A 57,671-nucleotide genomic window follows, 5' to 3' on the forward strand; every position below is an offset into this window, starting at 1 on the left:
CCAAACTTTTAGATTGGTTCTTAAACGCGCAATATCATTCTCGTTAGGCGTTATTTTAATTGCTTCCCCCATCGTATCTCTCCTTTATAGAATAACTTATGGACACCTGTTCCTTGTTTCGGTGTCAGCTCTTACCACACCAAGACTTTCGGCAGGTAAAATCGTTTCAAACGAGGGCGCAGCCAAATAACCATCAGCACCTAAAAAACTCAGATTATTAATAAGTTGAATTCCGTAGCCTGTTGCTCTTGCTCTCACAAATTTAATGTTACTAAATCCTGGATCAGTATCGTAACCCGATGTGATTTCACTGCCATTAATATCTAGATAGGCAACCTCTAGATTCGCATCAGTAAAACCAATAAGCGGTAGTTCAGACACAACCATGCCAGCAATATTATCTCTATCTTCAACGTAGCAAACGGTGGCGAGTCTCGCTGCTTTTCTCGTCGCTTCACTCACTATTTGCAGCGAAAAAACATAAGCGCCTAATGCTAAAATGAGAAACACCAATAGAAAAATAAAACCCGATACAATTGTAAACTCGATAATGGCGATCCCTTTCATACCCGTTTTAAACCTTTTCATCACAGCACCCTCATCACTGAAGTGACACTTAAAGGAATAGCAAGACTTTCAGAGGAGAAAGGAATCGACAAAAACTGCGGTATATAGTCATAGGTAACACTCACTCGTACATAGCTATCGCTAGTCGGTGGAGAGATGGTGACATCTGCAGTGGTCAAAGTAGAGAGTATGGCCGTTCCCACGCTATTTCGGCCATAGACCACTACATTTTGTATTTCAGAAATTGGGGCAATGGTTCCACCGACAGTTCCATAGACTTCACTAACCGCGTAACGAGCACCGTTTTGTACAGACTTGGAGATAACATTGTAGTGAATCAAAATATTGCCAAACTCAAGCACCAATATAAGAAAAAACAGCAAAACCGGTGTCGCAAAGACCATCTCAATAGCGGCAAACCCACGATTTTTTTGATTAAAACGTTTCATAATCAGGACTCCCCACTATTCGGGTCCTTATACAAAACAATCTTATAAGTCCCTTCCGTGGTTGATTCTGTGCTACCGGATCCGCTCGCGACACTACAGGAATGAATAAATTCACCAAATACCGCGGGAGTTCCAGAGTTGTTGGTCGGTGCTTTTTGCAATAAAAAGAAGCAGCCAATCTTGTTCACGGTAAAATCCGTCGCACCGCCACTTTTTCCAGAGCAGTCCAGCATTGGAATGGATAAAATACGACGCCAAGCCACGCCATTAGAAGCACAACCAGAACCATTGTTCGCAATACACGCATTGGTCTCTGACTCGTATTGAGCATAGCTATAACTGCCATCTGAATCGATGTCACCAGTATTGGCATCAATCGTTATTTCATCCGTAGGTTCGGTTATCACATAATCTGAAGGGTAATCGGACGCTGACAAGCCACCGCCATAATCACCAAAACGAGTATTCAAACCATCACCAGTAGGGCCAACCGTACCACCGGGTTTCGTCGTCACATCTTCACCGATTTGAACTGGCTGATCATAGCTACCTCCTAAGCCTTCTTTGACCGTTTTACCACCAGAGCCAAAATCGAGTAAGTGATAGTTACCATTTCCCATTTCAGATAAACTACTGTCTCCCACCTTCAAGGCATGTACCGTCCCGACTTCATAACCAAAAACATTCGTTATTGCTTCACCGGTTTCATCATGGAAGCCATCTTCATTGATATCATTATCCGACGAGCCATCACCAATACAGACACCAATAGGTACAACATTATTCACAACAACCTGCCCAGAACTTGGCCCTGCAACCGCACTGGCTGACACCGCTTTTTCCAAACCAAACATTTGGATAAAAAACTCATCCATATCTAATGAGTCCACTCGAACACGCACATAGACATCATCATCAACACCAAAAGTGGCGGTTCCAGTAAAGTCTTGAGGGTCGTTCGAATAATCAATATTTATCGATGCGGTACTAAAATCAAACTCATGATTCCCGGTTGAAGCTGCCATCGCATTTAATGCGGCTTCTATTTCAGCGTCTACGGCGTCTTTATCTTTACTGTTATCCAAAATGGTCGCAGCAGCCAATGCCGCTGAATCGACGGCGTTTTGTAAGCGTGTTTTGTTTACAACCATATGGTTGATATCCACCGCTAACGCTGAGACGGCTAAAAAGACCAACAAGGCAGCAGTAATCATGATCACCACTAATCCTTTCTGTTTTTTCGGACTTTGTGATACTCGATACAACATATGAGTACCTCCAGATTTAATTAAACTCTTCTAAGATCTGGCTACTGCTTCCGGACAGATCGTTTTCACCTCTGCCGACATATCTATCGTAACCAGTCTGCATCCGCTCCCCTGTACCATCCGGCACAACGAGTAAATTCTCTTGGGTCGCATTAGGGTTATACGTTTGCTCTGTTTTTACCTGCACAACCGAATGCCCTAAACGAGCATCATTCGCACAGCCAACTAACATCATCACGAGAAAGACCATCATTATTCTAATCATATCTATCTCCTTATAAATCATGTCCAAATGAGCCTTCACTACCACCCTCGGTCGAAGGGATATCTTGTTGAGCTTGAGACTCGTCTGAATTCGAACTCGACGGTTCAGCAATGTAAGCACTTCTACCTAACAAGTAATATTCCAAGTCATTCGGATTCACGAAAGCATCCGTCGGTAGCGTCACTTTGTTTCTATCGATAGGCTTTGCTAACCTTGGCGTCACTAAAATCACCAATTCAGTCTCACCTGATACGTACTCTTGACTATTAAAAAGCTGGCCTAAAATGGGGATATCACCGACACCCGGCATTTTATTACTGATATCTCGAACGTTCTCGCTCAATAAACCAGCTATACCAATGGTTTGCCCATCAGCAAGCTCAAGCGTAGAAGAAGCACTTCGACGTGTAATCGGCGGGATAAAATAGGTCGCATTCGTTGAACCCGGGTCGATAGTCAACGAGCTGCTATTGGCAATTTCACTCACATCTACCGCCAAATTGAGGTTGATTTTTTTGTCGCTAAGTACGGTTGGTATAAATTTAAGGCCAACCCCATACTCTTTGTATTCAATCGTAATACCATCTTCATCGGGCACAGGAATCGGAAACTCACCACCCGCTAAAAACTCAGCCTTAGACCCACTTAATGCGGTTAGATTCGGTTCCGCTAATACTTTCGCGACGCCATTTTGTTTTGCGACATCCAACGCAAAAGTAAATAGGGTATTACTATCAATAAATGATCCTAAAATGCCGTAGTCCGTCGATGTCGGTATATTGAAAATAGGCGTCGCTCCTAACACTCCGGCTGGTACGGAGGATGCTCCCCAAGAGAAGTCAGACCCACTGGTTTGGAAGAAGTGAAAATTAGCATCAAACTTTCTCACTAAGCTTCTTTGAACCTCAGCAACGGTAACTTCTAACATCACCTGTTGCGCACCACCAATCGACATCAAGTTAATCACGCCCGTGGCTGCGGCCTGTTCGCTACCGCTTTCATTCGATTCATCCGCCGTTTGACCCGAAGAATACGTTTCAGCGATTCTCATCGCTACATTCATTTGTTGTTGATTACTCACTTGACCACTCAATAACAGACGATTTTGCGCGCTATGTACCTCTATCGTTTCATCCGGTAAGAACTCATATAATTTAGCTTTTAAGCTGTTGAGATCATGAGTCACTTCTATATTTATTGATTCAATCAACTGACCTCTTGAATCCCAGGCCATTAAATTCGTCGCGCCTAAGGCCTTACCAATTAAAAATAACTCATTGGATTTCAACATCACAATGTCAAGCACGTCCGGATCGCCAAGCGATACTCTGCTGGCTTTTCCGGACAAAAGCACATGCGTTGATTTATGATGAGGGACCGTCACGGTTTTACCCGTTTGCAAAGCCGCTAAGCTTAACGAACTAAAAAAAATCAGGCTCAAAATACACGTTATTATTATTTTCATACCTCACCTCAATCCTTGACGCGAACACTGGATGCTTGTGTGCCTTTGATGATGGTTACACTCGGTCTAGGTACGTACCGACGAACAACCTTCTTCTCAATTTCGTGAGGGTTTCTCAAAGTCAGCTGAATGCTGCCTTTACTCTTCGCTGTTAATAATTTCTCAGCATCTTGAGGGGAAACCTCTAACGTTACCGCTCGTACGATAATCGGGCTGTTTTCTTTGGTTTTGGCGGTTTGGTCTACGGCAAGCACTTTAATATTTTTCAGCACGGTACGAGTGGTTGCAGAATTTTTGCTGTAGGACACCGTATTAAGAATATCGACCTTATTACCGGGTAATAGAAAGCCAGCCACACCAATCACGTCATCAACTCGTATTGTGACTGCACGTCTATTTTCAGGTATCAGCGCCGCTAACGTCGCTCCCTCTCCTGAAATCGTGAAACGCATTTTATGAAGCACTTCGCCTTCATAAACCGTATTCGCTGCGATCTGACCGACGACTTCTGACGCATCGGAGTAATTGTTTTCATTAATCCAATTTACTTCCATCAGTTTGGTGGTTAAAAACTGCGGCTCAATAACGGTTCCGGCTTCAATGTCTTGGGAAGCGACCACAATGGGATGACGCTCCACGGTCTCAACCTCAACGGTGGGTTGAACTTGGTTGTCCATCCACTGCTTAGCAAAAAATACAGCCGCTAAACCAAAGACGACGGACAGTAAAAACAGTAGGAAAACTTGACTCTTATTCATTATTTTCGTCCTCGATTCCATCAGAGGTAAAATAGACTTCCCATGCCATGGAAAGAATATCGAATGTAATAACAGGCGGGAGCTGTTCAAACGAGAGAATATCTTTGCTAATACCAACGAGGTCTTTCGGTAAACAAGGGAAATGTGGCACCTTATAAAGTGTGTGCATTTGAGATAAACGCTCAAAGAATCCGTCTTGAAGTTCGAGCTCTTTCTCTGCGACAACGCTCATCCATAAAGCTTCATAATCTCTTGGGTTAAGAGGCTTAAATTCAATCTTGTAACCCAATCGACGTAGAAATGCAGGATCGCTTATTTTCTTCGGGTTCAAGTTAGTAGAGAAGGCGAGTGTTAGCACAAACGGCATCGTGATTTGTTGGCCGTTCGGTAATGATAAATAGTCAAAGGCATATTCCATCGGAACAATCCAACGGTTGAGCAAAGTATCAACGGGCATTGGTTGACGGCCAAGGTCATCAATAACAAAAATCCCATTGTTTGCCATCATTTGTACTGGAGCTAGCCAGACACGGCTATTCTCTGAATGATTGACTTCAAGCATATCCATGGTGAGCTCTCCACCAACCTGAATATTGGGTCTTTCACAATTAAGCCAACGCTTATCGTATTGATCTTTAAGAGAGATAACTTTATCACTACCATTACTGTCCAACGACTTGTGATGTTGTGCAGAGAACACCTTGATAATGTTACCTAATGCATAGACAGCATAAGGAATAAACACTGAGGTGTGCAAAGCATTCACAATACGACTCGCGACAAATGTTTTCCCTGTTCCGGCATGTCCATATAACAACAAAGCACGTCCAGAATTGATGGCCGGTCCCAGCACTGAAATCATTTTGTCGACACCATAGACATCACTCAGTGCAGCTTCGACATGTGGCCGAGTCACTAATTCGGCTCTTAAGTCTTGCTGCTTAACCACATCACTGTATTGAGCAAGTGAAACAGGGGCTGGCCCTAAGTAAGCATCGCGTTTGAAAGCAAGATCCGCTTCTTCAAGTCCTTTCTCAGAAAGGGAGTAACGAACATGACTATGAGAGACGGATGAGAACGTAAGATCGGAAGTCGGTTGAAACACCTCAATGAACGATTTTTGCCTTAAAACAGCCAGTGCACTTTCCACAATATGTGTAACAACACATAAATAATTAGAAAGTTCCAACACATCCGATTTAGGGTAAGCAGACAGGTGTTTGAGTACGAGATTTTCAATCACAACTTCAGGAATACCTAACATATCAAGAGATGTAGGAACAGTAGGCGCTGAAATTTGAGGCGTTAACGTTGTTGGAGCAGCTCGTCCTATAATATCCATATATTATTCCTCTCCACAAAACGAACCAACAACAGGTCTAAGTAAAATAGCTATACATCGCTAGCCCGATAACAACTGAGGGGGCAAAAGGCATCGTCACCTTATTTGAATATCTAGCGTGCAAACGAGAATTTTCATCTAAAACTGGCGCGACTCCACCAAGCACAATCAACTTATTTTCAAAATATCCTTTGACACTAAGACTGTTCGAGTTGGCATAGTTATAGAGCAGGTAGAAAGCCCCGATCACTCCAGAAGCAAGTAAGATAAAGTACGACGCATCCAGTAATTGTCCCCAACCAAGATACATCCCTACAACGCCTAATAACTTCGCATCACCAGCGGACATCGCTCTCATAAAATACAAAAACAGCCCAAAAACCAAAAGCACCACAAAGCCAGCTAAGGACATAACAAAAACATCGAAGGTATAATTGCTGTCAAACATTGATAAAAAGTAAACAAACAAAAAGAGAATCAATATTTTGTTTGGTATACGATGTTTCTCAACATCGTATACCGAAACTGCAATTAGTAATGCCCAAAAAGCGGAAGGCTCATTAATCATAAACTCTATTTATACACTCGATATAATGCTCTGAAACTTACTAAGTAAGGCAATTGCCATTCCAGAAAAAACGAATCCAACAGCAAGAACCAGTGAAGCAGCGCCAATCACATACTCAACCGTCGTTAACCCCGATTGCCTTTTCAATCTGTTGTTATTCATAACTTGAACCACTAACCAACATTGGCAACAATAGCATTTAGTTTATTTGCTAGAGTACTACCTAAGCCAGAAAATACCGTTGTTAAGCCTAACACCAATAATGCTGCACCGATTACATATTCGATCACAGTCAACCCTTCTTCATCTTTCATGAATTCTTTACAATTATTCAAAAACTTATCCATGAGAACCTCTCCTTGATTTACGTATCAGGCTTTGTTTACCTGTAAACTAAATCTAGAGGTGAGCGATATATTAGGTTAGGATTTTCTTGCCATTTACTTGCACTTTTCTGTGGTACTTCTAATCTAATTATTATGCATCGTAATTTGTCTATTTTTAAATCCACTGTTGAATATGAAATAGAGTTGGTATTTATATGAAAATAGTAACACCTTTATTGTCAGATAAAGAGAGTGAATTTAATGCTGTTATTATCAATAAAATAAGGCACTACTTCCCTATAGAGAATTATAAGCAAGATATATCTATAATCAGTAACTTAGATGTCAGACTGGTATTTTTCATATTAAATAGAACGGATAAACTTCAACTACTTACAATGGCATTATCTATTTGTGAAAATTTGAACAAGAGAATAATCATCATTTGCTCAGACCCGTTACCTAATATCGTTCGACATCATAAGAATATATTTTTTATTATCGAAATAAACAGTAATCATCTGACCAGTACATTCGAAGAACTTAAGCGCAAAACACAGCATATCTTCGACCCTCACTTTGATTTCGACAGAGACATAAATAACAATAATCAACTGCCTACTAAATGGTTTACTTCTGAGGTGGTTAACTATGTTATGGATAACATCAACAAAAAGGTTAGAGAAACGGAGATCGCGGAGAAATGTTACTGCTCAACAACCTACTTTTCCAAAAAATTTCACCTACACTTTGGAGTAAGCTTTAGAGATTATGTTTGTGATAAACGAATCCAGTTGGCTAAGAAGCTAATTGAAGCGGATACTGAATCAAAAATAGCGGTAATTGCTTATCAATGTGGATACAAGGACGTGTCGTACTTTTCGAGAATATTTAAAAAAAAGACAGGAGTAACCCCTGCAAGCTACAGACGAGCCTGCATAGATAACAGAAAACGCTAATTTTACTCCCTAAAACAAAAAATCATGGTACATTTAACATGAAATTAACAAAAATAACTTAGCGAAAAACATGGAGTTAGACAATGATTCAGCCTAACGAGTTTAGCCAAGAACACGCAACAGCTCTCTCTACACCCAGTGATATGATTTTAAGGTGGGCAAAAGAACGCCCCAACGAAGTCTATTTAAAACAAATTATTAATCGCCAGTTTGTCGAATTCACTTATAAAGAAGTCGCCGACAAAGCTCTAAAACTGGCGGCAGCATTAGAAGGATTAGGAGCACAACCTGGCGATCGAATCGCTTTGGTGTCCAAAAACTGTGCAGAGTGGTTTATCTCTGATCTTGCGATGATGTTAGGAGATTTTGTCAGCGTCCCAATCTTTCCAACAGCGGGGGCAGACACTATTCAATACTGTATTGAGCACAGTGAAAGTAAAATTGTGATTGCAGGTAAACTTGACGATCCCGTAGCAACCCAAAAAGTACTTGATGAGAACCCGAGTTTAATCAGTATCTCGTTGCCTTATGATAGCGCTGCAAACTGCCAATATACGTTTGAAGAACTCATCGCGACACATGAGCCCTCAACGAAGCACCCTCATCATTACGATGATAAACTCATGTCGCTTGTCTACACATCGGGCACGTCTGGACTACCGAAAGGGGCAATGCTCACATACGGAGCCTTTACGTGGTCAGTTCAACGACTCATCGATCATATTGGAATCCAACCCGGTGATCGCCTGTTCTCTTATCTACCACTTGCTCATATTACAGAGCGAGTCTACATCTTCGGCTCTTCCGTTATGGGAGGGGTCGTTACCGCTTTCCCTGAATCTTTAGATACGTTCATTGATGACGTGAAAATGCATCGACCAACCCTATTTATTTCAGTTCCTCGTTTATGGACCCTATTTCAACAACGAATCCAAGATAAATTACCGCAGAAGAGACTGAATTTCTTACTCAAGATCCCAGTCATTAATAGCATCATTAAGAAAAAACTGGCCGATGGTCTCGGGTTAGATAAGGCTCGAGTTCTGGGTTGTGGCTCTGCACCGGTCTCTCCGGCTCTACTCGCATGGTATGAGAGTGTTGGCCTGCATATCACAGAAGCATGGGGGATGACGGAGTCGTTTGCTTACAGCACCCTCAACTACCCATTTAGAGCCGATAAAATTGGTACTGTTGGTAATGCAGGTCCGGGAATTGAGCTCAAGATCGCCGCAGACGAAGAGATATTGGTTCGAAGTAAGGGGCTATTCTCTGGCTACTATAAAAATGACATTGCAACTCAAGAATCTTTTGATTCAGAGGGTTGGCTACATACTGGTGATATCGGTGATATTGATAGTGAAGGTTACCTAACCATTCGCGGGCGTAAAAAAGACACCTTTAAAACCGCTAAAGGCAAGTTTGTGGCTCCTGTTCCAATCGAGAACAAACTCTTTGAATACAGCCGCGTAGAGATGATGTGTCTGATTGGCCTAGGTTTACCCGCCCCGATCTTACTTGTCGTTCCTCATGACTTTCCTAATTTTGATCGAACTCGATATGAAAAGACAAGTCAGCGAGTTATCGAGAAAATTAACCGACAGCTTGCCTCTCATGAAAAGATAAAGGGTGTACTGATGATTAAGGACCCGTGGAGCATTGAGAATGGTGTATTAACACCTACTCTCAAAATAAAACGACATATCCTTGAACAGAAATACCATGAAATTGGGCATAACTGGCCCAAAGACAAGCTCGTCGTTTGGGAGGAGTAATCTGAATAGAGAAGGAGCCCTGTGGCTCCTTTTTTGTAAGTTCAACTTATAGATATTTAGTGTAATCAGCTGCATCATCGCTCCCATTGTCCAAACCGATGTCCCCCCTCATTTGATAGCTCAGCGACTCCAAACTAATAACGTGTCTCGATTTAACCAGCTTACTTGCCTTGGTTTTAAGCATCTGATTAACAAGTCTGCTGGCCCAACAGTGTATTGCTTTCATTTTCTCTCTCTTGTATTCCTTGTTTATTTATCGCTATTATGGAAATAACAGGTTCGATAAGCGAACAACCATTGTTAACAAGGACTATAAGCTGAGATTATGGATAATAGACTGCGCCACCTTGCTGGTCTCCGTTATTTTGAAGTTGCGGCACGCTTAAATAGCTACAGTAAAGCTGCTGATGAACTGTTTGTTAGCCAAGCAGCTGTCAGCCAAAAGATCCGTCAGCTAGAAGAACAGCTTGGATGTAAGCTATTTATTCGTAAGGGACGTGTAATGGCCTTAACACAAGAAGGACGTACCCTTTTTAAGCATGTCTCGGACGGGTTCAAAGAGATCATCGTAGGATTAAATAAGATCCAATCAGAGCCCCTTCAAGGCGTTCTTGTTGTTAGCAGCCCTCCTTCATTTGCTTCCCGCTGGCTGCTGCCAAGGCTTTGGAAATTCTCAGTCAAACACCCAGAGATCCCAATTAAGGTGCTAACAGGATCTGATACACCAAATTTAAAACATGGCGAGGTTGATGTAGCTATTCTGCAAGGCGAAGATCTATGTGTTGAGGAAGGCTTGACTCTTGAGATGCTAATCAACGAACCCATCTATCCTTTTTGTTCACCTGAACTGGCCGATTCTTTACAGTTCACGTCAGCAGAACAATTACTCAAATGTTGGTTAATTCAATTTAATAGCGGATGCTTCCCTTGGGAAGAGTGGTTCAAACAAGCCAACATATCCACTCAAGGCAAAGCGATGCAGTGGGTGAAAGTAGGCACCTTTGATATGGGGTTAACGACTGTCATGGCTGGACATGGGGTCTGCCTTGCGACAGATAGCTTAGCTGGTGATTTTATCGAACGCGGCCTACTCGTTAAGCCATTCAATATTGGGATGACACCCGGTGTTCAGGTCAACCTATGCTTTGATCCTAGCTCTCCAAGAAAAGAGCGAGTTATCGCGTTTACTCATTGGTTACATGAAGAAGTAAACGAGATATTGGAAAACTAACTCTGCCTATCAGTTTCTGATTAAGCAGTTCCCCAATAACAAAACACAGAATAGCAATGTAGCTCTTCCACGCCCATAAAGCTATGTTGGGTAAAAACAATGTAGCTCTTCCACGCCCATAAAGCTATGTTGGGTAAAAACAATGTTGGGCCAAAGCTACGTTACCCAACTCAGGCCTAAATACAATGACGTCTTCTAGGCCCCCGCAGGCAACCTTCATCGAGAAAAGAGAAAGCGTTTGAGGCTAGGATGCAAAATCAGGGTTGGCTATTTGGGAACAGAGGTCGAGAGAAGTTAACCATTATCGAGACAGATTACTAGCTTAAATGGTCTGATAATTCCTAAAGCGAAACTGATATACTTGGCTCAAATAAATGGCGAGAACATCTCATGACACAAGACAATAATCCACTTCACGGTATCACTCTACAGAAGCTACTGACTGAATTGGTTGAACATTACGGTTGGGAAGAGTTGAGTTACATGGTGAACATCAACTGCTTTAAAAAAGACCCGAGCATTAAATCGAGCTTAAAGTTTTTGCGTAAAACAGACTGGGCTCGAGTGAAGGTTGAGTCGATTTACATTGAGCTAAAACAGAACTCTTAGTCTTAGTCTTCCAAGCGCAAGATAACAAAAAGCCCCGTAAGCTTTCACTTACGGGGCTTTTTTAGTTAATTAGAAAAGAGCTAATTACTTACCAGCTTCTTTATCTGCTTTAACTTTAGCAATCACTTCGTCAGCAACGTTAGTTGGACATGGTGCGTATTGTGCAAATTCCATAGAGAATTGGCCACGACCAGAAGTGATAGTACGTAGGTGACCGATGTAACCAAACATTTCTGAAAGTGGTACGTCAGCTTTAATACGAACGCCAGTTACGCCAGCTTGTTGATCTTTGATCATGCCACGACGACGGTTAAGGTCACCGATAACATCACCAACGTGATCTTCTGGAGTAAATACGTCAACATTCATGATTGGCTCAAGAAGTTGCGCGCCTGCTTTAGGCATAGATTGACGGAATGCACCTTTCGCTGCGATTTCAAATGCGATTGCAGATGAATCGACTGCGTGGAAACCACCATCGAAAAGTTCAACTTCAACGTCTAGCGTAGGGAAGCCAGCTAGTACGCCGTTTTCCATCATGCCAGCAAAGCCTTTCTCAACTGCAGGCCAGAATTCTTTAGGAACGTTACCGCCCACAACAGAAGACTTAAATGTGAAGCCAGAACCCGCTTCGCCTGGTTTGATACGGTAATCGATCTTACCGAATTGACCAGAACCACCAGATTGCTTCTTGTGCGTGTAGCTATCTTCAATTGCTTGAGTGATAGTTTCACGGTAAGCAACTTGAGGAGCACCTACAGTTAGGTCAACGCCGTACGTACGCTTAAGGATATCTACCTTGATGTCTAGGTGAAGCTCACCCATACCTTTCAGGATAGTTTCGCCAGTCTCTTCGTCAGTCTCAACTTGGAAAGACGGATCTTCTGCAACCATTTTACCGATCGCGATACCCATTTTCTCAGAACCGCCTTTATCTTTAGGAGATACAGCGATAGAGATTACTGGAGTTGGGAAAACCATTGGCTCTAGTGTCACTGGGTGCTTAGGATCACATAGAGTGTGACCAGTTTGCACGTTCTTCATACCAACGATCGCAATGATATCGCCCGCTTGTGCGCTAGTGAGTTCGTTACGGTCATCAGCTTGCATCTCAACCATACGGCCAACACGTTCAGTCTTGCCAGTGAATGAGTTAAGAATTGTGTCACCTTTGTTCAATTTACCAGAGTAAATACGAACGAAAGTTAGAGCACCAAAACGGTCATCCATGATTTTGAATGCAAGCGCTTTGAAAGTTTCATCAGTAGAAACGATAGCGTGCTCGCCAGTTTCTTCGCCAGCTTCGTCCATTAGAGGTTGAGGATCAACTTCAGTTGGTGCTGGTAGGTAATCTACAACAGCATCAAGGATAAGTTGCATACCTTTGTTCTTGAACGCAGAACCACAGAATGTTGGGAAGAATGCGATATCACGAGTACCTTTACGGATACAACGCTTGATGTCTTCAATAGAAGGCTCTTCACCTTCCATGTAAGCTTCCATTAGATCATCGTCTTGCTCTACAGCAGTTTCGATTAACTCTTCGCGGTATTGCTCTACGTCATCAACCATGTCCGCTGGAACATCTGTGATTTCGTAGTTTTCAGGAAGACCAGTTTCATCCCAAACGTATGCTTTACGGCTTAGTAGGTCTACAACACCCACGAACTCGTCTTCACGGCCAATTGGTAGAACCATAACTAGAGGAGTAGCACCTAGAACGTTTTTAACTTGGTCAACAACGTTGTAGAAATCTGCACCCATACGGTCTAGTTTGTTAACGAAGATCAGACGAGATACTTCTGATTCGTTAGCGTAACGCCAGTTAGTTTCTGATTGTGGTTCAACACCACCAGAACCACAGAATACACCGATACCGCCATCAAGAACTTTAAGAGAACGGTATACTTCAACTGTGAAGTCAACGTGTCCAGGAGTATCGATAACGTTTAGACGGTGATCGTTCCAAAAACAGCTTACAGCTGCTGATTGGATAGTAATACCGCGCTCAGCTTCCTGTTCCATGAAGTCAGTCGTTGATTCGCCATCATGAACTTCACCAGTCTTGTGGATTTGACCAGTTAGCTTAAGGATACGCTCAGTGGTAGTTGTTTTACCCGCATCAACGTGCGCGAAAATACCAATGTTTCTGTATTTCGATAAATCTGCCATTGTCTTACTCTGTTAATAGGATATAAAATGCGCGCAGAGTATATCACAATCTGTGAGGACTGATAGCTTTGCATGCATTTGGGACTAAAAAACTTTGCCTTTTCGTAATGAAAACGAAAAAACACTCTATAAAAACAATCTAAATGATTGTTAGGTTTAGTGCTAACCTAAAGCGTAATGAGCGTTCAAGTTAGACTGATTTTCTGCTGTATAGAGTAGCTGAAGTGCACTCAATTACAACTCATCAAAAGCATTAATTGCCTCTGACAATTTTTTAACTCCATGAATTTGCATTCCAGGGATTCCTCCCTTGGGCATGTTCGCAGCTGGCACTATCGCCCGCTTAAAACCATGCTTAAACGCTTCATTCAAGCGCTCTTGTCCACTCGGCACAGGTCGAATCTCACCGGCGAGGCCTACTTCACCAAACACCACCACATCTTTAGGTAATGCTCGGTCTCTAAAGCTAGAAAGTAACGCTATCACTAATGCGAGATCGGCACTGGTTTCGGTTACTTTAACACCACCGACGACATTCACAAACACATCTTGGTCAGCCATTTGTAAGCCGCCATGTTTATGCAGCACCGCTAATAACAGTGAAAGCCTGTTTTGCTCTAGACCAACAGCAACACGACGTGGATTAGCTAGCTGGGAATAGTCCACCAGCGCTTGAATTTCAACAAGAAGTGGACGCGTCCCTTCCCAAACCACCATCACTGAACTGCCTGAGGTTTCTTCTTCACCGCGAGACAAGAAAATAGCCGATGGGTTGCTGACTTCTTTCAGGCCTTGGCCTGTCATTGCAAACACACCCAACTCATTGACTGCACCAAAACGGTTCTTGTGACTGCGCAGCGTTCTAAAGCGGCTATCGGTTCCGCCATCTAACAGCACGGAACAGTCAATAATGTGCTCAAGCACTTTGGGCCCCGCTAAAGTGCCGTCTTTAGTTACGTGTCCAACTAAGAACACTGCAACGTTGTTTTGCTTAGCGTAACGAGTCAGTGCTGTTGCAGACTCACGAACTTGGGCTACGCTGCCTGGCGATGATTGAACATCAGCGACATGCATCACTTGGATCGAGTCGATAACCATGATCTTCGGCTGTTCTCTTTCTGCTATCTGACAGATTTTATCGACATTGGTTTCAGAGAGCATTTTCAAATGATCTTTTGGCAAGCCCAATCGAGAGGCGCGCATCGCAACCTGCTGAAGAGACTCTTCCCCGGTAACATAAAGTGTCGGCAACTGAGAAGAGAGTTGGCACATAGTTTGTAATAACAGTGTTGACTTACCTGCCCCAGGGTTACCACCAATCAGAATCGCGGCACCAGGTACGACCCCCCCACCTAAAACGCGATCGAGCTCTTTGAAGCCACTACTGAAGCGTGGAACTTCTTGTAAATCGATTTCAGATAAGGTTTGAACGGATGATTCATTTGTACCGCCAGCGTAGCCAGATAGTCTTTCATTACGTGCAACCTGAGGTGAAGCGGCCAATCTAACTTCTGTAATTGTGTTCCAAGCCCCACATGCATTACACTGCCCCTGCCAACGAGGGAAATCAGCACCACAGTCATTACACACATAAGCTCGTTTTGCCTTCGCCATAAAACCTCTATAATTTGCTTGGTAACCAGTAATATTGCTATTCTGTGACCTTGTTGACCGTATGCACGAAAATATACATTGCAGTCGGGTCTTGAATGCCTAAAGATCAAGCACAATAAGCCGATAGCAATATAGCAATATAGCAATAATGCACCGTCCATTCTAACAAGAAAAGTATGCAGCAATCTGAAATCCTATCTGTAGCAGAACGACTTATTCCGGCCTACCACGCCGAAGATTTCGAATTCCTTCTTTCGCAAATGACAGAAGGCGAATCGCCATCTCTGAAGCTACTCGTTAAAATGGAACTGAATCGTATCATGGCTCCATGCACAAAGAGCATTGATTTACGTGGGCGTATTGATAATGAGTGTCATCAATTCACGTTAGATGGCCGTAAACACTGGCTCGATGACATCGCTTTGAACGCCTATCAGCGTGGCACAAAAAAATTTAAAGGATATACCGAAGGCGCATGGGAAATGGTCATGACGCCACGCACGCAGCCACTTCGCAATATTGTGAACACCGCCTCTAAAAACACTCCCGAGATAACCGATGCGAATAGCCCATATGAAGCCGAGGCGATTAACTTAGGGTATGACTTAAAACGTAAAGAAAACAGGCTCAAGATCAGCTCACAGGTTGAGATGACAACATCTAAAGGTCAAGACTTGCATGGTGTAACGATTGATATCTCGCCATCGGGTGCAAAATTCAAAGTACCGAGCACTTTTCGCTATAGCCTCGGTGAAATCATCTCGGTCAAATTCACAGAGCTGGTTGAAAAATCGCGAGAAAACGACGTCGATAAAGCGATTGACTACCGCATTCTAGGCATTGATGAATCTTATGAGAACGACGCCGTCAAATTTTTAAGAACCATCAAAGTAAGCGATACGAATGTTGTCGCGCGCTTAATTAATGAGTCTTTAAATAGCTCAAGTAAGAAAACTAGCCATGAAAATCAAGATAGGATTATGCGTACCCGTACTCGAGGTATTGAGCACACCTACCTAAAACACACCTGTAATCTGCCGCTTTTTTTCAATGGCAGCGAACTCAAGCTTGCCCTGCTCACCGATAACAACCATCCGTTATGGCAATATTGGCACGATGAACGAAACCAGCAAGCTCTGGGGACACTCTTCAACGAAAAAAGAATGAATTTACTGGCTAAGCCCGGGGTCAAGGGAACCAGTAACGTTATCTACTCTTTTACTCACGAACACCAGAATAAGACCTTGTTCTACTCAATGATGTTACCAGAGGCTTCTCGTGAACAAAGGCAATTGTTCTGGCATATCGGAGGGAAACGTAAAAGTTGGAAAGCGTTTAAGTTCTCGGTTTTCGAGCTTTCAGGTGACGAACGACAAGCCTTAGCGTTACATTCAGAGATGTTAAAGCAAAGCTCTGAACCACTGACTCATTGCTGTATCTTGCAAGAAATCGGCGATCATGAAAGTGCCGCTGATTATCTATTGAGTGAAAAGCCTCGTATTCCAAGCAGCGAACTGAATCAGTTCCGTCACTCACGTGCCGTTATTGGCAATATCCAAAGCCTCTACTTTGATGCCCAAACTCGTCGCAAGGAGCCGAGGTACCAATTTAAGTCTCCGCTTCAACTGACTTCGCAAAATGACGTCACTGTGGACGGATACACCTTAGATATCTCGAAACGCGGACTCAGTATTGCTCTTGAACAACCCATGGTATTCAAGATCGACGACCCGGTATCAGTGAACTTTAATGAGCTGCAACTCTATGACAGAAGCTTGCCATTAAGCACCGTGCCTTATCGAGTTATTCGTGTGAGCCCAAATGGTCGCAATGTACAATTGGCCATCACTGAGAACGCGAAGACAATGCGCACCATCTCATTTCTCAAGGGACTGATTGATCAGAACCAAAACAAACTGATTAAAAAGAAAGAAATACTGCCAACGCATTCGCTTCTTGAATCACTGCATAATATTTTACTGAGTAAGATGGTCAGCACTCCAATATTCATCGATAAGCCAAGCTCAACATTACGCTGTAAGATCATTGGTGTGAACTTCCCATTAAATAAGCATCTCGCATTACTGGCTAAGCTTGGACACAACCAAAAATTCTCACTCGAGCCTATTTTTAAAGGGCACTCTAACTCGTTGTTAGCTGAGCCATTGAAAAAAATTGCAGGTGCAAAGCCTAAACACCACGATGTCTATATTGCTGCGGTTCAGTTTGGCGACAAAATCCAATCAGTACACACAAAACTGGTCAAAGAATTCACGTCGACAAAAGAACGCATCTTATTCATCAAAAAGGCGCAACAACTCGGTGACATATACGTGTTACGAGTCACCACTGCCCCTATTTTTAACCCACTAACGAGCTTATTCCAGTCCGATTTAGAAGAGCTGTCTCGAATAAGCATGCACAAAGCGAAGAAACTAGAAAGTGAGGTTACCGCTTTTGTTGGCTATGGTGAGTTAGATGACATTACTGATGAAGTCTTGATTCGACTAGAACTTACGCACTAGATAACGCTTGCGAGATGCTGGATTAAACAAGAGAAAAAGCAGGCTGATGACCTGCTTTTTTGTCTAATTATCTGTCTATTTATGGCACATGAGTGACGAATAACGTTATCGAGAAAAGAGTTAAGGTTTCGCTTGCCAGCTGATTTTTTGCTGCTTAGCTAATACGCCAGATAAAATACACAGCACCCCGCCCAAGCCTGCATAGCGCACAGCGGTTTGAGCTTGCTGCTCAACTTTCGGTTTCGCATGATAGGCAATGCCTAGGCCCGCTGCTCCCATCATAACTAAATCATTCGCCCCATCCCCCACAGCAATCGTATTGTGCAATTCCAGCTCATACTCGTCAGCCAGTTCAACTAATATATCGGCCTTAGTTTGCGCTGAAACCACATCACCTAACACTTCACCGGTCAATTTACCATCAACAATCTCTAACGTGTTTGACTGAGCATGGTCAAGATTAAGCGTATCCTTTAAGTAATCTGAAAAATACGTAAAACCACCAGATGCGATCGCAGTCTTCCAACCTAGCTTATTCAATGTATTAACCAGTTCAACTAAGTCTGGCATAAATGTCAGAGATTGACGTACTTGTTCTAGAATCGCTTCATCAGCACCTTTAAGTGCACCGACTCGCTGACGCAGGCTCTGTTCGAAATCAAGCTCGCCTTGCATTGCGCGCTCAGTAATATCAGAAACGAGCTCTCCGACACCTGCTCGCTTGGCTATCTCATCGATACACTCAATTTGAATCGCTGTAGAATCCATATCCATCACAATCAAACCGGGTTTGGATAAGTCTGGGACCTCGCTAAGGCAAGCATAATCAAGCTTCAATGCTTGTAAAATTTCTTCATGAGCAGGGGTTAAACTCCCTGACATCAACGCCACTTCATAATGCCCCACTTTCCATGTTTCTAAAATGGTCGTGTAAGTACCAGTAAAAAAGTCGATATCATCAAAAAATTGTGGGGATAGGTACTCCGCGAATACAATCCAGTTGGCTTTGGCCTTCGCGAGTTGAGAAGCGAAACGCGTCTCGGGGAGTCGAGTAAGTAATGTGGTGTGCCTTTTAATTGGCAGGTATTTCTGAGCGTCCATGTGTATGATTCCTAATTAACTATACTAAACGTTAACCTATTGCAATTTGAAAACGCAAGTCTCAATATGTCTTAATCATAACATTTGTTTATTTCAGGCTTCATGAAACATGAATGAATCATTGTTCTCAATACGTAACGCTTTACGAATGTTAGCCCTCATTTTGTTGGCTACCATGTTCGTTGTAACGATTAAAAATACCGTCGTGATCAGTAAAGGTAACGAAAAAATTCAAGCCAAGCAGCTCGAAACGTTAACTAAGGTTTTGATATCTCAAGCCTCCCTTTCTGCTAGTAAGATGATCACGCAACAAGACCAAGAACGATTACTTGACCTGACGAATCAGCTTTCGAAAGACCGACTGGTATTTGATGCCACGATATATGATGCAGAGGGTATTCGACTGGCTTCAAGCGAAAAAGCACTATCAGTACGCGAAGTACTTGGCTTAGATACACCACTTTCAACAGCAAGTATCGGAAGGCAACAGTTAGTTGAGCCGGTTTATTCACCCGAAAACACAATCATCGGTTTTATTCGAGTAACTTTTGAAACGGGAAAAGTAACGGCAATATCGGATCACCACTACCGCAAAAGTGATCGTTACATGATAGGAATGGTCTTAATGGGCTTCATCAGCGGGGCTCTGTGCGTATTGCTTATTCGAAAAAAACAAACTAAATCCGGTGAGAACTTACTGTTGAAAAATGTAAGCTCATAACAACTCAGCTTCAAAGATCCAATAAAAAGCCCCGACGCTCAGGCAGCAACGGGGCTTTTTGTTATCTGCTAACTTATCAAACTAAGACAAACAAATATTATTCTTGGTCACCAAGTAACACCGAGTCTAGTGCGATAACCATCATGTCGTTGAAAGTCGTTTGACGTTCATCTGATGTGGTTTGCTCACCGGTTTTGATATGATCAGAAACCGTACAAATAGTCAGAGCTTTTGCACCATATTCAGCACAAACTCCGTAGATACCTGCCGCTTCCATCTCTACACCAACAATGCCGTATTTATCCATCACTTCAAACATTTCAGGATCGGGCGTATAAAACAACTCCGCCGAGAACAGGTTACCGACTTTCACGTCGACACCGCGCGCTTTGGCTGCATCTTCTGCCGCTCGCACCATTTTGTAATCCGCAATTGCCGCAAAGTCATGACCTTTAAAACGAATACGGTTTACTTTTGAATCCGTGCATGCGCCCATACCGATCACCACATCACGCACTTTAATATCTTCACTCACTGCACCACAACTGCCCACACGGATGATCTTTTTTACACCAAAGTCTTTGATCAATTCAGTCGTGTAAATCGAACAAGATGGAATGCCCATACCATGTCCCATGACCGAAACCTTACGACCTTTGTACGACCCCGTGTAACCAAACATGTTGCGAACGTCGCACACTTGAACCACATCTTCTAAGAAGGTTTCAGCGATGTATTTAGCACGTAGCGGGTCGCCTGGCATGAGAACTACGTCAGCGAAATCACCCATTTCAGCATTAATATGTGGAGTAGCCATTGAAAATATCCTTAATCTCAAAACAAAAAATCAGAGAGAGGTTCCCCTCTCTCAGTTAACTATTATAAAAAGCTAGTACCGTATCCCATTGGCGACGTCCCAAAGTATGACGCTAAGCTTTGACCGATATCAGCGAAGGTATCACGGCGACCTAGAGAGCCTGCTGGCACCTTTTTACCGTAAACAATCACAGGGATGTGCTCACGAGTATGGTCAGAACCCGGCCATGTTGGATCACAACCGTGGTCTGCAGTTAGGATAAGCACATCATCTTCTTTCATCATATCAATGATTTCGTTGATGCGACCATCGAAGTACTCAAGCGCTGCTGCGTAACCAGCAACATCACGACGATGTCCGTAAGCAGAATCAAAGTCAACAAAGTTAGTGAACACGATCGTATTGTCGCCCGCTTCATTGATCGCTTCTTTGGTGGCTTCAAATAGTGCAGGAATACCTGTTGCTTTGGTTTTCTGAGTGATACCACAACCTGCGTAAATATCTGAGATCTTACCGATTGAGTGAACGTTACCGCCCTTCTCATCAACGAGTTTCTGAAGGATGGTTGCAGCTGGTGGCTCCACAGAAAGATCACGGCGGTTACCCGTACGTTCGAATTGACCTTTGCCCGGACCAATGAACGGGCGCGCGATAACACGGCCGATGTTGTAATCTTCTAGCTCTTCACGAGCAATCTGACAGAGGTCTAATAGGTTCTGCAGGCCGAATGTCTCTTCATGGCATGCGATCTGGAATACTGAATCAGCTGAAGTATAGAAGATTGGAAAGCCCGTCTTCATGTGTTCTTCACCTAGGTTATCTAGGATTTCTGTTCCCGATGAGTGGCAGTTACCTAAGAAATCAGATAAGCCAGCACGCTCTAAAATGCGATCCGTCAGCGCTTTAGGAAAGCTGTTCTCTTTGTCGGTGAAGTAGCCCCAGTCAAACAGTACCGGTACACCTGCGATTTCCCAGTGGCCAGATGGCGTGTCTTTACCAGAAGACAGCTCAGCAGCGTGACCATACGCACCAATGATCTCAACGTCGGCATCCATACCAGGAGCGACACGACCTGTCGACTCTTTGTGAGCCATTGCTAAACCTAGCTTAGACAGGTTTGGTAGCGTCAATGGCCCCTTACGGTCTGCATTGTCTGCAAGACCTTGCTCACAACGTTCTGCGATGTGACCCATTGTGTCCGAACCTACATCGCCAAATTTGTCTGCATCCGCTGTTTCACCGATACCGAATGAATCTAAAACTAAAATAAATGCTCTTTTCATTTTCTTCACCAACTTATTGCTCTTTGCACCAGAACTCTATTTATCGGTATACACGAGGTATACCGATATCGGTTATTTACACGTCTTCAGATCGAATCTGACGGTAAACGTCTGGCGTTGCTTTATATTCTCCGCCCACAGTGATGGCATTTTGTAATGCCGTTGCAGCTTCTTGCCACTGTTGTTCGTTGCGAGCATGAATCATTGCTAATGGTTTATCTTCACTTGCCACTTCACCAAGGCGAATAAAGTGATCAAAACCGACGGCGTAATCAATGCTGTCAGTAGCGACGCGACGACCGCCGCCCATACCAACGACAGCCATACCAATTGCACGGGTATCCATGGCTGATACCACACCACTTTCTAGCGCGTATACTGGTTTAATGATTTCTGCTTTTTCAAGGTAGCTATCGTAGTTTGTTACGAAATCAGTTGGACCACCAAGACCCGCAACCATCTTACCGAAGCACTCCGCTGCTTTACCGTTATCCAGTACGGCCATCAGTTTTTCGCGCGCTTCTTCCGCATCTTTTGCAAGGTTGCCCAGCACCAACATTTCAGCGCACGATGCCAGAGTGATCTCTAACAAACGAGGGTTACGGTATTCACCCGTTAAGAATTGAACCGCTTCGCGAACTTCAACGGCGTTACCCGCAGAAGAAGCCAGAACTTGGTTCATATCCGTTAGGATTGCCGTTGTTTTAGTGCCAGCACCGTTTGCCACTGCAACGATAGATTTCGCGAGCTCTTCAGAAGCTTCATAGGTTGGCATGAACGCGCCTGAGCCGACTTTGACGTCCATCACTAAAGAATCAAGACCCGCGGCCAGTTTCTTCGATAGGATTGAAGCGGTGATGAGCGAGATATTATCGACTGTTGCTGTAATATCACGAGTCGCGTAAACACGCTTGTCAGCAGGAGCTAGATCGCCGGTTTGACCGATGATAGCCACGCCAGCATCTTTAGTTACTTCACCGAACACTTCGTTGGTTGGTGTAATGTTGTAACCCGGAATAGATTCTAGCTTGTCTAACGTACCGCCAGTATGGCCTAAACCACGACCAGAGATCATTGGAACAAAACCACCACATGCTGCCACCATAGGGCCAAGCATCAGAGAAGTGACGTCGCCAACACCACCGGTTGAGTGTTTATCAACGATTGGGCCATCAAAATTCATGTGGCTCCAATCAATCACCATGCCAGAGTCACGCATTGCACACGTTAGCGCAATACGTTCTGGCATCGTCATTTCATTAAAAAAGATTGTCATTGCGAATGCGGCAATTTGACCTTCAGAAACCGTATTTTGAGCGACGCCTTGAATGAAGAAGTTAATCTCTTCTGCTGTTAGGACTTCGCCATCACGTTTTCTGCGAATAATTTCTTGAGGTAGATACATTAGTGCCTCCCGAACTCTAGTGAGTATGGTTTGTAGGGGAAAGAGGTAATATGGAGTGACTTTACGTCACTCCATCAAACAGACTTGTTAAGGATTAATATGCAGTAGGATCTGCAGTTTCGTCTGTCACTTCTAATGTATTAAGAAGGTTAGTTAGTAGGCTTGAAGCACCAAAACGGTAGTGCATGTTGTCTGCCCACTCAGCGCCAAGCAGCTCATCAGCCATTGCTAAGTATAATGCTGCATCTTCAGCAGTACGTACGCCACCAGCAGGTTTGAAACCCACGGTTTTCGCAACGCCCATGTCACGAATAACTTCAAGCATCATGCGCGCGTATTCAGGAGTCGCGTTTACTGGCACTTTACCTGTTGAAGTTTTGATGAAGTCAGCACCTGCTTCGATACAGATTTGAGAAGCTTTCTTGATCAATGCTTCTTCTTTCAGCTCACCAGTTTCGATGATCACTTTAAGCGTGATATCACCGCAAGCTGCTTTACACTGTTTAACGAGTTCAAAGCCAACTTCTTCGTTGCCAGCAATAAGCGCACGGTATGGGAATACGACATCAACTTCATCTGCACCGTATGCGACCGCTGCTTTTGTTTCTGCAACTGCAATCTCGATGTCATCATTACCATGAGGGAAGTTAGTTACAGTCGCAATGCGTACTTCTGGAGTACCTTGCTCACGCAACGCTTTCTTAGCGGCTGGGATAAAGCGAGGGTAAATACAGATTGCAGCAGTGTTGCCTACCGCTGTTTTCGCGTCATGACAAAGCGCGACGACTTTTTCAGTCGTGTCGTCGTCATTTAGCGTCGTTAGGTCCATAAGTTTAAGTGCACGTAGAGCTGCTGCTTTTAAATCGCTCATTTCTATCTCCGATCAATATATTCAAATAGTTAACTACTTCACCATCCATCCAGTATAGATGGAAATTTTAGTCATGCTCAGTAGTCACAAATGAACGGACTTGGTTCCTTGAAGACTTGATAGCTTTCGCCACCAATTGCAATCCTTGTCACCGCACAGTACCAGTTTGGTCTATGGCACAACAAATCAGTCATGTTGTGTCTAACATCTATAGCGTATTGCTAAATTTGGCTTAATCCCAGAAAAATAACACCAGCGTTGTATTAACGGTTACTTTCTTGCCAACAAGAGACATCCTATCCCTTAAAGTTATACATTATAGATATCCATCAATAAATTGTAGTGCTCCTTAGAACGCAAACGGTTTGTATCTCAAAAAAACATTTTAGGCCTAATACAAGCTCTAAGTCACAACTCAGAATCACTAAGCCTAAAAACAAAAAAGCCCCGCAGCAATCTCTTGCTACGGGGCGATATTATAATGGCGTCTATATATCGATTTCTAACTAATTAGAAAGACAGGAAGAAGCCAGCAATTGTTGCTGCCATCAAGTTAGATAGAGTACCCGCTACAACCGCTTTAACACCCATACGTGCGATGTCGTGACGACGGTTTGGAGCAATACCACCTAGACCACCTAGAAGAATCGCAATTGAAGAAAGGTTTGCGAAACCACACAGTGCGAATGCGATGATAGCTTGAGTCTTCTCAGACATCACTTGACCCGTCGCTGCAACAACTTGAGCATTGTCACCAACGTATGGTACGAAGTTTAGGTATGCAACGAATTCGTTAACCACGGTCTTCTGACCAATGAAAGAACCCGCAATAGTTGCTTCTTCCCATGGAACACCAATGATGAATGCTAACGGTGCGAAGATCCAACCTAGAAGAAGTTCTAGAGTTAGGTTTTCCATACCGAACCAACCACCGATGCCACCTAGGATACCGTTGATAAGAGCGATTAGACCGATGAATGCTAGTAGCATTGCACCTACGTTAAGTGCTAGTTGTAGACCAACTGACGCACCGCCAGCAGCTGCATCGATAACGTTAGCAGGCTTGTCGTCGCCACCGTCGATGTCTGAACCTAGGTTCTCATCAACTTCCTCAGTTTCAGGCTTGATGATTTTAGCGAAGAGTAGACCACCCGGTGCAGCCATGAATGACGCTGCCACTAGGTACTCTAGAGGAACACCCATAGATGCGTAACCCGCTAGTACACCACCAGCAACTGAGGCTAAACCACCACACATTACTGCGAATAGTTCAGAGTTAGTCATTTTAGGAACAAATGGACGAACAACCAGAGGGGCTTCCGTTTGACCAACGAAAATGTTTGCTGCTGCAGACATTGACTCGGCGCGAGAAGTACCTAGCGCTTTCTGAAGACCACCACCAAGAATCTTAATAACAACTTGCATCGCACCAATGTAGTAAAGTACAGAGATAAGAGCAGAGAAGAAGATCAGTGTTGGTAGAACTTGGAATGCAAAGATAAAACCGATACCGTCAACAGAGAAGTTAACAAGACTACCAAATAGGAAGCCAGTACCATCTTTACCGTAGTCGATCACGTTTGCTACACCAGCAGAGAAACCTGCAAGTAGATCACGACCCCAAGGGATGTAAAGTACGAATGCACCAAGTGCGAATTGGATAGCGAAAGCGCCACCCACTGTTCTGATATTAATTGCTTTGCGGTTATCGGATAGTAGAACTGCGATTGCGATCAGTGCAACCATACCGACTAGGCTCATAAACAGGCTCATAGTTTATGACTTCCTTATTAGTTATTTATTGGCGTGTGACAAAAAGGGGCTATAAAGCGGGGGTAATTATACTCATGCGACCATGAATAAAGTAATGCCGCCTTCACACTTTCGTACAAGATTCATGTCGCATTCATGCGCAAATGTGAGCCAAATCACATCACAAGTGCAATTTACGCAAACGATAAACAAAAACCTTCGAATTTATTCACATATACCGAATGCACGATGGCTATTATGCCAAATCTGCGTGACAACCGATTGCTTTGTCTCTTTTCTAATCAAAACAAGCTCATTTAATATCTTAGTTAAATACTTGGAATGATTACGTTTTCCCTGATTTCCATGGATAGGCATATCTGGAGCATCAGTTTCAATCACCAAGTATTCAAGGGGCAATTTCGCGATGGTTGTGCGTGTTTTTTGCGCTCTTGGATAAGTAATGGTTCCACCGACACCAATGTAGAAACCAAGCTTGATCCATACTAAAGCTTGCTGTTCACTCCCAGAAAAGCCGTGAATTACCCCCCCAAAAGTGAACTTATGCCGCTTTATTAGCTCAATGAGTCGGTTATAAGACTTCCTCTCATGGATGATCAAAGGCAGTTCAAACGCCTTGGCAAGCTCCATTTGTTGGATGAAAAAACGCTCTTGTTTCTCTCGTTCAACGTCCACAAAAAAGTCGAGTCCACATTCGCCAATCGCCACACACTGACGTGTTTTTGAAGCAAGCAATTGGCGAAGCTCTTCAAATTGCACCTCATCAGCTTGCTCTAAAAAGTAAGGATGAAAGCCTAACGCGTAGTAAACATTGGGATGAGATTGAGCGATGTTACCGAGTTTCTTCCAGTTACTTTGACCGATAGAAGGGATGAGTAATTTCTCAACTTGAGCCTGTTTGGCTTCATTGAGGTAACCATCAATACTTTGATCAGGTGTAAAACCTTGCTCAAACGCCTCAAAATCCGCATGGCAATGGGTATCAAACAGTGGAAAATCATTTGTCTGCGATGTCATCTTCTCCACCTTCTGGCTGTTCTCCTCGAGGATCACGACGATAAGCGACACAGCAGCGCTTATTTTCAGGCGTTAAACCAAGCTCTTCACACCACTTATCGTATCTTTTAATCCAAGCTCTTATCCAACCCAGCATACTTGTCCCCCCAGCCTTCAAACCTTAAATAAAACGCATTAAAAAACGCCTATTGCAGAACAATAGACGTTTTTGTTTCACTCGAATAGAGCGCGGAGAAATTAGTGCTCGCGCGTCGCTCGGAATTGAACGTCTGGGAAACGTTCAGCAGCTAAGTTCAAGTTCACCATGGTTGGTGCGATGTAAGACAAGTTATCACCACCATCTAGCGCGAGGTTAGATTGGTTCTTACGTTTGAACTCTTCAAGTTTCTTAGCGTCATCGCACTCAACCCAGCGAGCGGTTGCAACGCTAACGCCTTCGTAGATAGCTTCGACGTTGTATTCCGCTTTCAAGCGCGCTACAACCACGTCGAACTGAAGTACACCAACCGCACCAACGATCAGATCATTGTTCTGCATAGGACGGAATACTTGTACTGCGCCCTCTTCTGAAAGCTGAACCAAGCCTTTTAGAAGTTGCTTCTGCTTCAGTGGATCGCGCAGACGAATACGACGGAATAGCTCAGGTGCGAAGTTAGGAATACCAGCGAACTTAAGGCTCTCACCTTGAGTGAAGGTATCACCAATCTGGATAGTACCGTGGTTATGTAGGCCGATAATATCACCCGCGTATGCTTTTTCAGCGCGTGCACGGTCTCCCGCCATGAACGTTACCGCATCAGAGATACTGACACTCTTACCCGTACGAACATGGTTCATCTTCATACCTTGGTTGTAAGTCCCCGAAACGATACGCATGAATGCGATACGGTCACGGTGTTTAGGGTCCATGTTTGCTTGGATCTTAAACACGAAACCAGAGAACTTCTCTTCTGTTGCTTCAACATCACGCTCGTTCGCTTGACGCGTTTGAGGAGCTGGAGCCCATTTCGTTAGACCATCAAGCATGTGGTCAACACCAAAGTTACCTAATGCAGTACCGAAGTAAACCGGCGTTAGTTCACCAGCAAGGAACAGTTCGCGGTCAAACTCAGGGCATGCGCCAATAACAAGCTCTAGCTCTTCACGTACGCTGCTCGCCAGATCTTCACCGACCGCTTCATCGAGCTCAGGGTTATCGAGACCTTTGATGATACGAACTTCTTGAATCTCATGGCCGTGGCCAGATTCATACAAGATCGTTTCATCACGGTGAATATGGTAAACACCTTTAAACTCTTTACCACAACCAATTGGCCATGAGATCGGCGCACAAGCCATACCCAGCTCGCTCTCGACTTCATCAAGCACTTCCATTGGGTCACGAACGTCACGGTCAAGTTTGTTCATAAACGTGACGATTGGCGTATCACGCAGACGCGTGACTTCCATCAGTTTACGAGTACGATCCTCGACACCTTTCGCAGCATCGATAACCATCAAACAAGAGTCAACCGCTGTTAGTGTACGGTACGTATCTTCCGAGAAATCTTCGTGTCCGGGAGTATCGAGTAGGTTTACTAGGCAATCATTGTATGGGAATTGCATTACCGACGTAGTTACCGAGATACCACGCTCTTTTTCCATCTCCATCCAGTCAGACTTAGCGTGCTGGTTGGAGCCACGGCCTTTTACGGTACCCGCTTTTTGAATCGCGTTTCCGAATAAAAGAACTTTTTCAGTAATCGTGGTTTTACCCGCATCCGGGTGAGAGATAATCGCAAACGTTCTACGTTTGCTCACTTCTTGTTGGAAAGACATAGTCGTCCTTTGCTGATCTAAAGCGTAAAAAGGGCAAGTAGATAATACTTGCCCTTGAATTCTGTGTGCGGATTATACAGAAAGCAAGCCACTTTCTAAAGGGTCAGTTTACACCCTATTTTATCGCTGATTCTCTGCTTAGCTAAAAGCCACAGCATGACTAGCTAAAAGACATAAAAAGATAACTCATAATGATAGCATCTTCATTGCCTTGCTTGGTTGGGTAATAGTTACGACGACGGTCGACTTCATTAAAGCCTGCCTTCTCATAAAGATTGAACGCATTCACATTACTTTCGCGAACTTCCAGCCAAGCACTTTCGGCGCCAGCTTGTTCACACATATCAAGAAAGTGCTCAACCAAAGCTTTACCGTAGCCTTTGCCTTGTTGGTTCGGATCAACCGCTATCGTCAGCAAAGTCACTTCACCAACAATATTCTGAGCATAGAAATAACCGACAACTTCTCCATCCACTATTAAAACACGATGGCAACCTCCACGGCTATTCAGTTCACGGATCATACTTTCAGACCAAGGATGAGAGTGCGCCGCTTGCTCAATGTTCCAAATGGCGTCGAGATGTTGTTGTGAAGTCGGTAAGAATTGATTAGTCATAAGCACAAATTTGTTGCCATAAGTCGCGGCGATGTTGGTTATTACCGTTAATGTCAGACAGTAATGGCGATTGAAGTGTTTTTAGCTTCAGCTCTTGGGTCGACTCGCAACCGGCAAACCACACCCACTCAACCGAGCTTAAATCGACAGTAGACAAGTGCTGTGGTTGAAGGTGCAAAGCCTGAGATAAGTCGAGCTTGATACTTTTAAGTACGCGTTCAAACATCACGGCGAGATCTTCGTGAGGTTTTTCAGGCGAAACCAACAGTAATTTGCAGTCACTCGATAGCGGAATCAATTCAGATTCATACCCCGCTAAACGCTCTGGGTGACTTAGCTCCCATTGGCTAATGCCCATCTCTTGTAGGTATTGCGCGTGTGTTTGTGACATATCTTACGGTAGTAACCTTAGGTTTATTCGAGCTTAAGTTTATTCGCGCCGACGCTTATTGAAACCGGGAGCTTGGTCGATTTCATTGTCTCAAAACGGTGTCTCTTAAAAGAGACTGTATTAGCACTGGGCTGATACTAACAAAAAATAAAGGAGCATCAAGCTCCTTTATTTAGACAAAATCAGCTTATCTCTTATTGCGTGATCAATCTGCTTATAAGTCGTTAAATTCGGGGCTGTAGGCAATCTCACCAGAATGCCCCGTAAACGCACCGTCTACCAACTCAATCGCTTGAAAAGCACCTTCTGGCACATCCCAAACACAACTCAGACCAAACTCACTCGCAGCCTTGAAACCAAAGCGACGGTAATAAGCAGGATCACCTAACACAACACAAGCTGGATAGCCAAAATCAACTAAGGTAGAAAAAGCGTCTTCAACTAAAGAGGTCGCCACACCTTGATTACGAAACGCTTCTTTTACAGCAAGAGGCGCAAGGCCTTGCCAGTTATTATCTTCACCGTGAAGGGTTATAGGGCTAAACATCAGGTGACCCACTACCTCGCCTTCATCAGAGCAAGCCACCAACGATAACGTTAAATGACTATTCTCACGTAAGCTCATCACCAAATTAGCTTCGGCATCCGTTTCAAAAACAGATTTTAATAAACGATCAATGACAAGTATATCTGCTGGTGCTTCAGTTCGAATAAGCATTCATTACCTCACTTTGTGTGTCTGGGGATTGTACTCCCTTCTGCACAAAATCAGCTAATTGATTTAACAAAGTTTTCATAGGCTTTGGCAATAAATCCAAATCGACGCTATCCATCAAGTTTTTAACCTCTAATCCGAGCTCGGTATCGCCCTCAATAGAAAGTCGACGTTGAAAGAACATCGTATCAGGATCCTCTTTACGTCCTGCAATAAGCACAAGGTCATTAAGATTACCACTAAAGCTTACATCCTCAACAACCTCTTTATCAGCGACAACCAGTTGCTCATTTTTATAGCTAATACACCAACTTAAGCTCATATCTTTTATTGAGACTTTCAACCACTTGCCTTCTAAAAACTCAAAATCACCATCTTCTAAAGCCTCTTTAAAAACATTATTCAATGCTTCTAACAAGGCTTTTTTTTGTACTTTTTTAGGCAATAATTGGACTGGAGATCGCAAAATTGATGCGGCATTTTGAACTAGTTGAGTGCGAATCTTGTTTATCACGTGACTTATCCGTAACTTTGTCAATAATATAGAAGGCATCATAAATGATGTTAAGAACTCCGTTACTGTTGTGTGTCAAATTTGCACCTCTTTGATACCCGGCCTTGGATACCCTAAAATCGCCGTTATAGTAACTGAGTGAACAAAAAACACAGCGTACAGCTGCACTCACAAGGTAAATAATGATTACACTAAAACCTAATCAGCATTTAACATTTGTGAATATTTACGTTATTGGAGAATTGGTAGTACTTTGATGCCTCCCCAGCAATTACAACATTGGTTTACTCAGTTAACTGCAAACAGCCCGTTCTTTTTTGCAGTTCTTGATGCTCAACACAATTACTTGATGGTGAATGAGCGTTACTGTGACATTGCTGGTTTGAGCAAAACTGAACTTGTCGGCATGAATGATCGCCAAACATTAGGTGAGCAATTCTACCAACACCTCAAACCTTATTACGAACGTGCGTTCAATGGTGAAACGATTGAAGCCGAAGTGACACTCAACGAGACGAACCTCGATACCAGCCTTCATTTCAGTCTTTCTCCACTGATGAATGACTCCCAAACGGACTACATTGTTTTTCATGCCTTCGACACATCAGAAAACCAAGTACTAGTTCGTTCTTTAGAAGAATCCGAAACGAAATTCCACAAACTATCCCACTTGCTCCCAGACGGTTTACTGTTAGTTGAAAGTGACTACATTATGTCATCCAACCCAGCGGCTGCACGTCTGCTTGGCTTTAACTCCACAACCGAGTTGATCGGCGAAGAGTTAGGGCGCTTATTTATCGACGAACAAACCAAAACAGTCTTCAACAATGACATCAGTTCTATTATTTCGGAGTCTGGTTTAGTTTGCTTAACGGGTGCCCGATGCGGCTTTGAACGTAAGGTTCAACTTAACATCGACTCCACTGCCGTCTTAGGGAGCAACACCCAACTGGTTCTGATCCAAGATGCACAAGACACCGCAAAGCAGTATTCATCCGCAAACTGTGAAGATGTCTACATTGACGCGCTGACCAAACTCTATAACCGGGTAGGGTTTACCAAGCGCCTTGAGCAGTTTATCCATAATGACACACCTCTGGTCATGCTCTATTTAGACATTGATAACTTCAAGAATATCAATGACTCACTTGGTCATCACATCGGCGATAAAGTCATTAAGGAGGTCGCTTCACGCTTAAAACGCTTGTTGCCCCGCCAAGCGGTCGTAGGGCATTTAGGCGGAGATGAATTTGGAATTATTCTTCCAGACCCCGAACATCCACGAACACCTGAGATGCTCTCTGAAAAAATAATTGCTCTCATCAATCAACCCTTCGATCTTCACCACTTTAGTAAACGCTTAGCCTGCTCGATCGGCAGTGTGCTCTACCCACAAGATGGAGTAGACGCACGTATCTTGTTGCAAAATGCCGATACCGCAATGTATGAAGCTAAAGATCGGGGTCGCAACCGCCTGATTAAGTTCAACGAGCAGATGAACAAAGAAGCACGTATGCGTCTGTGGCTTGAAATCGAGTTACAAAAAGCGCTGCAACAGAATGGGCTCGAAGTTTGGTATCAGCCAAAGGTCAACGCGCGTGACTTCACTATCAACGGCGCTGAGGCTCTAGTACGTTGGAAGCACCCTGTTGAAGGCTATATCAGTCCAGCAGCATTCATCCCAGTAGCGGAGCGAGCGGGTCTTATCGAGCAGCTTGGTCGTGTCGTGATGCGTGAAGTCTTTACTACGGTTAAGCGCTGGAAGATGCAAGGTATCTTGCCCGGTAGAGTTGCGATTAACTTGTCTCCAGAACAATTTGGCAACCCAAAACTGATTGATTACGTAGAGAAGCTGGTACGCTCTACAGAGTTAGATCCCAGTGCGATTACATTTGAGTTAACAGAAAGTGCGGTCATGAGCGATAGTGAGCACACACTGCAAATGCTGAATGCAATTAAGAGACTTGGCTTCGCGTTATCCATCGACGATTTTGGAACCGGTTATTCATCACTCTCTTATCTGGCTCGTTTCCCAATTGATGAGCTCAAGATTGATCGTGCTTTTATTTCTGATATCGATACGCTACCAAAACAGATCACTGTCATTGAAAACATCATCAATCTAGGAAAATCTCTCGATTTAACCGTAGTGGCTGAAGGTGTCGAAACCAGTGAGCAAGCGACTCTATTGTCTAATCTCAACTGCAGTTCAATTCAAGGCTTCCATTTCTATCGTCCTCAGCCAAAACAAGATGTTGAAGAGTTGTTCGCCCAAAACCGTCGTCATAAGAACTGATTAGATGTTTCGCACACAGCCCCATTCTTCAATCAAAGCCGCACACAAACCAGCGCGAGTCAGTCGCTCAAGTGGAGTAAAAGCAGATTTATCCATCTAAACCTGCCTTACATCAATTCTGTCATTCATAATTCTTCATAAAATGCTCGCTTCAACTTAATACTACTGGTAGTGAGCAAATGGAACTCTTATGCCCAGCGGGTAACTTACCTGCTTTGAAAACCGCTATTGATTGCGGTGCGGATGCTGTCTATATCGGATTCAAAGACGATACCAATGCCAGACACTTTGCAGGCCTTAACTTTGCGGGTAAGAAGCTCGATCGTGCTGTGCAATATGTGCATGACCACAACAAGAAAATTCATGTCGCCCTCAATACATTTGCTCACCCAAATGGCTTCAACCGTTGGACTAATGCCGTAGACAACGCCGCCGCACTGGGTGTTGATGCGCTGATCATTGCAGACATCGCAGTGCTTGAGTACGCAGCAAATAAGTACCCAGATCTAGAACTACACCTATCAGTACAAGCATCTGCGACCAATGCAGCGGCTATCGACTTCTACCATAAAAACTTCAACGTTAAGCGTGTCGTACTGCCACGTGTGTTGTCGATTCATCAGGTCAAACAGCTTTCTCGTAATATCACTTCTGACGTTGACCTTGAAGTATTCGCTTTTGGTAGTTTATGCATCATGGCAGAAGGCCGTTGTTACCTCTCTTCATACATGACAGGTGAATCACCCAATACCGTTGGTGCTTGTTCTCCGGCGAAATACGTTCGCTGGCAAGAAACAGAAACCGGCTTAGAGTCTCGCTTGAACGAGATCCTTATCGATAAGTACGAAGCAGGTGAGAACGCAGGTTACCCAACGCTATGTAAAGGCCGCTTTGAAGCAGAGATCGATGGTGAGCGTAAGCGCTATCACGCACTTGAAGAGCCAACTAGCCTCAACACGCTATCCATGTTGCCAGAGCTTTTCGCGGCGAATGTGGCCTCGGTAAAAATTGAAGGCCGCCAACGCAGCCCTGCTTATGTTGAACAAGTCACTCGTACTTGGCGCGCAGCTATCGACCGCTACTTAGCGAACCCAGAACAATACCAAGTGGAACAAGCTTGGAATGCGACACTGGCCAATGTATCGGAAGGTACACAAACCACGCTTGGTGCTTACCACCGTAAATGGCAATAGCGCCAAATGGAGAACTCAATGAAATACGCATTAGGCCCGCTACTGTATTTTTGGCCAAAACAAGACGTTGAAAGCTTCTATGAGCAAGCGAAATCAAGCTCTGCCGATATCATCTACCTAGGTGAAGCGGTATGTTCAAAGCGTCGCGAAATGAAAGCGCAACACTGGATGGACATTGCCAAAGAGTTGTCTGCTTCAGGTAAGCAAGTCGTCCTCTCGACCATGGCATTACTCGAAGCGCCAAGCGAAGTCAATATCATGAAGAAGTACATCGACAATGGTGACTTTGCGATCGAAGCCAATGATGTCTCTGCCATTCAACTCGCCAGCGAAAGCAAAGTACCTTTCGTCGTTGGCCCTGCGGTAAACACTTACAACGCACGCACGCTGAACCTGTTTTTGAAACAGGGTATGACGCGTTGGTGTATGCCCGTTGAGCTTTCTCGCGAATGGCTAAGCAACGTAATGACGCAGTGTGAAGAGCTGAACATCCGCAATAAATTCGAAGTTGAAGTGTTTAGCCACGGTTACCTGCCACTGGCTTACTCGGCACGCTGCTTTACCGCTCGTGCTGAAAATAAAGCCAAAGACGATTGCGAAACCTGCTGTATCAAGTATCCAACCGGGCTACAAGTAGAAAGCCAAGAAGGCCAATCAGTCTTCAACCTTAATGGTATCCAGACGCAATCAGGCTACTGCTACAACCTAGTCAATGATTTACCGAACATGCACGATTTGGTTGATGTGGTTCGTTTAAGCCCACTCGGTATTGACACCTTCTCTGAAATCAATAACTTCAGAGCGAACGAGCAAGGTCAAAAACCGATGAAGATTGAAAGCCGTCAATGCAATGGCTACTGGCATCAACTTGCAGGTTTAGACGTTAAGAACATCTAGTTCCTCGTATTAGACTAACCAGCAACAGACACCAAAAAGGTCTAGCATTCGCTAGACCTTTTTAATTCGACTTAAGAAACACGACCTATACCGTTGCGGTCTCCATCGCTGAGGCATCGAGCTTCTTTAGGTCTTTGTAAAGCATCACCATCACGACCACACTGAGCGCGATGTTAGACAGTGGGTACGCAATCCAGATCCCCGGCACACCGTACAGCTTAGGCATAATGTACAAGAAAGGTAACTGGATAAGCATATTGCCTATCGTGACAAACATCGCCTTGCTGCCCTTATTCACCGCCTGATAGTAAGCACCCGCTACCACCAAGAAGCCATCAAGCGCCAAGGCAAACATGTGCAGTCGAATCCCCAACACGGTGTACTCAACCAACTGAGGTTCATCCGAGTTAAATACTGACACAAACTCACGAGGGAACGCGTTCAGAAGCAGTACAAACGCCACACCAATCAATACTGAACTCATCATCGCAATTTTAAGTAACTTACGAATATTCGCTTGATTACGCGCACCATGGTTATAGCTCACTAAAGGTTGCATACCGTTAGCGATACCTTCCGCCGTGAGATAATAAACTGTCACGATGTAGCCCAAAATCGCGTAAGCGCCGATCATCAACTGGTCGCCATATTGAGCAAACAAGGCATTGTGCAACGCCACCATCATCGAACCATAAGCGTACATAAAGAAGCTTGATGTACCAATGGCGAAGATTTGTGGAATCACATCCAGCTTCAATCTCAACTCATTCCAACGTAAACGTAGGTTTGCTCGACGTGAGAAGAAGTAAGCCAAGCCAAGGCCCGTTACCACAAACTGAGCAATCGCTGTTGCTAATGCCGCGCCCGTCAACTCCCAACCATAAAGAGCGATAAACAGGTAATCGAGTGCAATGTTAATCACTGCACCAACGATCATCAGTATCGTCGCTAAGTTAGGGCTGTCATCGTTACGCAGTAGAAACGGCATCGCGATCGAGCCAAGCGTGAAGACACTGGCACCAATTAAGATATGTAAGTATTGCAGGCCAAGTTCATACACCCGCCCTTCAGCACCCTGCCAAAGTAAAAATTGATCAGCAAACAAAAACAGTATGGCTGAAACAATCGGCGTTATCGCCAACAATAAGGTGAGGCCGGTAGCTAAGATCTGTTTAGCACCTTGAGTATCTTTTTCACCTTGGCGAATCGAGACAAGCGCACCCGTCCCTACCCCAACCAACATACCAACACCAAGAATCGAACCAATCACAGGCCACGCCACATTAATGCCGGCAAGACCATCAGCCCCCACATAGCGACCAATGAAGATGCCATCCACCACTTGGTACAGTCCATTAACCAACATGGCCGCTACGGTAGGAATAGTGTATCGCCAAAATTGGCGACTAATTGAGTTACTCATCTCTTACTCTACTTTCATTTGTGAGCCACATATCAATGGGATATGACGCTAAAAATCAGTTAACAAGGCTAACTAAATATTTAAATTATTTACTTCAAAGCTTTATTTAATAATAGGTTTAACTGCTGAGATTCTTGCTCAGACAAGCGGCTTTCCAGAATTTGGGCCATCACCTGATAAATTTTGCTCTCTTCTTTCAAACCCACTTCAGCTTTCTGGGTTAAAATGACCAATTTAGAGCGCGCATCTTCCGGCGAGGGTTGACGTTCAACGAGTCCTTTTCTCTCCAGTCTTTGAACCATAGTGGTTGCGGAAGGTTTAGTTACCTGCATCTCAACCGCAAGGTCTGTGAGTCGAATAGGCTCTGGTGCAGCTTGAATGACCTTCAAATAATCGTATTCGTTGAAGCTCAATTGACAGATAGGATCTTCATTAACTTGAGTGCGCCATACCTTAGAGGCGAAGCGTTCAATCTTTTCTAAATTCTGGTTCAGCATACTTACCCAATCAAAGCATTGCATTTAGTTAGCAAGACTAACTATTCTAATACTGTGTATTTAAAAAGCAATCGAAATGAAATCGGACATATAAAAAAACCGCTGACAGGCAGCGGTTTCTTAAATTTCTAATCTGTCTTTTATTTCGCTTTAGCTTCTTCTTCAGCTTCTGCCTGTTTAGCGGCGGCTAATTTAGACTGCGCCAAATGTTCGGCTTTAAGCGTGCTAAAAATACGACTTAGCTCTAAGAAAGAATAACGATGCTCAACGTATTCATATACGTTAAACGACAACGCTAGCTTGTACAAAGAGATCGCATTTGCGTAGTCACCATTCATATGGTGGCGCTTAGCAAGGTAGAAGTATGTCTCAGTAAGGCGTTGAGCAAGAAGCGTATTATCTCGCGTACCGGCTAGGATCGCTTTAAAGGCTTGCTCTTCAGTAATATCGTCAAGCATGATAGCCACTAACACCCATCCCCACTGCTCATCACGGTTCTCATAACGCGCTTGCAAATCAAGCTTGGCTTGCTCTGGCGTGAGTTCATGTTGGATGATGTAAAGCCAAAGGGCACGAAATGGATCACTCGGATCATCAGCGTAGTGCTTCATCATCTCTTCATTGGCTAAGTCATAACGCTCACCATAATAAAGCGCGATAGCACGGTTTCTTTCTGCATATGAGTTTGCAGGATCCAGCTCTAACGTAGAATCAAAAGATTCATAAGCGGTATCAAACTCCCCAGCCTGCGTAAAGTAAACACCCAAAAGATTAAAAATATCAGGTTGAGCAGGGTTCAATGAAAGAGATTGATTGTAGTCGAGACGGGCGAGATCACGTAGGCCAACACTGTCGTAGTAGTTGCCACGTTCAAACAGCATCTTAGCTCGAACTTCATCGTTCAAATCTGGACGCAGTAAGAGTTGACTAAGGCGTGCTATCTGAATTTCTTGTTGAACACTCGGTTGAAGCGGTACCGCCATTGGTGGATAAACCCAACGTGAGGTGTTATCTGATGTTGTCGCACAACCTGTTAGTACAAGCACTAAACACATACTCACGGTTTGAAACCATTTCACAAATAATTACTCCTGTTATGACCGCAATAAAAAAGGGAGCGATATGCTCCCCTTTATAACATGCTTTGTTGCCGATAGGTTAGAAATCACTAAAAAGCGATATCACCATCGACACACTGAGAATTACTCAGCAGCAGGTGCTTCGCCTTCAGCTGGCGTTTCAACTGCTTCTTTCATGCTTAGACGTACACGGCCTTGACGGTCAATTTCAAGAACCTTAACAGGAACTTCTTGACCTTCAGTTAGGTAGTCAGACACTTTCTCAACGCGCTTGTCAGCGATTTGAGAGATGTGTACTAGACCATCTTTACCTGGAAGGATAGTAACGAATGCACCGAAGTCAGCTAGACGAGCAACTTTACCTTGGTAAATGCGGCCAACTTCAACTTCAGCTGTGATCTCTTCGATACGACGGATAGCTTCTTTAGCAGCTGCGCCTTCAGTAGCAGCAATCTTGATTGTGCCATCGTCTTCGATTTCGATTGTCGTACCCGTTTCTTCACAAAGAGCACGGATAACGGCGCCGCCTTTACCGATAACATCTTTGATCTTATCAGAGCTGATTTTCATTGTGTGGATACGTGGAGCGAATTCAGAGATATCTTCACGAGCACCAGAGATAGCTTCATCCATGACAGAAAGGATGTGCTTACGTGCACCTTGCGCTTGGTTAAGTGCAATTTGCATGATCTCTTTAGTGATACCTTCGATCTTGATGTCCATTTGAAGTGCAGTGATACCAGCGTTAGTACCTGCTACTTTAAAGTCCATGTCACCTAGGTGATCTTCGTCGCCAAGGATATCAGAAAGAACAACGAAATCGTCGCCTTCTTTAACAAGACCCATTGCGATACCTGCAACAGAAGCTTTGATTGGAACACCAGCATCCATAAGCGCTAGAGATGTACCACATACAGAAGCCATTGAAGAAGAACCGTTAGATTCTGTGATTTCCGATACAACACGAACGGTGTATGGGAATTCTTCAACAGAAGGCATTACCGCTTGGATACCACGTTTAGCAAGCTTACCGTGACCAATTTCACGACGCTTTGGAGAACCAACGAAGCCCGTTTCACCTACACAGTATGGAGGGAAGTTGTAGTGTAGAAGGAAGTTGTCTTTCTTCTCACCCATTAGGCTGTCGATGATTTGAGCATCACGTTGTGTACCAAGCGTTGCAGTAACAAGTGCTTGAGTTTCACCACGAGTGAATAGAGAAGAACCGTGTGTACGTGGAAGAACACCAGTACGTACGTCGAGTGCACGAACCATGTCTTTTTCACGGCCATCAATACGTGGGTTACCAGCGATGATGCTGCGACGTACAACCGTTTTCTCTAGATCGTGGAAGATAGAATGAACTTCTTTTAGGTTCACATCTTCATTTTCAGATACTAATACTTCGTTAACTTCATCAGCGATTGCGTGAATGCGATCGTAACGAGTCATTTTTTCAGTAATTTGGTAAGCTTCAACTAATTTAGCTTCTGCTAGCTCAGCAATGCGAGAGTTAAGAGCCGTGTTCTCTTCTGGAGCAACCCAACCCCATGATGGCGTCGCCACTTCAGCAGCGAACTCATTGATTGCTTTGATCACAACTTGCTGTTGGTCGTGACCGTAAACAACAGCTGAAAGCATTTCTTCTTCAGATAGATTATCTGCTTCAGACTCAACCATGAGTACTGCGCCTTCTGTACCAGACACAACAAGGTCTAGTTTAGAGTTTTCAAGCTCAGTATTTGATGGGTTAAGAACAAGTTCGCCATCGATGTGACCAACACGAGCAGCACCGATAGGGCCATTAAATGGAACACCAGAGATAGCAAGTGCAGCAGACGTTGCGATCATAGTGATCATGTCTGGGTTTACGTCAGGGTTGATAGAAACAACCGTTGCAATTACCTGTACTTCATTTTTGAATGCATCAGGGAAAAGAGGACGGATTGGACGGTCAATCAGACGAGCTGTTAGTGTTTCTGCTTCAGAAGGACGGCCTTCACGCTTGAAGAAACCACCCGGGATTTTACCCGCAGCGTATGTACGCTCTTGGTAGTTAACTGTTAGAGGGAAGAAATCTTGACCGGCAACAGCTTCTTTCTTAGCAACAACAGAAACGAATACTGATGTATCGTCCATCGTTGCCATCACAGCAGCAGTAGCTTGACGTGCCATTACGCCCGTTTCTAGAGTAACGGTGTGGTTACCGTATTGGAACGATTTTACAACTGGTTTTTCAAACATTGTATATCCTTAGCTCTAAAGTCATGACTTTAGATTAAGTGAAGAGTGACTCAAGATATTACCAATCGCGACTAGTAAAAAGGGACTCGGGAATACGATTTCTTTGTATGAGTTCATACGCCGAGTTAAGACCAAATCCGCCTTTGAATAGTCGCGACCTATTGGCCGACATCTGTGACTGTAACGTCTTGAGAGGTTGATTGCCAAACGTTGAAACGCATTAGCCGGCGTAGTATAAACTATTTTTATTAGGAGAGGTATTTCCTAGCAGAAAAAGCCAGGTGATATTCTGAGTATCCTGTCAAACATTTCCTTACTGGCACAAAAAAAGGAGCATAAATGCTCCTTTTTCTTCAAACTGTCTTTACAGACATCGCGATTAGCGACGTAGGCCTAGACGCTTGATTAGGTCTTGGTAACGAGCAAGGTTTTTGCCTTTCAAGTAATCAAGAAGCTTACGACGGCTAGAAACCATACGTAGTAGACCACGACGGCTGTGGTGATCGTGTTTGTGCGCTTTGAAGTGACCTTGTAGGTGGTTGATAGAAGCAGTAAGTAGTGCTACTTGTACTTCTGGTGAACCTGTGTCGCCTTCAGATTGTGCGTATTCTGCAACGATTGCTGCTTTAGTTTCTGCATTCAGAGACATAATTCTCTCCTGATAAGAGTAAGTTTATATTTGTAGCAGCCAATCTCTGATTCAGCCGCTACGCGAGCCGAGGATTATAGGGAAGTTTACGAGTTGGTGCAATAACAATCGAACCCATTAAAAACGAAAAAAGCGAACCATTAAAATGAAGGGCTCGCTTTCTATATTATTGACTCGTCTTTCACGACTCCGCGCTAATATCAGACCTGATTAAAGCGCTACGCTTGTGGCTCTTCATCTCTGAAAACAACCAAACGCTTCGGTGCAACTCGGCCATCTTCAGCAATCTGAGCGACGCCGACAAACAGTTTCTCTTCGCCACTGGTCATGCGAACCGTGCCTTCCGTTGGCGCACCCGCAACCTGAACGGGCATACCGTGCTGAACAAGGTCAGTCAGTTCCGCGTTCAAGTTTACTTCGGGTAAGTCTTCAACGGCAGTGTCCATAGGCATCAGCAGTGGATCAAGCAGCTCTTTCGGTGCAATTTCCTGCGCCTGTGCTTGCTCTAGAATCTCATTTAACTGCTCCAAAGTCACCATACGCTCATATGGGTATTTCGCGACACCAGTACGACGCAGCATAGTCACGTGAGCACCACAACCTAGCATTTCACCTAGGTCGTCGGTAATTGTTCGGATGTAAGTACCTTTCGAACAGTGCACCTCCATTTCAACTTCATCACCTTCAAAGCGAAGCAGTTCAATAGAGTAAACCGTGATCTTACGAGACTCACGAGGAACCTCGATACCGGCACGCGCGTATTCATACAAAGGTTTACCTTGATATTTCAATGCCGAGAACATTGATGGGATCTGATCGGTTTCACCCTTGAAGCTTGCAATACAGCGCTCTAGTTGTTCTTGAGTCACGTTAACATCACGTGTCTCGACCACTTCACCATCAGAGTCAGAGGTATTGGTACGCTCACCAAGCTTAGCGATAACAACGTAGCGCTTATCAGAATCGAGAAGAAACTGAGAGAACTTCGTTGCTTCACCGAGACAAATTGGCAGCATGCCAGTCGCAAGAGGATCCAGAGCACCGGTGTGTCCTGCCTTCTCTGCAAAGTAAATACGCTTTACTTTTTGCAGTGCATCATTAGACGAAATGCCTGTCGTCTTATCTAATAGAATTACCCCATTGATAGGGCGACCTTTACGACGGCGAGCCATTACTCTTCGCCCTTAGACTGAGTTTCGTCAGCACGACCCGCTTCTTCTTGCTTGCGCTTGTCATCGTTCAGAACTTCACTCACTAGGTTAGACATACGCATGCCTTCTACGAGTGTGTTGTCGTAAGTAAAACGAACTTCAGGCGTTAAACGGTGACGAATACGCTTACCAAGCGCCATACGTACTGGCACTTCATGCTCCTTAAGAGCGGCAAGGCAAGATTCAGGGGTTTGCTCACCGATACATAGGAAAGTCACGAACACCTTTGCGTATGCAAGGTCACGAGACACTTCTACATCTGAGATAGTTACCATACCGATACGTGAGTCACGAACTTCACGTTGTAGGATAAGAGCAAGCTCTTTTTGAAGCTGCTGAGACACACGTTGTGTGCGGCTAAATTCTTTTGACATTTCTTTTCTCACTTAGAAAGATGGGGGGCTTGGTAATTACCAGCCCCCCATGGTGTATTCAACAACCGATTACTTATTACCTTTACTCGTAATGTTAGTAACCTTAGTCAATATGTCGAGTCGTACAGACTGATTAGTCTAGAGTACGTTTAACCTCAACAATTTCGAATACTTCGATCTGGTCACCAACGCGAACGTCGTTGTAGTTCTTAACGCCGACACCACACTCGTAACCATTTTTAACTTCTTGAACGTCATCTTTAAAGCGACGAAGTGACTCTAGTTCACCTTCGTAGATAACAACGTTGTCACGAAGTACACGGATTGGGTTGCTACGCTTAATCGTACCTTCAGTCACGATACAACCAGCGATTGCACCAAGTTTAGGCGACTTAAATACGTCACGAACTTGGGCAAGACCAATAATCTCTTGACGGAATTCAGGAGCAAGCATGCCGCCCATCGCCTGTTTCACTTCATCGATCAGTTGGTAAATGATTGAGTAGTAACGTAGATCTAGGTTTTCGTTCTGAACCGTGTTACGCGCAGTTGCGTCAGCACGAACGTTGAAACCAAGGATGATAGCATTAGAAGCGGCTGCAAGTGTTGCATCAGTTTCAGTAATACCACCAACACCAGAACCTACGATGTTCACTTTAACTTCATCCGTTGACAGTTTCAGTAGAGAGTCAGCAATCGCTTCTACAGAACCTTGAACGTCTGCTTTAAGTACAACGTTAAGCTCAGCGACTTCGCCAGCCGTCATGTTGGCGAACATGTTCTCTAGTTTCGCTTTTTGTTGGCGAGCGAGTTTAACATCACGGAATTTACCTTGACGATAGTTCGCAACTTCACGTGCTTTACGCTCATCACGTACAACCGTCGCTTCGTCACCTGATGCAGGTACGCCAGAAAGACCTAGAATTTCTACAGGAATAGATGGACCTGCAGTTTCGATGTCTTTACCATTTTCATCGCGCATTGCACGAACACGGCCATACTCTTGACCACAAAGAACGATGTCGCCTTTGTTTAGAGTACCAGACTGAACAAGAACAGTAGCAACAGGGCCACGGCCTCTGTCTAGGCGAGACTCAACAACAACGCCTGATGCCATACCATCTTTAACCGCAGTCAATTCTAGTACTTCAGACTGAAGAAGGATCGCTTCAAGAAGACCTTCAATGTTTGTACCCTGTTTTGCAGAGATGTGAACGAAGATGTTCTCGCCGCCCCACTCTTCAGGAATAACATCGTATTGAGCAAGCTCATTCTTAACGTTATCTGGATTAGCGCCTTCTTTATCGATTTTGTTTACAGCAACAATCAGAGGAACGCCAGCCGCTTTTGCGTGCTGGATAGCTTCGATTGTTTGCGGCATAACACCATCATCAGCAGCAACAACAAGAACAACGATATCTGTCGCTTGAGCACCACGAGCACGCATAGCAGTAAACGCTGCGTGTCCTGGAGTATCAAGGAACGTGATCATGCCGTTATCCGTTTCAACGTGATATGCACCGATGTGTTGTGTGATACCACCAGCTTCCGCATCTGCAACGTGTGCACGACGGATGTAATCCAGTGTAGAAGTTTTACCGTGGTCAACGTGACCCATGATAGTAACAACAGGGGCGCGACCTTCAGCGATAGCATCGTTGTCACGGTCAGCCAGTACCGCTTCTTCAAGTTCGTTTTCTTTGCGTAGGATTACCTTGTGACCCATCTCTTCTGCAACAAGTTGCGCAGTTTCTTGATCGATCACTTGGTTGATAGTCGCCATAGCGCCCATCTTCATCATAACTTTGATAACTTCCGTTGCTTTAACTGACATTTTGCTAGCCAGTTCAGAAACCACGATTGTTTCGCCGATAGCAACGTCTGATTTAGCAACCGTTGCTGACTTGTCAAAACCTTGCTGCATTGACGTTGGTTTAGCAAGCTTACCTTTAGCGCCACGACCACGTTGGTTACGACCACCACGGGTATTGTTAGGTTGAGCCGCTGGAGCCGCTTTCTTCTTACGACGACGAGGCGCTTTTTCTTCTTTCTGGTCAGCAGCATCTTCCGCTTCACGAGCATAAGTAGAAGTCGTCACATGGTAATCCGCAGATTTCTCTTGTTCTTTCTTCTTCTTCTCTTCTTCAGACCAGCGCTCTTGATTCTCTTCTGCTAACTTACGAGCTTCTTCAACTAGCTTCGCCGCTTCTGCTTCAGCTTTACGCTGTGCTTCTTGCTCTTGACGAGCTTTTAGTTCATCCGCTTCTTTTTTCGCTTGTGCGTTAACGTCTGCATTTTTTGAATTCATGTCTTTTTTAGCCTTTTCAGCTTGTGCGCGTTGAGCTTTTTCTTCAGCATCACGTTTTGCATCCGCTTCACGTTTTGCTTTTTCTTCAGCTTCGCGCTGTGCTTTCTCTGCAGCATCACGTTTCGCTTGCTCTTGAGCTTCGCGTTGTGCTTTCTCTTCCGCTTCACGTTTCGCTAGTTCCTCAGCTTCACGTTTCGCTTCATCTTCAATAGTGCTGCGCTTCACATAAGTACGCTTTTTGCGTACCTCTACTTGAACATCCTTACTCTTACCGCCTCCAGCAGCAACACTTAGCGTGCTGCGGGTCTTGCGTTGAAGAGTTAAACGAGTCGGCTCTGATTCACCAGAAGTGTCGCCATGCTCCTTTTTAAGGTGCGTTAGCAATGATTGTTTCTCTGAATCACTAACTTGATCCGAACCTGTTTTCTTCATGCCTGCATCAGCAAGTTGTTCAATTAAGCGGTCAACTGGCGTACCAATCTCTTCACTCAGTGCTTTAACTGTTAATTGTGTCATACCGCTCTCTCCTTGCTGAGTTATTCTTCGTCGCCGAACCAACAGATGTTACGTGCAGCCATAATTAGCTCACCCGCACGCTCTGCAGTTAGATCTTCAATGCCTTCTAGTTCATCAACGCCTTGGTCAGCTAGGTCTTCCAATGTTGCCACGCCTTTTGCTGCTAGTTTGTAAGCCATTTCACGCTCTAGGCCTTCAAGTGCTAGCAAATCTTCAGCAGGCTCAACGCCGTCGAAAGTTTCTTCTTTCGCTAACGCTAAAGTCGTTAGTGCATCTTTTGCACGGCTACGCAACTCTTCAACGATACTTTCATCTAGACCATCGACTTCAAGTAGCTCGTTTACTGGTACATAAGCCACTTCTTCTAGCGTAGAGAAACCTTCTTCAACAAGCATTTGAGCAAAGTCTTCTTCGATGTCTAAGTGCTTCATGAAGTTTTCAATGGAAGCAACCGCTTCTTCTTGGTGCTTCTTCTGAAGATCTGCAACTGTCATTACGTTCAGTTCCCAACCAGTAAGTTGAGATGCTAGACGTACGTTTTGTCCACTGCGGCCGATCGCTTGAGCTAGATTATCCGCTTCTACAGCGATATCCATAGAGTGTGCATCTTCATCAACAATAATAGAAGCAACATCTGCTGGCGCCATTGCGTTGATTACGAATTGAGCCGGGTTATCGTCCCAAAGCACGATATCAATACGCTCACCGCCAAGATCATTAGAAACGGCTTGTACACGTGCACCACGCATACCGACACACGCACCAACAGGATCAATACGTTTATCGTTTGTTTTCACAGCGATTTTAGCACGAGAACCCGCGTCACGTGCAGCCGCTTTCAGTTCAATGAGCTCTTCACCAATTTCTGGCACTTCAACGCGGAATAGCTCAACTAGCATTTCTGGTTTAGAACGCGTAACGAAAAGCTGGAAACCTCGAGCTTCTGGTTTTACTGCGTATAACAGGCCTCGAACACGATCACCAGGACGGAAGTTTTCACGAGGCAGTTGATCATCACGAAGAATGACAGCTTCAGCGTTATTACCTAGGTCTAGAATAATTGTGTCACGGTTAACTTTCTTAACCGCACCCGTAACGAGTTCACCTTCGTTATCAATAAACTGTTCAACGATTTGAGCACGTTCAGCTTCACGTACTTTTTGTACGATAACTTGCTTAGCTGTTTGCGTCGTAATACGGTCAAACGTTACTGATTCGATGTCATCTTCGATGAAACCGCCAAGTTCGATCTCTGGGTTATCGTACTTTGCAGCTTCAATCGAGATTTCTTTTGTTGGGAATTCAACTTCCTCAACAGCTTCCCAACGACGGAAAGTTTCGAAATCACCCGTTTTACGGTCAATTTCTACGCGAACTTCAATTTCTAATTCGCTTTTCTTTTTTGTTGCCGTTGCAAGCGCGATTTCAAGCGCTTCAAAAATACGCTCACGAGGAACTGCTTTCTCATTAGAAACAGCTTCTACTACCGCCAAAATTTCTTTGTTCATTAATCTAGCCTCTTAAGCTCTTCTCTCTAGGAGAACTAAAATTTAGGGATCAGGTTAGCTTTCGCAATATTGCTCAAGACAAATTCTTCTTCTTGTCCTTCAACCAATACTGTTACTGTCTCGCCTTCAATAGATTGGATATCACCTTTCCATTTACGACGGTTGCCGACAGCCATTTTCAAAACGATGCTTACCTCGTGACCAATAAATTGTTGGTAATGCTCTGCTTTGAACAGTGGTCTCTCTAAACCTGGAGAAGACACTTCAAGGTTATAAGCCACTGAAATTGGATCTTCAACGTCCATTACGGCACTTACTTGGTGACTAACTTCAGCGCAATCATCTACATTAATACCGTTAGGCGAATCGATGTAAATACGTAGCGTTGAGTGCTCACCAGCACGAATAAATTCTAATCCAACTAACTCATAACCTGATGCAGCTACTGGAGCGTCAAGCATTTCAGTAAGTTGTCTTTCTAAACCAGTCATTTAACCACTCCAGAAACAAAAAAAGGGCTCAAAGCCCAATTTAAATTCCAAGCAAACATTATCTAAACGCATTTACAAATGCCTAGATAACAAAAAACCCCGTATAAGCCGGGGTTTTTGTTGCTGGACCCTTATATGTCAAGTGCCATCACATTCGATATCACACTCAACTCACAGTGAGGTTCACACTGTGCAAACTTGCAACCAAAACACGCTACATTATAGCGTCAAAATTGGTTGCGGGAGCCGGATTTGAACCGACGACCTTCGGGTTATGAGCCCGACGAGCTACCAAACTGCTCCATCCCGCGTCCGACTTGTGAGCATTATACGCTCAACAAGATGTTTTACAAGTTTGTAAACATGGTGCCGAGAGAGGGACTCGAACCCTCACACCCTAAAGCACTAGCACCTCATGCTAGCGTGTCTACCAATTTCACCACCTCGGCAAATAACCTTTACAGATTATTGTGGAATTTCATCGCCTTGCGATGGAACTTCACTCACTGCATCATCAGCTTTCTGAATAACCTGACCTTGTGTCGGGTTAATCCATTGTGACTCAGTCTTATGTGTAGACATATTACCAAGCACCAAGCTAAGGATAAAAAATGTAGTTGCAAAAACTGCAGTCATTCGGGTAAGAAAATTTCCTGAGCCACTAGCACCAAACACAGTGTTTGAAGCGCCAGCACCGAATGAGGCTCCCATATCTGCGCCTTTACCTTGTTGAATCAACACTAGGCCAATTACACCAAGCGCTGCCAACAGGTAAATCACAAGTAGAACTGTAAACATTTTTCCACCTATGTTCCTAATTGTTGAGCCAGCGCCGTTCAAAAAATCATTTTCAAGAACAAGGCTAGCGACCTCCTAACTGAAGGCCGAGCAATACTAGCGAATGAGAGGTTGCCTGACAAGGGGAATTTGCTAAAAAATAAGCCTTTACCAAGCGAGTGGTCAAAAAAAAGTCAAAAGCGACGTAAAACTCATTAATGTCCCTTTTGACCTTCATACCACTCAATCAATTTTAATCATAGGAGCTATTGTCGCTCCGACTCAATAAGAGGTTTAATTAGCAGTTTGCTTTTACCGCATCAGCGATCTTAAGTGCAGACATTTGAACAAGCTCTGCATCTTCGCCTTCAACCATGACACGTAGCAGTGGCTCAGTGCCTGATTTACGCAATAGTACACGGCCTTTATCACCCAGTTCCGCTTCCACTTCAACAACCGCTGCTTTCACCGCTTCGGCTTCTAATGGGTTTGAATCACCGCTGAAACGTACATTTTCCAAAACTTGCGGGTATAACGTCATGCCCTGAGACAACTCGTTTAGGGTCATTTCGCTATCAACAACAGAAGCTAAGACTTGAAGTGCAGCAACGATAGCATCCCCCGTGGTCACTTTATCCAATAGAATAACGTGGCCAGAGTTCTCTGCACCGATCTTCCAGCCTTTAGCAAGAAGCTGTTCCATTACGTAACGGTCACCAACAGCAGCACGTACAAACGGAATGCCTAACTGCTTAAGGCCGTTTTCCATACCAAGGTTGGTCATGAGCGTACCAACAACGCCGCCTTTCAACTCACCGCGGCGCAATGCATCACGTGCAATGATGTACGCGATTTGGTCGCCATCCACTTTGTTGCCCAGCTCGTCAACCATGATGATACGGTCGCCGTCACCATCAAAGCCAAGGCCTAAGGCCGCTTTCTCTTCAACCACTTTTGCTTGCAGGGCACGCACATCCGTCGCACCAACTTCGTGGTTGATATTAGTACCGTTTGGCTCAACACCAATCGCAATAACCTCAGCGCCCAACTCTTTAAATACAGACGGGGCAATATGGTAAGTCGCACCATGAGCACAATCGACAACAATCTTCATTCCTGCCAGCGTCATCTGATTTGGGAATGTACTTTTACAGAATTCAATGTAACGACCCGCGGCATCGTTTAAACGTACCGCTTTACCGAGCTCGAATGAATCAACACATTCGATATCTTTATCCAGTTCTGCTTCGATTGCTAACTCGATATCGTCTGGCAACTTCGTCCCCTCAGAAGAGAAGAACTTGATACCGTTATCATAGTAAGGATTATGTGAAGCAGAGATAACAATCCCAGCCTCAGCGCGGAACGTTTGTGTCAGGTAGGCGACAGCAGGTGTCGGCATTGGGCCAGTAAACGTAGCTTGCAGCCCCGCAGCAGCAAGACCCGCCTCTAAAGCTGATTCCAACATATAACCAGAGATACGAGTGTCCTTACCAATGATCACTTTCTTGGTGCCCTGCTTCGCGAGAACACGCCCTGCAGCCCAACCAAGCTTGAGGACAAAATCCGGTGTAATTGGGTACTGACCAACCTTGCCACGCACACCATCTGTGCCGAAGTAACGTCTTTTATCAGACATTTTTATTTTCCTTAATTACATGAGTGATTGTTATTCATCACTTCAATTATCTTCATCGCTTCCAACGTTTCGTCAACGTCGTGAACACGAATAATTTGAGCACCTTTCATAGCGGCAATCGTGGCACAAGTAACACTGGCTACCATGCAATCCACAGGAGCCTTGTCTAACAACTTAAAGATCATCGATTTTCTCGACATTCCCGCTAAGATTGGCAACCCTAATGCGTGAAGTTTATCAAGATGTGCTAATAGATGATAATTATGTTCGATCGTTTTACCAAAACCAAAACCGGGGTCTAGGATAAGTTGCTCTTTTGATATGCCTATAGCCTCACACGCGTCCACTCTTTCTCTCAAAAAGTCTTCCACATCAGTTAACACGTCATCATAGCTGGGATTCGCTTGCATGGTTCTAGGTTGACCTTTCATGTGCATCAAGCAAATTGGGACATTCGCGTTAGCGGCTGCCTCTAAGGCTCCAGGTTCTTGTAAAGCACGCACGTCATTGATCAAATCAGCACCAGCCTCAACGGCTTGACGCATTACTTCCGCTTTGCTGGTATCAATAGAGATCCAAACATCAAACTTAGCGCGAATGGCTTGAATCGCTGGGATAACACGAGCGAGTTCTTCTTCTAAAGAGACCTCAGGCGCTCCCGGACGAGTCGATTCACCACCAATATCAATGATGCTGACACCAGCTTGAATCATTCGTTCCGCTTGCTGTAACGCCTTGTCTAACGAATTAAATTTACCGCCATCTGAAAAAGAATCTGGCGTGACATTAAGTATACCCATTACATGTGGGCGGTCTAAAACGAGCGTTTTATTGTTTGCTTTTAATATCATGGAAAACACCTATCAAAAAGTAAAAACACCTTGGGCTATAAACAGAAAAACCCTGAGCGTGCTCAGGGTTTTTATTGATAACTTAACGATTAAGAATCTTTATTTTCAACGTCATCTGAGTCAGATTTAACGTCTTCAACTTTCGACTCTTCAGCTTTTGGTTCCGCTTTGGCGTCTTCTGCCTTAACTTCAGGTTTTGCCTCTTCCTTTGCAGGTTCAGCTTTTGCCTGATCACCCCAACCAGCTGGTTCACGAATGTCGTCTTTACGCTCCATCAAGTCATCAATCTGACCTGCATCAATCGTTTCAAACTTCATCAACGCATCTTTCATCGAGTGCATGATATCCATGTTCTCTTCAAGAATCTTGCGTGCACGGTCGTAGTTGCGATCAATTAGAATTCGAATTTCTTCATCGATCAGCTTAGTCGTGTCATCCGAAACATGCTTCGCTTGACTCATACCACGACCTAGGAAAACTTCACCTTCTTCTTCAGCATAGAGAAGAGGACCAAGTTTTTCAGAGAAGCCCCATTGCGTCACCATCTTACGAGCAATATCCGTTGCACGTTCGATATCGTTAGACGCACCCGTCGACACTTTCTCCTTACCGTAGATAAGTTCTTCAGCAAGACGACCACCGTACAAACTAGAAATCATAGACTCTAGGTGTTGGCGAGACATGCTCACACGATCTTGTTCTGGCAAGTACATGGTTACACCAAGCGCACGACCACGTGGAATGATTGATACTTTGTACACTGGATCGTGTTCAGGCACCAAACGACCAACAATTGCGTGACCTGCTTCGTGGTAAGCCGTTGACTCTTTTACTTCCTCAGACATCACCATGGAACGGCGCTCAGCACCCATCATGATTTTGTCTTTAGCAAGTTCAAACTCAACCATAGAGACATTGCGCTTGTTACCACGAGCTGCAAATAGAGCCGCTTCGTTCACAAGGTTCGCCAGATCTGCACCAGAGAAACCAGGTGTACCACGAGCGATCAGAGACGGTTCAACATCACCTGATAGTGGCACTTTACGCATGTGCACTTTAAGAATTTGTTCACGACCACGTACATCCGGTAGACCAACCACAACTTGACGGTCAAAACGACCAGGACGAAGTAGTGCTGGATCGAGTACATCTGGACGGTTGGTCGCAGCGATAACGATAATACCTTCGTTACCTTCGAAACCATCCATCTCAACGAGCATTTGGTTCAGTGTTTGTTCACGTTCGTCGTGACCACCACCAACACCAGCACCACGTTGACGACCTACCGCATCGATTTCATCGATAAAGATGATACACGGCGCGGCTTTCTTCGCTTGTTCGAACATGTCACGCACACGAGATGCACCAACACCAACAAACATTTCTACGAAGTCAGAACCCGAGATAGTAAAGAACGGTACTTTCGCTTCACCAGCAATCGCTTTTGCAAGCAATGTCTTACCCGTACCAGGAGGACCAACCAACAGGATACCTGTCGGGATCTTACCACCTAGTTTTTGGAATCGACTTGGGTCACGAAGGTAATCAACCAATTCTTTAACGTCTTCTTTTGCTTCGTCACAACCGGCAACGTCCGCAAACATCGTTTTGATTTGTTCTTCGCTCATCATGCGAGCTTTGCTCTTACCAAACGACATTGCGCCTTTACCGCCGCCACCGCCTTGCATTTGACGCATGAAGAAAATCCATACACCAATCAGTAAGATCATAGGGAACCAAGAGATGAAGATAGTGCCAAGTAAGCTCTGCTCTTCCGGTGGTGTCCCCTGAACTTTTACGTTTTGATTAATCAAGTCATCAAGTAGCTTTTGGTCATAAACAGGCATGTAAGTCACAAACTTACCACCACCGCCACTACGTGTGAAAGTGATTTCGCTGTTATTGAACTGTGCGTCTTGAATCTGGCCTTGGCCAACTTCCTGTACAAACGTGGTGTAATCTACTGCTCTGCCGTTACTTTCCCCAGGGCCGAAACTCTGGAATACCGACATCAACACTACAGCGATAACAAGCCACAGAATTAAATTTTTTGCCATGTCACTCAAGGTGTCAGCCTCTCGATAACTAATTGTAATTAAAGGTAGGGTACTACAGTTTGTAACCTGTAGCCATATTGTTAACTCTCACTCTTTGAAGAGAATCGTTAACCTTTGTAACCAGTGGCTACGATAAACACTTCTCGAGATCGAGCCCTAGAAGAGTCGGGTTTCCTGACCTTAACCGTTTTAAACATCTCACGGACATCTTTGACGTATTGGTCAAACCCTTCGCCTTGGAATACTTTAACGACAAAACTACCATTGGTAGCTAGAACTTGTCGACACATATCCAAAGCTAATTCAACCAAGTACATAGCTCTTGGTTGGTCTACTGAGTTATTTCCCGCAATGTTAGGGGCCATATCTGACATCACCACATCGACCATATTAGGTTGAATACGATCCAGTAAGGCTTCCAATACGGCTTCTTCGCGGAAATCACCTTGTAAAAAGCTCACACCAGCGATAGGGTCCATCGGCAACAAGTCACACGCAATGATTTGTCCACTATCACCAATAATCTTAGCAGCATATTGAGACCAACCGCCAGGTGCTGCCCCTAAATCCACAACGGTCATCGCAGGAGACAACAATTTATCTTTTGCTTGAATCTCTTCCATTTTGAAATAAGCCCGCGAACGATAGCCTTTCTTTCTCGCCTCATTTGCGTACTTGTCGTCGAAGTGCTCCTTCAACCAACGACCTGAACTGGCCGAGTGTTTCTGTTTACTCATTGGATACCTAAATTGGAGGAAAGTACTAATTGCTGAATAAATTATAGTCTTCAGCATTAGATGGCGTTAAAATAGCTTTTTTCAACCCTAATACTAAAGAAAATTGGCCGCGTAATGAACCTAAGTACCAAACAAAAGCAGCATCTAAAGGGCCTAGCTCACAGTTTAAAACCTGTCGTGCTAATGGGCGCAAATGGACTTACTGAAGCTGTTCTAGCGGAAATCGAATTAGCTCTAGACCACCACGAACTGATCAAAATTAAAGTTGCATCAGAAGACCGTGAGACTAAACAACTGATTATCGATGCCATTGTACGTGAATCTAAAGCAGAGAAAGTACAAACTATCGGTAAAGTTCTAGTACTGTTCCGTCAGTCAGAAGCTCGTAAAATCGAGATTCCACGCAAGTAAGCTGAATTCACATAAAGAAAACCTTAGCGTTTATCTTTCAGTGTAGCTTGAGAAACGAAAAAGGTCGCATTAAGCGACCTTTTTACTTATCAGAAACAAAGTTAATTCAATTAGATATATTCTACTTTGTCGATTTCAAAGTCTTTATCACCACCTGGAGTAGAGATATGAACTTCATCACCTTCCATCTTACCGATTAGACCGCGCGCAATCGGTGATTTCACAGAAATTCGCCCAGTTTTAATATCGGCTTCATCTTCAGAAACGATTTGGTAACGGAACTCTTCGTCCGTATCGACATCAACCAAAGTAACAGTCGTGCCAAAGATAATCTTACCCGTATTATCCATCTGAGTGACATCGATGATTTGAGCGAGTGATAACTTATATTCGATATCTCGAATTTGAGCTTCACAGATCCCCTGCTCCTCACGAGCAGCGTGATATTCTGCATTCTCTTTCAAGTCACCAAGTTCACGAGCTTCACCAATAGCTGCTGAGATAACAGGGCGAAGCTTAAGTAAGCGATCTAATTCGTCACGCAGCTGCTGAGCACCGCGTACTGTCATTGGAACCTTTTCCATTTTTTACCTCTATGCCAAAGCTTTCTTTGGCCAACATAAATACACCCAACGCATTCATTGGGTGATAGAAACAAAACGATTTGACTTAGTGTAAACAAACTTGATGGCTAAATCATCTTTATTCCACTTTGCATTCTAAAAGCTTTATCTAAGTCTAAATTATACGCCTAACAAAAACGAATAATAATATTCTGACCTATGAACTCACGATTTAACACCTAAAAAAAACAAAAACAAAAACAAACCAATACAGACCTAAATCCAAAAAATACACTTAACAACAGTAACTTATAACAAAAAACCAACAATAAAACATTGTTCGATATTTTATTGATATCATTTTACTAACGACCTGTGGAACTTTGGGGTAAAAAGTATCTCATGGATTGCACTGGTAAGTTTCATGATTTTACTCTAAGTATACTTATGAATCCCCACCCATATAATCAATCCACAAAAAGGGTGCAAATCCTTAATAAATACCTTTATGGACAGTAATTAGGAATCAATAACATGAACAAAACGATGATCGCTTTGGCAGTTTCTGCCGCTGCTCTTGCTACTGGAGCTAACGCCTCAGAACTGTACAACCAAGACGGTACGACTCTAGACATGGGCGGCCGCGCTGAAGCTCGTCTATCGATGAAAGATGGTAAAGCACAAGACAACTCTCGTGTCCGCCTTAACTTCTTAGGTCAAGTTGAAATCCAAGATGGCCTATACGGTGTCGGTTTCTACGAAGGGGAATTCACTACTGCTGACAATGCTGACGGCTCTGACCTAGATAACCGTTACACTTACGCTGGTCTAGGCGGTACATTCGGTGAAGTAACTTACGGTAAAAACGACGGTGCGCTAGGCGTGATCACAGACTTCACTGATATCATGGCTTACCACGGTAACTCAGCTGCAGACAAAATTGCTGTCGCTGACCGTACCGACAACATGCTTTCATACAAAGGTCAATTCCAAGATCTAAGCGTTAAAGCGAGCTACCGTTTCGCAGACCGTGAAGATTCAAAGCTAAATGGATCTGGTTACACAGATAACTCTCAAGACGGCTACTCACTTTCTGGTATCTACGCGATTGGCGAAACGGGCGTTAAGCTAGGTGCAGGTTACGCAGACCAAGATAAGAACAATGAATACATGCTTTCTGGTTCTTACACAATGGGTGACCTATACTTCGCTGGTGTATTCACTGATGGTGAAAAAGACTTTGATGGGCAATATGACTCTACAACCGCTTCAAGCATTGGTAGTAAGTTCTCAGGAGTTCAAGACTACACGGGTTATGAATTAGCCGCCGCTTACACACTAGGCCAAACGGTATTCACCACTACGTACAATAACGCAGAAACGGGTAGCGACACATCTGCAGATAACATCGCCATCGATACGACCTACTACTTCAAGCCTAACTTCCGTGGCTATGTTTCTTACAACTTCAACCTGCTGGACGCAAATGATACTCTAGGTACAAGCACAGTAGGCAAGAAAGGTGCTGAAGACGAAGTGGCTGTAGGTCTACGTTACGACTTCTAATTCAGACTATCTCATTGTTGAATGCGTTAATTGAAAATCAAAACGTCCGCTCTCTAGCGGGCGTTTTTTATATCTGTATACTGAAAACATCCGCCATCCAAGATAATCTTCTATGCGCCTTCTATCCACACTGTTTCTCTGTAGTTTTTCCATTAGCATTTTCTCATTCAACGCGTTCGCTTACGCCCCGCTAGATAAATTACCTAATGGCAGTAGCACAAGTGTAATTTTGGAATCCCTGAATGGGGATTCCAATAAAATGAATTTTAACAGTGATGGTTTTTATCCCCCCGCCAGCACATTAAAGCTCGTCACCGCTTTGGCAGCCAAATTAGAGTTGGGGGATGACTTTCACTACACAACCAGCATTGCTCGTTCAGGTAAAGACGCCGTCATTTCGTTCAGTGGTGACCCAACACTACAGCGAGAACATCTGAAAAGCCTTCTAGCTCAATATGCTCAATCACAATCTAAATCGATCAAAGGTAACCTGTATCTTGATAACTCAGCTTTTACTGGCTATCAACGCGCAGTGGGGTGGCCTTGGGATATTCTCGGTGTTTGTTACAGCGCACCTTCGAGTGCGATGACCTTAGACAGCAACTGCGCACAAGCCTCTATTTACACAAAAGATAACGGCAGCACCCGGATTTATATTCCCGCTCACTATCCGATAGACGTGACCACCACGGCCGCCACGGTCACTCGCTCAGGGCAGAAGGCCACACAATGCGACTTAGAGCTCATCACCACACCAGATAACACATACACGCTCTCTGGTTGCTTAGTGGAGCGCAACAAGCCGCTCCCCCTTAAGTTTGCAATTCAAAACCCAGAGCTTTACACCTATCAAGTCGTCACATCGCTTCTTCAAGAACTGAGAATAGAAGTAAAAGGCGATGTGATCCTTGGTAAAAAAGACAAATCGGATAAGACCTCGTTAGTCGCCAGTCACAACTCAGAAAAACTACCCGAACTGCTCGATATCATGCTCAAGAAATCAGATAACCTGATCGCTGATAACCTAACTAAAACACTGGGTGCGACGTTTTATGTTCAGCCTGGAAGTTTCAATAACGGAACCGAAGCGATAAAGCAGATATTACAAACCAAGACCAATATAGATCTAAGTCAGGCGCAGTTGGTCGACGGTTCTGGGCTGTCTAGAAATAACCGAATAAGATCACAAACCATGGCTCAAGTGCTGCGTTACATCTGGGCTAACGATCAACGACTCAATTTAATTAAGGCAATGCCAATCTCTGGAGTGAGTGGCACCCTCAAATATCGACAAAGCATGCGAAAGGCGCCGATCCAAGGCAATATTATTGCGAAGAGTGGGTCTTTGTACGGCAGCCATAATATGGCCGGTTTTGGTTTAGATAAAGCGGGCAATCCAAGTTCTCTATTTGTGCAGTTTGTTCGCGATTATTTCCCAGAAGAACAAGATCC

54 protein-coding genes and 2 tRNA genes (2 of these 56 running past the window's edge) are annotated in these 57,671 nt (G+C 44.2%); 12 read left to right on the top strand and 44 right to left on the bottom strand.

Annotated features, from left to right (window positions below; all coding sequences use genetic code 11):
• The 11 genes in view from OCU36_RS10540 to OCU36_RS10590 are tightly spaced (at most 37 nt apart) and all read right to left on the bottom strand, a layout consistent with a single transcriptional unit that may run on beyond the window.
• Nucleotides 1-72, bottom strand: partial view of an AAA family ATPase gene (locus tag OCU36_RS10540; protein WP_261837968.1) — the 5' end (the start) only. Its footprint begins 1,143 nt before the window's first position; only the first 72 of its 1,215 coding nucleotides appear in the window; the start codon lies at nt 70-72; the stop codon falls past the left edge of the window.
• A 24-nt stretch (nt 73-96) separates the two neighbouring features.
• Entirely contained in the window at nt 97-588 is a 492-nt protein-coding gene (locus tag OCU36_RS10545) for a TadE/TadG family type IV pilus assembly protein (protein WP_261837969.1), read from the bottom strand.
• Nucleotides 588-1,016 carry a TadE/TadG family type IV pilus assembly protein gene (locus tag OCU36_RS10550; RefSeq protein ID WP_261837970.1) on the bottom strand — a complete coding sequence of 143 codons (429 nt, stop codon included), beginning with the start codon at nt 1,014-1,016 and terminating at the stop codon, nt 588-590. Before OCU36_RS10550 ends, OCU36_RS10545 begins: the two co-directional genes overlap by 1 nt.
• Nucleotides 1,017-1,018: 2 nt before the next feature.
• Entirely contained in the window at nt 1,019-2,284 is a 1,266-nt protein-coding gene (locus OCU36_RS10555; RefSeq protein WP_261837971.1) for a Tad domain-containing protein, read from the bottom strand.
• A 16-nt stretch (nt 2,285-2,300) separates the two neighbouring features.
• Nucleotides 2,301-2,570 carry a hypothetical protein gene (locus OCU36_RS10560; RefSeq protein ID WP_261837972.1) on the bottom strand — a complete coding sequence of 90 codons (270 nt, stop codon included), beginning with the start codon at nt 2,568-2,570 and terminating at the stop codon, nt 2,301-2,303.
• A complete protein-coding gene (locus OCU36_RS10565; protein ID WP_261837973.1) occupies nt 2,560-4,014 on the bottom strand; it encodes a type II and III secretion system protein family protein in 1,455 nt (484 codons plus the stop codon). Before OCU36_RS10565 ends, OCU36_RS10560 begins: the two co-directional genes overlap by 11 nt.
• A gap of 8 nt (nt 4,015-4,022) precedes the next feature.
• Nucleotides 4,023-4,772 carry a Flp pilus assembly protein CpaB gene (gene cpaB / locus OCU36_RS10570; protein WP_261837974.1) on the bottom strand — a complete coding sequence of 250 codons (750 nt, stop codon included), beginning with the start codon at nt 4,770-4,772 and terminating at the stop codon, nt 4,023-4,025.
• On the bottom strand, nt 4,765-6,114 hold the full coding sequence (locus tag OCU36_RS10575) for a P-loop NTPase family protein (protein ID WP_261837975.1): 1,350 nt from the start codon (nt 6,112-6,114) through the stop codon (nt 4,765-4,767). The genes cpaB and OCU36_RS10575 overlap by 8 nt, the downstream gene beginning before the upstream one ends.
• Before the next feature lie 37 nt (nt 6,115-6,151).
• Nucleotides 6,152-6,682 carry an A24 family peptidase gene (locus OCU36_RS10580; protein WP_261837976.1) on the bottom strand — a complete coding sequence of 177 codons (531 nt, stop codon included), beginning with the start codon at nt 6,680-6,682 and terminating at the stop codon, nt 6,152-6,154.
• A gap of 9 nt (nt 6,683-6,691) precedes the next feature.
• Nucleotides 6,692-6,844 carry a hypothetical protein gene (locus OCU36_RS10585; RefSeq protein ID WP_261837977.1) on the bottom strand — a complete coding sequence of 51 codons (153 nt, stop codon included), beginning with the start codon at nt 6,842-6,844 and terminating at the stop codon, nt 6,692-6,694.
• Between the two features lie 11 nt (nt 6,845-6,855).
• The gene (locus OCU36_RS10590; protein ID WP_261837978.1) at nt 6,856-7,029 is read right to left on the bottom strand and encodes a Flp family type IVb pilin; all 174 of its coding nucleotides are present in this window, start codon (nt 7,027-7,029) and stop codon (nt 6,856-6,858) included.
• 194 nt (nt 7,030-7,223) lie between these two features.
• Between OCU36_RS10590 and OCU36_RS10595 the strand changes: the two genes are divergently transcribed.
• The 4 genes from OCU36_RS10595 to OCU36_RS10610 all read left to right on the top strand — a co-directional run bounded on the left by OCU36_RS10595 (nt 7,224) and on the right by OCU36_RS10610 (nt 11,579).
• A complete protein-coding gene (locus OCU36_RS10595) occupies nt 7,224-7,967 on the top strand; it encodes a helix-turn-helix domain-containing protein (RefSeq protein WP_261837979.1) in 744 nt (247 codons plus the stop codon).
• Between the two features lie 83 nt (nt 7,968-8,050).
• Complete coding sequence (locus tag OCU36_RS10600) at nt 8,051-9,739, top strand: AMP-binding protein (protein WP_261837980.1); 1,689 nt, start codon at nt 8,051-8,053, stop codon at nt 9,737-9,739.
• 325 nt (nt 9,740-10,064) lie between these two features.
• Nucleotides 10,065-10,970, top strand: coding sequence for a LysR substrate-binding domain-containing protein (locus tag OCU36_RS10605; protein ID WP_261837981.1), 906 nt, complete (start codon nt 10,065-10,067; stop codon nt 10,968-10,970).
• 390 nt (nt 10,971-11,360) lie between these two features.
• Nucleotides 11,361-11,579 carry a VF530 family protein gene (locus OCU36_RS10610; RefSeq protein ID WP_004734468.1) on the top strand — a complete coding sequence of 73 codons (219 nt, stop codon included), beginning with the start codon at nt 11,361-11,363 and terminating at the stop codon, nt 11,577-11,579.
• An 84-nt stretch (nt 11,580-11,663) separates the two neighbouring features.
• On the opposite strand, the gene fusA is transcribed toward OCU36_RS10610, so the two are convergent.
• Both fusA and radA read right to left on the bottom strand, forming a co-directional pair.
• Nucleotides 11,664-13,751, bottom strand: a complete 2,088-nt coding sequence (fusA, locus tag OCU36_RS10615; protein WP_261837982.1) for an elongation factor G — start codon at nt 13,749-13,751, stop codon at nt 11,664-11,666.
• A gap of 234 nt (nt 13,752-13,985) precedes the next feature.
• Nucleotides 13,986-15,365 (bottom strand): DNA repair protein RadA, encoded by a 1,380-nt coding sequence (gene radA, locus OCU36_RS10620; RefSeq protein WP_261837983.1) that lies wholly within the window; start codon nt 15,363-15,365, stop codon nt 13,986-13,988.
• Nucleotides 15,366-15,541: 176 nt separating this feature from the next.
• Here radA and OCU36_RS10625 point away from each other — a divergent pair, with 176 nt between their 5' ends.
• Complete coding sequence (locus OCU36_RS10625; RefSeq protein ID WP_261837984.1) at nt 15,542-17,890, top strand: PilZ domain-containing protein; 2,349 nt, start codon at nt 15,542-15,544, stop codon at nt 17,888-17,890.
• Between the two features lie 120 nt (nt 17,891-18,010).
• Here the strand turns inward: OCU36_RS10625 and serB are convergent, their stop codons facing one another.
• Entirely contained in the window at nt 18,011-18,991 is a 981-nt protein-coding gene (gene serB, locus OCU36_RS10630) for a phosphoserine phosphatase (RefSeq protein ID WP_261837985.1), read from the bottom strand.
• A 109-nt stretch (nt 18,992-19,100) separates the two neighbouring features.
• Between serB and OCU36_RS10635 the strand changes: the two genes are divergently transcribed.
• Nucleotides 19,101-19,712, top strand: a complete 612-nt coding sequence (locus OCU36_RS10635) for a YtjB family periplasmic protein (RefSeq protein ID WP_261837986.1) — start codon at nt 19,101-19,103, stop codon at nt 19,710-19,712.
• A 97-nt stretch (nt 19,713-19,809) separates the two neighbouring features.
• Here OCU36_RS10635 and deoD read toward each other — a convergent pair whose 3' ends face one another.
• The 12 genes from deoD to ubiT all read right to left on the bottom strand — a co-directional run bounded on the left by deoD (nt 19,810) and on the right by ubiT (nt 30,932).
• Entirely contained in the window at nt 19,810-20,529 is a 720-nt protein-coding gene (deoD, locus tag OCU36_RS10640; protein WP_261837987.1) for a purine-nucleoside phosphorylase, read from the bottom strand.
• A gap of 62 nt (nt 20,530-20,591) precedes the next feature.
• On the bottom strand, nt 20,592-21,812 hold the full coding sequence (locus tag OCU36_RS10645) for a phosphopentomutase (protein WP_261837988.1): 1,221 nt from the start codon (nt 21,810-21,812) through the stop codon (nt 20,592-20,594).
• Nucleotides 21,813-21,888: 76 nt separating this feature from the next.
• Nucleotides 21,889-23,217 carry a thymidine phosphorylase gene (gene deoA, locus OCU36_RS10650; RefSeq protein ID WP_261837989.1) on the bottom strand — a complete coding sequence of 443 codons (1,329 nt, stop codon included), beginning with the start codon at nt 23,215-23,217 and terminating at the stop codon, nt 21,889-21,891.
• Nucleotides 23,218-23,311: 94 nt separating this feature from the next.
• Nucleotides 23,312-24,088: a deoxyribose-phosphate aldolase gene (gene deoC, locus OCU36_RS10655; protein WP_261837990.1), complete on the bottom strand. Its 777-nt coding sequence runs from the start codon at nt 24,086-24,088 to the stop codon at nt 23,312-23,314.
• Nucleotides 24,089-24,598: 510 nt separating this feature from the next.
• Nucleotides 24,599-25,861 carry a NupC/NupG family nucleoside CNT transporter gene (locus tag OCU36_RS10660; protein ID WP_261837991.1) on the bottom strand — a complete coding sequence of 421 codons (1,263 nt, stop codon included), beginning with the start codon at nt 25,859-25,861 and terminating at the stop codon, nt 24,599-24,601.
• Nucleotides 25,862-26,065: 204 nt separating this feature from the next.
• Nucleotides 26,066-26,878 carry a TatD family hydrolase gene (locus OCU36_RS10665; RefSeq protein ID WP_261837992.1) on the bottom strand — a complete coding sequence of 271 codons (813 nt, stop codon included), beginning with the start codon at nt 26,876-26,878 and terminating at the stop codon, nt 26,066-26,068.
• Entirely contained in the window at nt 26,859-27,014 is a 156-nt protein-coding gene (locus OCU36_RS10670) for a hypothetical protein (RefSeq protein WP_261837993.1), read from the bottom strand. The genes OCU36_RS10665 and OCU36_RS10670 overlap by 20 nt, the downstream gene beginning before the upstream one ends.
• Nucleotides 27,015-27,115: 101 nt before the next feature.
• The gene (gene prfC, locus OCU36_RS10675) at nt 27,116-28,696 is read right to left on the bottom strand and encodes a peptide chain release factor 3 (RefSeq protein WP_261837994.1); all 1,581 of its coding nucleotides are present in this window, start codon (nt 28,694-28,696) and stop codon (nt 27,116-27,118) included.
• Between the two features lie 160 nt (nt 28,697-28,856).
• Nucleotides 28,857-29,312 carry a ribosomal protein S18-alanine N-acetyltransferase gene (rimI, locus tag OCU36_RS10680; protein WP_261837995.1) on the bottom strand — a complete coding sequence of 152 codons (456 nt, stop codon included), beginning with the start codon at nt 29,310-29,312 and terminating at the stop codon, nt 28,857-28,859.
• Nucleotides 29,305-29,703, bottom strand: a complete 399-nt coding sequence (locus OCU36_RS10685) for a DNA polymerase III subunit psi (protein WP_261837996.1) — start codon at nt 29,701-29,703, stop codon at nt 29,305-29,307. The genes rimI and OCU36_RS10685 overlap by 8 nt, the downstream gene beginning before the upstream one ends.
• 214 nt (nt 29,704-29,917) lie before the next feature.
• Nucleotides 29,918-30,421, bottom strand: a complete 504-nt coding sequence (locus OCU36_RS10690) for a GNAT family N-acetyltransferase (RefSeq protein WP_261837997.1) — start codon at nt 30,419-30,421, stop codon at nt 29,918-29,920.
• Nucleotides 30,405-30,932 carry a ubiquinone anaerobic biosynthesis accessory factor UbiT gene (ubiT, locus tag OCU36_RS10695; RefSeq protein WP_261837998.1) on the bottom strand — a complete coding sequence of 176 codons (528 nt, stop codon included), beginning with the start codon at nt 30,930-30,932 and terminating at the stop codon, nt 30,405-30,407. The genes OCU36_RS10690 and ubiT overlap by 17 nt, the downstream gene beginning before the upstream one ends.
• A 256-nt stretch (nt 30,933-31,188) precedes the next feature.
• Between ubiT and OCU36_RS10700 the strand changes: the two genes are divergently transcribed.
• From OCU36_RS10700 to OCU36_RS10710, 3 genes are all read left to right on the top strand, one after another.
• Nucleotides 31,189-33,228 (top strand): sensor domain-containing protein, encoded by a 2,040-nt coding sequence (locus OCU36_RS10700; RefSeq protein ID WP_261837999.1) that lies wholly within the window; start codon nt 31,189-31,191, stop codon nt 33,226-33,228.
• A 179-nt stretch (nt 33,229-33,407) separates the two neighbouring features.
• Nucleotides 33,408-34,421 carry a ubiquinone anaerobic biosynthesis protein UbiU gene (ubiU, locus tag OCU36_RS10705; RefSeq protein WP_261838000.1) on the top strand — a complete coding sequence of 338 codons (1,014 nt, stop codon included), beginning with the start codon at nt 33,408-33,410 and terminating at the stop codon, nt 34,419-34,421.
• A gap of 18 nt (nt 34,422-34,439) precedes the next feature.
• Entirely contained in the window at nt 34,440-35,318 is an 879-nt protein-coding gene (locus OCU36_RS10710) for a U32 family peptidase (protein WP_261838001.1), read from the top strand.
• An 85-nt stretch (nt 35,319-35,403) separates the two neighbouring features.
• On the opposite strand, the gene OCU36_RS10715 is transcribed toward OCU36_RS10710, so the two are convergent.
• From OCU36_RS10715 to rlmE, 17 genes are all read right to left on the bottom strand, one after another.
• Complete coding sequence (locus OCU36_RS10715) at nt 35,404-36,741, bottom strand: MATE family efflux transporter (RefSeq protein WP_261838002.1); 1,338 nt, start codon at nt 36,739-36,741, stop codon at nt 35,404-35,406.
• Between the two features lie 89 nt (nt 36,742-36,830).
• Nucleotides 36,831-37,238, bottom strand: a complete 408-nt coding sequence (locus OCU36_RS10720; RefSeq protein ID WP_261838003.1) for a MarR family winged helix-turn-helix transcriptional regulator — start codon at nt 37,236-37,238, stop codon at nt 36,831-36,833.
• 140 nt (nt 37,239-37,378) lie between these two features.
• Nucleotides 37,379-38,317, bottom strand: a complete 939-nt coding sequence (nlpI, locus tag OCU36_RS10725; protein ID WP_261838004.1) for a lipoprotein NlpI — start codon at nt 38,315-38,317, stop codon at nt 37,379-37,381.
• A gap of 123 nt (nt 38,318-38,440) precedes the next feature.
• A complete protein-coding gene (gene pnp, locus OCU36_RS10730; RefSeq protein ID WP_261838005.1) occupies nt 38,441-40,561 on the bottom strand; it encodes a polyribonucleotide nucleotidyltransferase in 2,121 nt (706 codons plus the stop codon).
• A gap of 379 nt (nt 40,562-40,940) precedes the next feature.
• Complete coding sequence (rpsO, locus tag OCU36_RS10735; protein WP_010436144.1) at nt 40,941-41,210, bottom strand: 30S ribosomal protein S15; 270 nt, start codon at nt 41,208-41,210, stop codon at nt 40,941-40,943.
• A 218-nt stretch (nt 41,211-41,428) separates the two neighbouring features.
• Nucleotides 41,429-42,382: a tRNA pseudouridine(55) synthase TruB gene (gene truB / locus OCU36_RS10740; RefSeq protein WP_261838006.1), complete on the bottom strand. Its 954-nt coding sequence runs from the start codon at nt 42,380-42,382 to the stop codon at nt 41,429-41,431.
• The gene (gene rbfA, locus OCU36_RS10745) at nt 42,382-42,795 is read right to left on the bottom strand and encodes a 30S ribosome-binding factor RbfA (RefSeq protein WP_261838007.1); all 414 of its coding nucleotides are present in this window, start codon (nt 42,793-42,795) and stop codon (nt 42,382-42,384) included. The genes truB and rbfA overlap by 1 nt, the downstream gene beginning before the upstream one ends.
• Before the next feature lie 133 nt (nt 42,796-42,928).
• Nucleotides 42,929-45,619, bottom strand: a complete 2,691-nt coding sequence (gene infB, locus OCU36_RS10750) for a translation initiation factor IF-2 (RefSeq protein WP_261838008.1) — start codon at nt 45,617-45,619, stop codon at nt 42,929-42,931.
• A gap of 20 nt (nt 45,620-45,639) precedes the next feature.
• Complete coding sequence (gene nusA / locus OCU36_RS10755) at nt 45,640-47,127, bottom strand: transcription termination factor NusA (protein ID WP_261838009.1); 1,488 nt, start codon at nt 47,125-47,127, stop codon at nt 45,640-45,642.
• 35 nt (nt 47,128-47,162) lie between these two features.
• A complete protein-coding gene (gene rimP / locus OCU36_RS10760) occupies nt 47,163-47,618 on the bottom strand; it encodes a ribosome maturation factor RimP (RefSeq protein ID WP_261838010.1) in 456 nt (151 codons plus the stop codon).
• 234 nt (nt 47,619-47,852) lie between these two features.
• Nucleotides 47,853-47,929, bottom strand: a tRNA-Met gene (locus OCU36_RS10765).
• Between the two features lie 53 nt (nt 47,930-47,982).
• A tRNA-Leu gene (locus OCU36_RS10770) sits at nt 47,983-48,067 on the bottom strand.
• Nucleotides 48,068-48,083: 16 nt separating this feature from the next.
• A complete protein-coding gene (gene secG / locus OCU36_RS10775) occupies nt 48,084-48,416 on the bottom strand; it encodes a preprotein translocase subunit SecG (protein ID WP_261838011.1) in 333 nt (110 codons plus the stop codon).
• A gap of 277 nt (nt 48,417-48,693) precedes the next feature.
• Nucleotides 48,694-50,034, bottom strand: a complete 1,341-nt coding sequence (glmM, locus tag OCU36_RS10780) for a phosphoglucosamine mutase (RefSeq protein WP_261838012.1) — start codon at nt 50,032-50,034, stop codon at nt 48,694-48,696.
• A gap of 11 nt (nt 50,035-50,045) precedes the next feature.
• A complete protein-coding gene (gene folP / locus OCU36_RS10785) occupies nt 50,046-50,885 on the bottom strand; it encodes a dihydropteroate synthase (RefSeq protein ID WP_261838013.1) in 840 nt (279 codons plus the stop codon).
• Between the two features lie 89 nt (nt 50,886-50,974).
• Nucleotides 50,975-52,942 (bottom strand): ATP-dependent zinc metalloprotease FtsH, encoded by a 1,968-nt coding sequence (ftsH, locus tag OCU36_RS10790; RefSeq protein ID WP_261838014.1) that lies wholly within the window; start codon nt 52,940-52,942, stop codon nt 50,975-50,977.
• Between the two features lie 107 nt (nt 52,943-53,049).
• On the bottom strand, nt 53,050-53,679 hold the full coding sequence (gene rlmE / locus OCU36_RS10795) for a 23S rRNA (uridine(2552)-2'-O)-methyltransferase RlmE (protein ID WP_017106934.1): 630 nt from the start codon (nt 53,677-53,679) through the stop codon (nt 53,050-53,052).
• 114 nt (nt 53,680-53,793) lie between these two features.
• Here rlmE and yhbY point away from each other — a divergent pair, with 114 nt between their 5' ends.
• Nucleotides 53,794-54,090 carry a ribosome assembly RNA-binding protein YhbY gene (gene yhbY, locus OCU36_RS10800; protein WP_004734509.1) on the top strand — a complete coding sequence of 99 codons (297 nt, stop codon included), beginning with the start codon at nt 53,794-53,796 and terminating at the stop codon, nt 54,088-54,090.
• Nucleotides 54,091-54,200: 110 nt separating this feature from the next.
• Here the strand turns inward: yhbY and greA are convergent, their stop codons facing one another.
• Nucleotides 54,201-54,674, bottom strand: coding sequence for a transcription elongation factor GreA (greA, locus tag OCU36_RS10805; protein WP_261838015.1), 474 nt, complete (start codon nt 54,672-54,674; stop codon nt 54,201-54,203).
• Nucleotides 54,675-55,187: 513 nt separating this feature from the next.
• On the opposite strand from greA, the gene OCU36_RS10810 reads away from it, so the two are divergent.
• The gene (locus OCU36_RS10810) at nt 55,188-56,219 is read left to right on the top strand and encodes a porin (protein ID WP_261838016.1); all 1,032 of its coding nucleotides are present in this window, start codon (nt 55,188-55,190) and stop codon (nt 56,217-56,219) included.
• A 112-nt stretch (nt 56,220-56,331) separates the two neighbouring features.
• Nucleotides 56,332-57,671: the 5' portion of a serine-type D-Ala-D-Ala carboxypeptidase gene (dacB, locus tag OCU36_RS10815; RefSeq protein WP_261838017.1), read on the top strand. The gene runs 94 nt beyond the window's last position; the window shows 1,340 of its 1,434 coding nt (coding positions 1-1,340); the start codon lies at nt 56,332-56,334; its stop codon lies off the right edge, out of view.

It is taken from the genome of Vibrio artabrorum, assembly GCF_024347295.1.
Classification (GTDB): Bacteria; Pseudomonadota; Gammaproteobacteria; order Enterobacterales; family Vibrionaceae; genus Vibrio; species Vibrio artabrorum.

Bases quoted from the DNA above. Each gene is read 5' to 3' on its own strand.
- folP (WP_261838013.1), bottom strand. From the start codon at position 50,885: ATGATATTAAAAGCAAACAATAAAACGCTCGTTTTAGACCGCCCACAT.
- deoD (WP_261837987.1), bottom strand. From the start codon at position 20,529: ATGGCTACTCCACATATTAATGCTGAAATGGGTGATTTCGCTGACGTA.
- OCU36_RS10660 (WP_261837991.1), bottom strand. From the start codon at position 25,861: ATGAGCCTGTTTATGAGCCTAGTCGGTATGGTTGCACTGATCGCAATC.
- OCU36_RS10595 (WP_261837979.1), top strand. From the start codon at position 7,224: ATGAAAATAGTAACACCTTTATTGTCAGATAAAGAGAGTGAATTTAAT.
- rimP (WP_261838010.1), bottom strand. From the start codon at position 47,618: ATGACTGGTTTAGAAAGACAACTTACTGAAATGCTTGACGCTCCAGTA.
- OCU36_RS10545 (WP_261837969.1), bottom strand. From the start codon at position 588: ATGAAAAGGTTTAAAACGGGTATGAAAGGGATCGCCATTATCGAGTTT.
- OCU36_RS10710 (WP_261838001.1), top strand. From the start codon at position 34,440: ATGAAATACGCATTAGGCCCGCTACTGTATTTTTGGCCAAAACAAGAC.
- OCU36_RS10605 (WP_261837981.1), top strand. From the start codon at position 10,065: ATGGATAATAGACTGCGCCACCTTGCTGGTCTCCGTTATTTTGAAGTT.
- OCU36_RS10700 (WP_261837999.1), top strand. From the start codon at position 31,189: ATGCCTCCCCAGCAATTACAACATTGGTTTACTCAGTTAACTGCAAAC.
- OCU36_RS10685 (WP_261837996.1), bottom strand. From the start codon at position 29,703: ATGTCACAAACACACGCGCAATACCTACAAGAGATGGGCATTAGCCAA.
- OCU36_RS10625 (WP_261837984.1), top strand. From the start codon at position 15,542: ATGCAGCAATCTGAAATCCTATCTGTAGCAGAACGACTTATTCCGGCC.
- cpaB (WP_261837974.1), bottom strand. From the start codon at position 4,772: ATGAATAAGAGTCAAGTTTTCCTACTGTTTTTACTGTCCGTCGTCTTT.
- OCU36_RS10670 (WP_261837993.1), bottom strand. From the start codon at position 27,014: ATGCTGGGTTGGATAAGAGCTTGGATTAAAAGATACGATAAGTGGTGT.
- rimI (WP_261837995.1), bottom strand. From the start codon at position 29,312: ATGACTAATCAATTCTTACCGACTTCACAACAACATCTCGACGCCATT.
- OCU36_RS10565 (WP_261837973.1), bottom strand. From the start codon at position 4,014: ATGAAAATAATAATAACGTGTATTTTGAGCCTGATTTTTTTTAGTTCG.
- rlmE (WP_017106934.1), bottom strand. From the start codon at position 53,679: ATGAGTAAACAGAAACACTCGGCCAGTTCAGGTCGTTGGTTGAAGGAG.
- OCU36_RS10635 (WP_261837986.1), top strand. From the start codon at position 19,101: ATGAATGAATCATTGTTCTCAATACGTAACGCTTTACGAATGTTAGCC.
- OCU36_RS10715 (WP_261838002.1), bottom strand. From the start codon at position 36,741: ATGAGTAACTCAATTAGTCGCCAATTTTGGCGATACACTATTCCTACC.
- OCU36_RS10560 (WP_261837972.1), bottom strand. From the start codon at position 2,570: ATGATTTATAAGGAGATAGATATGATTAGAATAATGATGGTCTTTCTC.
- OCU36_RS10610 (WP_004734468.1), top strand. From the start codon at position 11,361: ATGACACAAGACAATAATCCACTTCACGGTATCACTCTACAGAAGCTA.
- OCU36_RS10580 (WP_261837976.1), bottom strand. From the start codon at position 6,682: ATGATTAATGAGCCTTCCGCTTTTTGGGCATTACTAATTGCAGTTTCG.
- nusA (WP_261838009.1), bottom strand. From the start codon at position 47,127: ATGAACAAAGAAATTTTGGCGGTAGTAGAAGCTGTTTCTAATGAGAAA.
- ftsH (WP_261838014.1), bottom strand. From the start codon at position 52,942: ATGGCAAAAAATTTAATTCTGTGGCTTGTTATCGCTGTAGTGTTGATG.
- pnp (WP_261838005.1), bottom strand. From the start codon at position 40,561: ATGTTTGAAAAACCAGTTGTAAAATCGTTCCAATACGGTAACCACACC.
- OCU36_RS10590 (WP_261837978.1), bottom strand. From the start codon at position 7,029: ATGGATAAGTTTTTGAATAATTGTAAAGAATTCATGAAAGATGAAGAA.
- deoC (WP_261837990.1), bottom strand. From the start codon at position 24,088: ATGAGCGATTTAAAAGCAGCAGCTCTACGTGCACTTAAACTTATGGAC.
- OCU36_RS10810 (WP_261838016.1), top strand. From the start codon at position 55,188: ATGAACAAAACGATGATCGCTTTGGCAGTTTCTGCCGCTGCTCTTGCT.
- OCU36_RS10645 (WP_261837988.1), bottom strand. From the start codon at position 21,812: ATGAAAAGAGCATTTATTTTAGTTTTAGATTCATTCGGTATCGGTGAA.
- OCU36_RS10665 (WP_261837992.1), bottom strand. From the start codon at position 26,878: ATGACATCGCAGACAAATGATTTTCCACTGTTTGATACCCATTGCCAT.
- ubiU (WP_261838000.1), top strand. From the start codon at position 33,408: ATGGAACTCTTATGCCCAGCGGGTAACTTACCTGCTTTGAAAACCGCT.
- OCU36_RS10720 (WP_261838003.1), bottom strand. From the start codon at position 37,238: ATGCTGAACCAGAATTTAGAAAAGATTGAACGCTTCGCCTCTAAGGTA.
- OCU36_RS10555 (WP_261837971.1), bottom strand. From the start codon at position 2,284: ATGTTGTATCGAGTATCACAAAGTCCGAAAAAACAGAAAGGATTAGTG.
- yhbY (WP_004734509.1), top strand. From the start codon at position 53,794: ATGAACCTAAGTACCAAACAAAAGCAGCATCTAAAGGGCCTAGCTCAC.
- OCU36_RS10585 (WP_261837977.1), bottom strand. From the start codon at position 6,844: ATGAATAACAACAGATTGAAAAGGCAATCGGGGTTAACGACGGTTGAG.
- OCU36_RS10690 (WP_261837997.1), bottom strand. From the start codon at position 30,421: ATGCTTATTCGAACTGAAGCACCAGCAGATATACTTGTCATTGATCGT.
- fusA (WP_261837982.1), bottom strand. From the start codon at position 13,751: ATGGCAGATTTATCGAAATACAGAAACATTGGTATTTTCGCGCACGTT.
- glmM (WP_261838012.1), bottom strand. From the start codon at position 50,034: ATGTCTGATAAAAGACGTTACTTCGGCACAGATGGTGTGCGTGGCAAG.
- infB (WP_261838008.1), bottom strand. From the start codon at position 45,619: ATGACACAATTAACAGTTAAAGCACTGAGTGAAGAGATTGGTACGCCA.
- rbfA (WP_261838007.1), bottom strand. From the start codon at position 42,795: ATGTCAAAAGAATTTAGCCGCACACAACGTGTGTCTCAGCAGCTTCAA.
- OCU36_RS10600 (WP_261837980.1), top strand. From the start codon at position 8,051: ATGATTCAGCCTAACGAGTTTAGCCAAGAACACGCAACAGCTCTCTCT.
- OCU36_RS10550 (WP_261837970.1), bottom strand. From the start codon at position 1,016: ATGAAACGTTTTAATCAAAAAAATCGTGGGTTTGCCGCTATTGAGATG.
- truB (WP_261838006.1), bottom strand. From the start codon at position 42,382: ATGGCTCGCCGTCGTAAAGGTCGCCCTATCAATGGGGTAATTCTATTA.
- prfC (WP_261837994.1), bottom strand. From the start codon at position 28,696: ATGTCTTTCCAACAAGAAGTGAGCAAACGTAGAACGTTTGCGATTATC.
- secG (WP_261838011.1), bottom strand. From the start codon at position 48,416: ATGTTTACAGTTCTACTTGTGATTTACCTGTTGGCAGCGCTTGGTGTA.
- radA (WP_261837983.1), bottom strand. From the start codon at position 15,365: ATGGCGAAGGCAAAACGAGCTTATGTGTGTAATGACTGTGGTGCTGAT.
- OCU36_RS10575 (WP_261837975.1), bottom strand. From the start codon at position 6,114: ATGGATATTATAGGACGAGCTGCTCCAACAACGTTAACGCCTCAAATT.
- deoA (WP_261837989.1), bottom strand. From the start codon at position 23,217: ATGTATCTACCTCAAGAAATTATTCGCAGAAAACGTGATGGCGAAGTC.
- rpsO (WP_010436144.1), bottom strand. From the start codon at position 41,210: ATGTCTCTGAATGCAGAAACTAAAGCAGCAATCGTTGCAGAATACGCA.
- serB (WP_261837985.1), bottom strand. From the start codon at position 18,991: ATGGACGCTCAGAAATACCTGCCAATTAAAAGGCACACCACATTACTT.
- greA (WP_261838015.1), bottom strand. From the start codon at position 54,674: ATGGAAAAGGTTCCAATGACAGTACGCGGTGCTCAGCAGCTGCGTGAC.